At 64.5% G+C, this 54816-nt stretch carries 55 protein-coding genes and 1 pseudogene (1 of these 56 running past the window's edge); 26 read left to right on the top strand and 30 right to left on the bottom strand.

Features of this window, described 5'->3' with window-relative positions:
* Positions 1 to 24: 24 nt before the first annotated feature.
* Entirely contained in the window at positions 25 to 246 is a 222-nt protein-coding gene (locus N5P29_RS01945) for a hypothetical protein (protein WP_144661782.1), read from the top strand.
* An 88-nt stretch (positions 247 to 334) separates the two neighbouring features.
* Here N5P29_RS01945 and N5P29_RS01940 read toward each other — a convergent pair whose 3' ends face one another.
* From N5P29_RS01940 to N5P29_RS01930, 3 genes are all read right to left on the bottom strand, one after another.
* A complete protein-coding gene (locus tag N5P29_RS01940) occupies positions 335 to 583 on the bottom strand; it encodes a hypothetical protein (RefSeq protein WP_262277012.1) in 249 nt (82 codons plus the stop codon).
* Positions 584 to 780: 197 nt separating this feature from the next.
* A complete protein-coding gene (hutH, locus tag N5P29_RS01935; RefSeq protein ID WP_262277011.1) occupies positions 781 to 2373 on the bottom strand; it encodes a histidine ammonia-lyase in 1593 nt (530 codons plus the stop codon).
* On the bottom strand, positions 2374 to 4104 hold the full coding sequence (locus N5P29_RS01930; RefSeq protein ID WP_262277010.1) for a urocanate hydratase: 1731 nt from the start codon (positions 4102 to 4104) through the stop codon (positions 2374 to 2376). It lies immediately after the preceding gene.
* A gap of 163 nt (positions 4105 to 4267) precedes the next feature.
* Between N5P29_RS01930 and N5P29_RS01925 the strand changes: the two genes are divergently transcribed.
* Positions 4268 to 4726: an SRPBCC family protein gene (locus N5P29_RS01925; protein ID WP_262277009.1), complete on the top strand. Its 459-nt coding sequence runs from the start codon at positions 4268 to 4270 to the stop codon at positions 4724 to 4726.
* Positions 4727 to 4765: 39 nt separating this feature from the next.
* Here the strand turns inward: N5P29_RS01925 and N5P29_RS01920 are convergent, their stop codons facing one another.
* The 3 genes from N5P29_RS01920 to N5P29_RS01910 form a co-directional block, all read right to left on the bottom strand.
* Positions 4766 to 5575, bottom strand: a complete 810-nt coding sequence (locus N5P29_RS01920) for an IclR family transcriptional regulator (protein ID WP_144661777.1) — start codon at positions 5573 to 5575, stop codon at positions 4766 to 4768.
* Positions 5576 to 5715: 140 nt separating this feature from the next.
* The gene (locus N5P29_RS01915; protein ID WP_262277008.1) at positions 5716 to 6876 is read right to left on the bottom strand and encodes a hypothetical protein; all 1161 of its coding nucleotides are present in this window, start codon (positions 6874 to 6876) and stop codon (positions 5716 to 5718) included.
* A gap of 142 nt (positions 6877 to 7018) precedes the next feature.
* Positions 7019 to 9043, bottom strand: coding sequence for an ALF repeat-containing protein (locus tag N5P29_RS01910; protein WP_262277007.1), 2025 nt, complete (start codon positions 9041 to 9043; stop codon positions 7019 to 7021).
* 259 nt (positions 9044 to 9302) lie between these two features.
* Between N5P29_RS01910 and N5P29_RS01905 the strand changes: the two genes are divergently transcribed.
* The gene (locus N5P29_RS01905; protein ID WP_262277006.1) at positions 9303 to 10763 is read left to right on the top strand and encodes an amino acid permease; all 1461 of its coding nucleotides are present in this window, start codon (positions 9303 to 9305) and stop codon (positions 10761 to 10763) included.
* 145 nt (positions 10764 to 10908) lie between these two features.
* Here the strand turns inward: N5P29_RS01905 and N5P29_RS01900 are convergent, their stop codons facing one another.
* Complete coding sequence (locus N5P29_RS01900; RefSeq protein WP_262277005.1) at positions 10909 to 11658, bottom strand: 3-hydroxybutyrate dehydrogenase; 750 nt, start codon at positions 11656 to 11658, stop codon at positions 10909 to 10911.
* A 4-nt stretch (positions 11659 to 11662) separates the two neighbouring features.
* Positions 11663 to 13045: an MFS transporter gene (locus tag N5P29_RS01895; RefSeq protein WP_262277004.1), complete on the bottom strand. Its 1383-nt coding sequence runs from the start codon at positions 13043 to 13045 to the stop codon at positions 11663 to 11665.
* A 137-nt stretch (positions 13046 to 13182) separates the two neighbouring features.
* Between N5P29_RS01895 and N5P29_RS01890 the strand changes: the two genes are divergently transcribed.
* Positions 13183 to 14079, top strand: coding sequence for a LysR family transcriptional regulator (locus N5P29_RS01890; RefSeq protein ID WP_262277003.1), 897 nt, complete (start codon positions 13183 to 13185; stop codon positions 14077 to 14079).
* 82 nt (positions 14080 to 14161) lie between these two features.
* On the opposite strand, the gene N5P29_RS01885 is transcribed toward N5P29_RS01890, so the two are convergent.
* Positions 14162 to 15037, bottom strand: a complete 876-nt coding sequence (locus tag N5P29_RS01885; RefSeq protein WP_262277002.1) for a spermidine synthase — start codon at positions 15035 to 15037, stop codon at positions 14162 to 14164.
* 118 nt (positions 15038 to 15155) lie between these two features.
* Here N5P29_RS01885 and N5P29_RS01880 point away from each other — a divergent pair, with 118 nt between their 5' ends.
* Positions 15156 to 15347, top strand: coding sequence for a hypothetical protein (locus N5P29_RS01880; RefSeq protein ID WP_262277001.1), 192 nt, complete (start codon positions 15156 to 15158; stop codon positions 15345 to 15347).
* Position 15348: 1 nt separating this feature from the next.
* On the opposite strand, the gene N5P29_RS01875 is transcribed toward N5P29_RS01880, so the two are convergent.
* Genes N5P29_RS01875 through N5P29_RS01865 form a run of 3 tightly spaced genes read right to left on the bottom strand, consistent with a single transcriptional unit; the run spans position 15349 to position 16897 of the window.
* The gene (locus tag N5P29_RS01875; RefSeq protein ID WP_262277000.1) at positions 15349 to 15852 is read right to left on the bottom strand and encodes a GNAT family N-acetyltransferase; all 504 of its coding nucleotides are present in this window, start codon (positions 15850 to 15852) and stop codon (positions 15349 to 15351) included.
* Positions 15853 to 16524, bottom strand: coding sequence for an O-methyltransferase (locus tag N5P29_RS01870; protein ID WP_262276999.1), 672 nt, complete (start codon positions 16522 to 16524; stop codon positions 15853 to 15855). It lies immediately after the preceding gene.
* 40 nt (positions 16525 to 16564) lie between these two features.
* Positions 16565 to 16897 (bottom strand): thiamine-binding protein, encoded by a 333-nt coding sequence (locus tag N5P29_RS01865; RefSeq protein ID WP_262276998.1) that lies wholly within the window; start codon positions 16895 to 16897, stop codon positions 16565 to 16567.
* A gap of 91 nt (positions 16898 to 16988) precedes the next feature.
* On the opposite strand from N5P29_RS01865, the gene N5P29_RS01860 reads away from it, so the two are divergent.
* Entirely contained in the window at positions 16989 to 17618 is a 630-nt protein-coding gene (locus N5P29_RS01860) for a TetR/AcrR family transcriptional regulator (RefSeq protein ID WP_262276997.1), read from the top strand.
* A gap of 30 nt (positions 17619 to 17648) precedes the next feature.
* Here the strand turns inward: N5P29_RS01860 and N5P29_RS01855 are convergent, their stop codons facing one another.
* From N5P29_RS01855 to N5P29_RS01840, 4 genes are read right to left on the bottom strand one after another with little or no spacing between them, the layout of a single operon-like run.
* Positions 17649 to 17960, bottom strand: coding sequence for an AzlD domain-containing protein (locus N5P29_RS01855; RefSeq protein ID WP_144661765.1), 312 nt, complete (start codon positions 17958 to 17960; stop codon positions 17649 to 17651).
* Positions 17957 to 18715 (bottom strand): AzlC family ABC transporter permease, encoded by a 759-nt coding sequence (locus tag N5P29_RS01850; protein WP_262276996.1) that lies wholly within the window; start codon positions 18713 to 18715, stop codon positions 17957 to 17959. Before N5P29_RS01850 ends, N5P29_RS01855 begins: the two co-directional genes overlap by 4 nt.
* A complete protein-coding gene (locus tag N5P29_RS01845) occupies positions 18712 to 19146 on the bottom strand; it encodes a DoxX family protein (protein ID WP_262276995.1) in 435 nt (144 codons plus the stop codon). The genes N5P29_RS01850 and N5P29_RS01845 overlap by 4 nt, the downstream gene beginning before the upstream one ends.
* Positions 19147 to 19189: 43 nt before the next feature.
* Complete coding sequence (locus N5P29_RS01840) at positions 19190 to 20077, bottom strand: glycerophosphodiester phosphodiesterase family protein (protein WP_262276994.1); 888 nt, start codon at positions 20075 to 20077, stop codon at positions 19190 to 19192.
* Between the two features lie 50 nt (positions 20078 to 20127).
* Here N5P29_RS01840 and N5P29_RS01835 point away from each other — a divergent pair, with 50 nt between their 5' ends.
* Together N5P29_RS01835 and N5P29_RS01830 are read left to right on the top strand one after the other, a co-directional pair.
* Positions 20128 to 21483 (top strand): DUF445 domain-containing protein, encoded by a 1356-nt coding sequence (locus N5P29_RS01835; RefSeq protein WP_262276993.1) that lies wholly within the window; start codon positions 20128 to 20130, stop codon positions 21481 to 21483.
* Between the two features lie 46 nt (positions 21484 to 21529).
* On the top strand, positions 21530 to 21964 hold the full coding sequence (locus tag N5P29_RS01830; RefSeq protein ID WP_262276992.1) for a VOC family protein: 435 nt from the start codon (positions 21530 to 21532) through the stop codon (positions 21962 to 21964).
* Between the two features lie 10 nt (positions 21965 to 21974).
* Here the strand turns inward: N5P29_RS01830 and N5P29_RS01825 are convergent, their stop codons facing one another.
* Genes N5P29_RS01825 through N5P29_RS01815 form a run of 3 tightly spaced genes read right to left on the bottom strand, consistent with a single transcriptional unit; the run spans position 21975 to position 24339 of the window.
* Entirely contained in the window at positions 21975 to 22748 is a 774-nt protein-coding gene (locus N5P29_RS01825) for a 5-oxoprolinase subunit C family protein (RefSeq protein WP_262276991.1), read from the bottom strand.
* Positions 22749 to 22787: 39 nt separating this feature from the next.
* Positions 22788 to 23537, bottom strand: a complete 750-nt coding sequence (locus N5P29_RS01820) for a LamB/YcsF family protein (protein WP_262276990.1) — start codon at positions 23535 to 23537, stop codon at positions 22788 to 22790.
* Positions 23521 to 24339: a hypothetical protein gene (locus N5P29_RS01815; protein ID WP_262276989.1), complete on the bottom strand. Its 819-nt coding sequence runs from the start codon at positions 24337 to 24339 to the stop codon at positions 23521 to 23523. The genes N5P29_RS01820 and N5P29_RS01815 overlap by 17 nt, the downstream gene beginning before the upstream one ends.
* Before the next feature lie 194 nt (positions 24340 to 24533).
* On the opposite strand from N5P29_RS01815, the gene N5P29_RS01810 reads away from it, so the two are divergent.
* Positions 24534 to 24701 carry a hypothetical protein gene (locus N5P29_RS01810; RefSeq protein WP_262276988.1) on the top strand — a complete coding sequence of 56 codons (168 nt, stop codon included), beginning with the start codon at positions 24534 to 24536 and terminating at the stop codon, positions 24699 to 24701.
* Between the two features lie 67 nt (positions 24702 to 24768).
* Positions 24769 to 26064 (top strand): MFS transporter, encoded by a 1296-nt coding sequence (locus tag N5P29_RS01805; protein WP_262276987.1) that lies wholly within the window; start codon positions 24769 to 24771, stop codon positions 26062 to 26064.
* Between the two features lie 15 nt (positions 26065 to 26079).
* Here N5P29_RS01805 and N5P29_RS01800 read toward each other — a convergent pair whose 3' ends face one another.
* Positions 26080 to 27066 carry a LacI family DNA-binding transcriptional regulator gene (locus tag N5P29_RS01800; RefSeq protein WP_262276986.1) on the bottom strand — a complete coding sequence of 329 codons (987 nt, stop codon included), beginning with the start codon at positions 27064 to 27066 and terminating at the stop codon, positions 26080 to 26082.
* 413 nt (positions 27067 to 27479) lie between these two features.
* Between N5P29_RS01800 and N5P29_RS01795 the strand changes: the two genes are divergently transcribed.
* Together N5P29_RS01795 and N5P29_RS01790 are read left to right on the top strand one after the other, a co-directional pair.
* Positions 27480 to 28658: a Gfo/Idh/MocA family oxidoreductase gene (locus tag N5P29_RS01795; RefSeq protein ID WP_262276985.1), complete on the top strand. Its 1179-nt coding sequence runs from the start codon at positions 27480 to 27482 to the stop codon at positions 28656 to 28658.
* The gene (locus tag N5P29_RS01790) at positions 28655 to 29449 is read left to right on the top strand and encodes a TIM barrel protein (protein ID WP_262276984.1); all 795 of its coding nucleotides are present in this window, start codon (positions 28655 to 28657) and stop codon (positions 29447 to 29449) included. Before N5P29_RS01795 ends, N5P29_RS01790 begins: the two co-directional genes overlap by 4 nt.
* A gap of 58 nt (positions 29450 to 29507) precedes the next feature.
* Here N5P29_RS01790 and N5P29_RS01785 read toward each other — a convergent pair whose 3' ends face one another.
* A complete protein-coding gene (locus N5P29_RS01785; RefSeq protein WP_262276983.1) occupies positions 29508 to 30503 on the bottom strand; it encodes a Gfo/Idh/MocA family protein in 996 nt (331 codons plus the stop codon).
* A 1-nt stretch (position 30504) separates the two neighbouring features.
* Positions 30505 to 31704, bottom strand: coding sequence for a Gfo/Idh/MocA family protein (locus N5P29_RS01780; RefSeq protein ID WP_262276982.1), 1200 nt, complete (start codon positions 31702 to 31704; stop codon positions 30505 to 30507).
* 248 nt (positions 31705 to 31952) lie between these two features.
* On the opposite strand from N5P29_RS01780, the gene N5P29_RS01775 reads away from it, so the two are divergent.
* Positions 31953 to 32999: a LacI family DNA-binding transcriptional regulator gene (locus N5P29_RS01775; protein WP_262276981.1), complete on the top strand. Its 1047-nt coding sequence runs from the start codon at positions 31953 to 31955 to the stop codon at positions 32997 to 32999.
* 41 nt (positions 33000 to 33040) lie between these two features.
* On the opposite strand, the gene N5P29_RS01770 is transcribed toward N5P29_RS01775, so the two are convergent.
* Entirely contained in the window at positions 33041 to 33880 is an 840-nt protein-coding gene (locus tag N5P29_RS01770) for an EamA family transporter (protein WP_262276980.1), read from the bottom strand.
* An 86-nt stretch (positions 33881 to 33966) separates the two neighbouring features.
* Between N5P29_RS01770 and N5P29_RS01765 the strand changes: the two genes are divergently transcribed.
* Both N5P29_RS01765 and N5P29_RS01760 read left to right on the top strand, forming a co-directional pair.
* Entirely contained in the window at positions 33967 to 34818 is an 852-nt protein-coding gene (locus N5P29_RS01765; protein ID WP_262276979.1) for a LysR family transcriptional regulator, read from the top strand.
* Positions 34819 to 34869: 51 nt separating this feature from the next.
* Positions 34870 to 36678, top strand: a complete 1809-nt coding sequence (locus tag N5P29_RS01760) for a thiamine pyrophosphate-requiring protein (RefSeq protein WP_262276978.1) — start codon at positions 34870 to 34872, stop codon at positions 36676 to 36678.
* Positions 36679 to 36689: 11 nt separating this feature from the next.
* Here the strand turns inward: N5P29_RS01760 and ilvD are convergent, their stop codons facing one another.
* Positions 36690 to 38552 (bottom strand): dihydroxy-acid dehydratase, encoded by a 1863-nt coding sequence (gene ilvD / locus N5P29_RS01755; RefSeq protein ID WP_262276977.1) that lies wholly within the window; start codon positions 38550 to 38552, stop codon positions 36690 to 36692.
* An 86-nt stretch (positions 38553 to 38638) separates the two neighbouring features.
* Between ilvD and N5P29_RS01750 the strand changes: the two genes are divergently transcribed.
* Positions 38639 to 39472, top strand: coding sequence for a helix-turn-helix transcriptional regulator (locus N5P29_RS01750; protein WP_262276976.1), 834 nt, complete (start codon positions 38639 to 38641; stop codon positions 39470 to 39472).
* Positions 39473 to 39488: 16 nt separating this feature from the next.
* Here the strand turns inward: N5P29_RS01750 and N5P29_RS01745 are convergent, their stop codons facing one another.
* The 3 genes from N5P29_RS01745 to N5P29_RS01735 form a co-directional block, all read right to left on the bottom strand.
* The gene (locus N5P29_RS01745) at positions 39489 to 40439 is read right to left on the bottom strand and encodes a cation diffusion facilitator family transporter (protein WP_262276975.1); all 951 of its coding nucleotides are present in this window, start codon (positions 40437 to 40439) and stop codon (positions 39489 to 39491) included.
* Positions 40440 to 40533: 94 nt separating this feature from the next.
* The gene (locus N5P29_RS01740; RefSeq protein WP_262276974.1) at positions 40534 to 41640 is read right to left on the bottom strand and encodes an EAL domain-containing protein; all 1107 of its coding nucleotides are present in this window, start codon (positions 41638 to 41640) and stop codon (positions 40534 to 40536) included.
* Positions 41641 to 41760: 120 nt separating this feature from the next.
* The gene (locus N5P29_RS01735; RefSeq protein ID WP_262276973.1) at positions 41761 to 42360 is read right to left on the bottom strand and encodes a MarR family winged helix-turn-helix transcriptional regulator; all 600 of its coding nucleotides are present in this window, start codon (positions 42358 to 42360) and stop codon (positions 41761 to 41763) included.
* Positions 42361 to 42445: 85 nt separating this feature from the next.
* On the opposite strand from N5P29_RS01735, the gene idi reads away from it, so the two are divergent.
* The 6 genes from idi to N5P29_RS01705 are packed head-to-tail and all read left to right on the top strand — an operon-like array spanning position 42446 to position 48206.
* The gene (idi, locus tag N5P29_RS01730) at positions 42446 to 43000 is read left to right on the top strand and encodes an isopentenyl-diphosphate Delta-isomerase (protein ID WP_262276972.1); all 555 of its coding nucleotides are present in this window, start codon (positions 42446 to 42448) and stop codon (positions 42998 to 43000) included.
* The gene (locus tag N5P29_RS01725; protein WP_262276971.1) at positions 42997 to 44094 is read left to right on the top strand and encodes a polyprenyl synthetase family protein; all 1098 of its coding nucleotides are present in this window, start codon (positions 42997 to 42999) and stop codon (positions 44092 to 44094) included. The genes idi and N5P29_RS01725 overlap by 4 nt, the downstream gene beginning before the upstream one ends.
* A complete protein-coding gene (locus tag N5P29_RS01720; RefSeq protein WP_262276970.1) occupies positions 44091 to 44996 on the top strand; it encodes a phytoene/squalene synthase family protein in 906 nt (301 codons plus the stop codon). The genes N5P29_RS01725 and N5P29_RS01720 overlap by 4 nt, the downstream gene beginning before the upstream one ends.
* A complete protein-coding gene (gene crtI, locus N5P29_RS01715) occupies positions 44993 to 46642 on the top strand; it encodes a phytoene desaturase family protein (protein WP_262276969.1) in 1650 nt (549 codons plus the stop codon). The genes N5P29_RS01720 and crtI overlap by 4 nt, the downstream gene beginning before the upstream one ends.
* Positions 46642 to 46992, top strand: coding sequence for a lycopene cyclase domain-containing protein (locus N5P29_RS01710; protein ID WP_262276968.1), 351 nt, complete (start codon positions 46642 to 46644; stop codon positions 46990 to 46992). Before crtI ends, N5P29_RS01710 begins: the two co-directional genes overlap by 1 nt.
* Complete coding sequence (locus N5P29_RS01705; RefSeq protein ID WP_262276967.1) at positions 46989 to 48206, top strand: prenyltransferase; 1218 nt, start codon at positions 46989 to 46991, stop codon at positions 48204 to 48206. The genes N5P29_RS01710 and N5P29_RS01705 overlap by 4 nt, the downstream gene beginning before the upstream one ends.
* Here the strand turns inward: N5P29_RS01705 and N5P29_RS01700 are convergent.
* Positions 48201 to 48722, bottom strand: a complete 522-nt coding sequence (locus N5P29_RS01700; protein ID WP_262276966.1) for a MarR family winged helix-turn-helix transcriptional regulator — start codon at positions 48720 to 48722, stop codon at positions 48201 to 48203. The two genes, N5P29_RS01705 and N5P29_RS01700, sit on opposite strands and share 6 nt — an antisense overlap.
* 111 nt (positions 48723 to 48833) lie before the next feature.
* On the opposite strand from N5P29_RS01700, the gene N5P29_RS01695 reads away from it, so the two are divergent.
* A complete protein-coding gene (locus N5P29_RS01695) occupies positions 48834 to 49625 on the top strand; it encodes a TspO-related membrane protein (RefSeq protein ID WP_262276965.1) in 792 nt (263 codons plus the stop codon).
* Between the two features lie 72 nt (positions 49626 to 49697).
* On the top strand, positions 49698 to 51173 hold the full coding sequence (locus N5P29_RS01690; RefSeq protein WP_262276964.1) for an HNH endonuclease: 1476 nt from the start codon (positions 49698 to 49700) through the stop codon (positions 51171 to 51173).
* Positions 51174 to 51227: 54 nt separating this feature from the next.
* Here the strand turns inward: N5P29_RS01690 and N5P29_RS01685 are convergent.
* Positions 51228 to 51978, bottom strand: a pseudogene (locus N5P29_RS01685) (methyltransferase domain-containing protein).
* 145 nt (positions 51979 to 52123) lie between these two features.
* On the opposite strand from N5P29_RS01685, the gene N5P29_RS01680 reads away from it, so the two are divergent.
* Both N5P29_RS01680 and N5P29_RS01675 read left to right on the top strand, forming a co-directional pair.
* Positions 52124 to 52501, top strand: a complete 378-nt coding sequence (locus N5P29_RS01680; RefSeq protein WP_262276963.1) for a hypothetical protein — start codon at positions 52124 to 52126, stop codon at positions 52499 to 52501.
* Between the two features lie 18 nt (positions 52502 to 52519).
* Entirely contained in the window at positions 52520 to 52693 is a 174-nt protein-coding gene (locus tag N5P29_RS01675) for a YegP family protein (RefSeq protein ID WP_262276962.1), read from the top strand.
* 5 nt (positions 52694 to 52698) lie between these two features.
* Here the strand turns inward: N5P29_RS01675 and N5P29_RS01670 are convergent, their stop codons facing one another.
* On the bottom strand, positions 52699 to 54816 hold the 3' portion of the coding sequence (locus tag N5P29_RS01670) for a glycoside hydrolase family 65 protein (protein ID WP_262276961.1). 237 nt of this gene lie beyond the right edge of the window; the window shows 2118 of its 2355 coding nt (coding positions 238-2355); its start codon lies off the right edge, out of view; it ends in the stop codon at positions 52699 to 52701.

Here is a 54816-nt window from a genome sequence, read left to right as displayed (position 1 = left end):
CGGCAAGTAATAGGAGGCCCCCAAATGACCCCTGCAATGACTGCAGAACGCGAAATCCGTCTGTCCTTTTCCCGGGCTGACGAAATCCACGACGGACTCGAGCAAGCCGTGGATGCATTGATCAAGAACGCAGCGGCAGACGCCAACTGCGGCATTCTGGTGACCCGGCACGAGCCCGGCACCTACACCGTGGCGCTGGACGAATCCGTTCCCTTCGGTCAGACCCACGAAGCACTCGCTGCCTGATCACGGCAGCGAAAAAACCGGGGCCCGTCCCCTTCCGCCACTACTACCTGCGGAAGGGAACGGGCCCCGGTTTCTGTTTAGGCATTGCTTAGGCGCGGCGGAGGACCACGCCGTCTGACTTCATGAACAGTTCCTTGCCCTCTTCGGTCACCCCTGGACCGGAGTGTTCAAGCCACACCACGTTCCCGCTGCCGGAGACTTCCTCGACCCGGCCGGCTGCGATGACGTGGGCGTACTTGACCACTTCCACCGTGTCGCCGACTTTCAGCATCTTCCAATCCGAAACCGTTGCCGAGTGAGCGTTTCGCCTGGACAGGACTGCTCCGCGTGCCTTCATTGAACTTCTACCCCTTTGTGGATGTTCTCTGTTGTGTATTGAGTTGTGGACGGTTGACCGTCAAGCCCACGACATCTTCGGCGTGGACGTGACGTACACCATAAGTTCTACTACATTTGCCACGCCCCGGTGCCTGCGTTGCGTACAAAGACCGGGGCGTGACAAATCCGGGCCTCAAATGAGGCATTTATTCGACGTCAGGCCAAAATCCCGACGGCGGATTCGGCGGCCGCACGGACCGCACCGGAGCCGACCAAGCGGTCAGCCGCTTCGAGTTCAGGCGACAGGAACCGGTCCGTACCCGGCCCCTGGACCACTTCACGAAGCACCTCAAGTACCGCGGCGCCGGCAGGACCCGGGGTGAGTTCGCCGTCGGACAGCTGCGTGCGCATGTCGATCGCACGGGCGCTGGTGACAAGCTCGACGGCGAGCACGCGCCGCAGGTTCTCAACGGCCTTGCGCAGCTTCCGGGCCGCATGCCAGCCCATGGACACGTGGTCTTCCTGCATGGCGGAGCTCGGGATCGAGTCCACGGACGCCGGAACCGCAAGGCGCTTGTTGTCAGAGACCAGGCCGGCCTGGGTGTACTGGGCGATCATGAGGCCGGAGTCCACCCCCGGATCGGCAGCCAGGAACGCCGGAAGTCCGTGCGAGCGGGCAGGATCCAGCATGCGGTCCGTGCGGCGCTCGGCAATGGAGCTGAGGTCGGCGACCGCGATGGCCAGGAAGTCCAGCACGTAGGCGACGGGTGCGCCGTGGAAGTTGCCGTTGGAGGTCACGCGGCCGTCGGGCAGGACCACCGGGTTGTCGATGGCTGCGGCGAGTTCGCGGGAAGCGACGAGGGCCGCGTGGTCAACGGTGTCGCGGACCGCGCCGGCAACCTGGGGTGCACAGCGCAGGGAGTAGGCGTCCTGGACCTTGGTGTCGTTGATCCGGTGCGAAGCAACGATCGGCGAGTTGGACAGCACGCGCAGCATGTTGTCGGCGCTGGCAGCCTGGCCCGGGTGGGGACGCAGTGCTGCGTGCAGCTCAGGCAGGAACACCTGATCCGTGCCAAGGAGGGCCTCGACGCTGAGCGCTGCGGTGACATCCGCCGTCGCAAGAAGCATGCGCAGATCCGCGATGGCCATAAGGAGCATACCGAGCATGCCCTCGGTGCCGTTGACCAGCGCCAGGCCTTCCTTCTCGGCCAGGGTCACAGGCTCGATGCCGTGCTGCGCGAGCAGCTCAGCAACCGGCGCCTTGCCCGGGACGCCGTACAGTTCGCCGTCGGGACCCGTCGCTTCGCCTTCGCCCATGAGAACCAGGGCGCAGTGGGACAGCGGCGCGAGGTCACCGGAGCAACCAAGCGAGCCGAACTCGCGGACCACGGGAGTGATGCCGGCGTTGAGGACGTCCACCATGGTCTGCAGGACCACCGGGCGGACGCCCGTGCGGCCGGAGGCCAGGGTCTTTGCACGGAGGAACATGATGCCGCGGATGACTTCGCGTTCCACGGCCGGACCCATACCGGCAGCGTGGCTGCGGATCAGGGACTTCTGCAGCTGCGTGCGGAGTTCGTTCGGGATGTGGCGGTTGGCCAGCGCACCGAAGCCCGTGGAGATGCCGTAGGCCGGAACCTCGCTGGTAGCGAGGCCGTCGATGTGGGTGCGGACCTTGGCGACGGTGTCCAGGGCTTCCTGGGAGATGGTCACCTTGGCGTCGTGGCGGGCGACGGCGACGACGTCTTCCGGGGTCACGCCGCTGGAGCCGAGGGTGACGGTCAGCGGTTCGTGTGTTGTCAGAGTCATTTACTTGCCTTCATTCATGGGGATGCGGACGCCGCGTTCGTGGGCGACGTCGATGGCGCGTTCGTAGCCGGCGTCGGCGTGGCGGATGACGCCCATGCCGGGGTCGTTGGTCAGCAGCGCGGTCAGTTTCGCCGCGGCCAACTCGGTACCGTCAGCGACGGAAACCTGGCCGGTGTGGATCGACCGGCCGATCCCGACCCCGCCGCCGTGGTGGATCGAAACCCACGTGGCACCCGAAGACGCAGCCGTGAGCGCGTTCAGCAGCGGCCAGTCAGCGATCGCGTCCGAACCGTCCTTCATCGACTCAGTCTCCCGGTACGGGGACGCCACCGAACCCGAATCCAGGTGGTCACGGCCGATCACGATCGGAGCCTTGACCTTACCCTCAGCCACCAGCTTGTTGAACAACAGGCCGGCCTTGTGGCGTTCGCCGTACCCGAGCCAGCAAATCCGGGCCGGCAGGCCCTCGAACTCGACCCGCTCCGCGGCGGCATCCAACCACTTGTGCAGGTGCTTGTTCTCCGGGAACAACTCCTTGATCGCCTCATCCGTCACCCGGATATCCTCCGGGTCCCCCGAGAGCGCGACCCAGCGGAACGGGCCCAGACCCTCGCAGAACAGGGGACGGATATACGCCGGAACGAACCCGGGGAACTCAAACGCCCGGTCATAGCCGCCCTTGCGGGCCTCATCCCGGATCGAGTTGCCGTAATCGAAGACCTCGGCACCGGCGTCCTGGAACTCCACCATCGCCTGCACATGCCGGGCCATCGAGGCCTGGGCCTTCTTCGTGAACCCTTCCGGGTCAGCCGCGGCTTCGGTGTGCCACTCCTGAACCGTGATGCCCTCCGGCAAATAGGACAGGGGGTCATGCGCGCTGGTCTGGTCGGTGACGACGTCGATGGTCAGCTCTCCTGCCTTGTGGCGGGCCAGCAGTTCCGGGAACACCTCGGCTGCGTTACCGACGTAGCCCACGGACCAGCCACGGCGCTCAGCCTTGGCCGCATTGACCTTCGCGATCGCGGTGTCCAGGTCCGTTTCGACCTCGTCCAGGTACCGCTTGCCGGCGCGGCGGCGCAGGCGGGTCTCATCGACGTCGATGATCAGGCACGCGCCGTCGTTCAGGGTCACGGCCAGCGGCTGGGCCCCGCCCATGCCACCACAGCCACCCGTCAGGGTCAGGGTCCCGGCAAGCGGACCCTCGGTGGAGCCCTCCGCGGCGGGGGCCGGGTGACGGCCCTCAGCGGCGAGCTTGTTCCCCACCGCGGCGAACGTCTCATACGTGCCCTGCAGGATGCCCTGGGTACCGATATAAATCCACGACCCCGCAGTCATCTGCCCATACATGGTCAGGCCCTCAGCCTCCAGGCGACGGAACTCCGGCCACGTTGCCCAGTCCCCCACCAGGTTCGAGTTCGCCAGCAACACCCGGGGTGCCCACTCGTTCGTGCGGAACACACCCACCGGCTTACCCGACTGGACCAGCAGGGTCTCGTCCTTCTCCATGGTTTCCAGCGTCCGGGTAATCGCATCAAACGCAGCCCACGAACGCACCGCACGGCCGGTGCCGCCGTACACCACCAGGTCATCGGGACGCTCAGCAACCTCAGGATCCAAATTGTTCATCAACATGCGCAGCGGCGCCTCGGTCTGCCACGACTTGGCGGTGAGCTCCGTACCCCGGGCAGCCTTGACCGGGCGGGCTCCAGTAGTGAAATCGGCGGGTGCCATGATGGCTCCTTCATCTCTCGAAAAGTGTCTGGGTGAAAGATCTTCTGTATCCAGTAGAGCCTGTTCGACAGTTGGCTGGAATGCCTTTTGGACGGGTGCTGTCCGGTATTACAGACATGCGCAGGGTCTCGCTTTCGGCCGCTGATACGCGCATGCTGGACCCATGGCAACGTATCGAGTGTCCACGTTCGTCGCAGCGCCCCCGGAGCGGGTTTTCGAAGCCTGGACGGACCCGGACCGCTTTATTGAGTGGATCGGCGGCGTCACCCGGGTGACCGGCCGTGTCGGCTCCGCGGGCCAAGCCGGGAGCAGCTATACGGTGTGGTTTGGCCTCATGGCGAGCCCCACGGAGGTCATCGAAGCGGAACGGCCACGGCACATCCGTTCCACGTTCGGCAACGCAATCCTCAAGGGCGAATCGGACGTCACCTTCACGCCGGAGGGTGCTGGGACACGCATCCAGCAGGTGTTCGAGACCCGTGGCTTGGTCGCCTCGGTGGTCGGCCGGGTCTTTGCCATGGGGTCCTACCGGGGCAGCTTTCGGGGTGAGCTCGAAACGTTCCGCGCCATGGTTGAGCGCGACTCGCCCGGAGCGGGCGGCCCGCAGGCCGAGGGCCGTTAGCGGACAGCACGCAGGGCGCGCCCGAGCCGCAAAGGCGCGTCAGCCCGCCGTCGGACGTCCGTGGATCCGGACGGAAAGTTCGTCCGCAGCTTTCCTGATGCGCGCGGCCAGTACCGGCCATTGCTCAGCAGGCACTTTGTCCTCCAGAAACGTAACGGCGACTGCCGCCGTCGGCCATCCAACGTGGTCCGTCACGGGCACGGCGATGGAGCCGAATCCCGGCGTGATTTCGCCGTTTTCGGTGGCGTAACCGCGCTGCCGGACCTGATCGAGATGGGACGACAGGGCCGAGTACTTCATGATGGGAAATTCGACCTCGTTGCGCGAGGTGAAGGCGGCAGCGTTGGGGTACAGCGCACGGACCTGTGACTTGGGCAGGGCGGCGAGGATCGCGCGGCCGCTGGCGGTGAGGTGGCTGGGAAGGCGGACGCCGACGTCGGTCACCAGGCTTGGGCGGTTCTTGGCGCGTTCCTCCACGATGTAGAGGACGTCCCGGCCGTGGAGAACCGCCAGGTGTGCGCTCTCGCCGATCACGTCCACGAGCGAAGCCAGCATGGGCCGGCCCAAACGGGACAGCGGCTCCTGGCGCGAGTACGCGGAACTGAGCTCGAAGGCGCTGATGCCCAAGCCGTAACGCTGTTCCTCGTGCAGATGCAGGACGAAGCCGTTCGCCTCCATCACGCCGAGCAGATGGTAGACGCTTGATCTCGGCAGGCCCAACGCCGTGGCTATGTTCGACGCCGCCATGGGCCCTCTCCGCGAAGCCAACAGCTTCAGGATGCGCAGGGTGTTTTCGGCAGCCGGGACTTTGGACGTGGCTTTGCCGGGCGCGGTTGGCGTGGTGGTCATTTGTCCTCGCTGCTGTGGTCCTTAAGGGCTACCGCAGGAGCTGTCCGGTATCCCGTACTCAAGCGTGCACCTTTTAGGGAGGGAACACCAGCGGGTTGGCGGGGATCGGTGTCTGGGATCCCGTACGAACGGCGCTGCGCTCAGTGGTGGCTGTGGACTTCAAGACTTTCGCGATGCCCTGCCGAGTTGGGGATTGCGGCCGCCTCTGAGCGTTTGCGCCTCGCGGCGGCCAGGATCAACGCCGCAGCACCGACCAGGATGGCCGAGGCAACTGCTTCGACAATGAGCGGTAGGCCTGACAGGAGGCCGGTATCGGCATTGTCTGGGACGGCCTGGGCCGCAGGGCTTGCTTCTGCAACCTTCGTCGGAGCCGCTGCTGTGGTGACTTCCGACAATGAGGGAATTGCCAGGTCCTGGGAAGGGAAAACTGTCACGGATCCACCAGCGGTGTTGGTCACCAGAACGGACCCGTTGGGAGCGATGGCCAGATGTCCCGGAGCCGGGAGCGTGGGCTGGCCGCGACGGACGTTTGTTTCACCTGGTGCGATGACGGAGAGTCCGTTGGCCTGGTAGAGGACGTAAGCAGTCCCGTCCGGACCGACCACGACTTCCTTCGGTCCGCCAGGAACCGGCACACGGTAGGAGACCGTGGAGTCGCCGGGCTTGATCACGGCGACATCATCTGAGGTGATATTGGTGACGTAGACCGCGCCGTCGGGGCCTACGGCTATTCCGTGCGGATCACCGGACTTGCCGGGCGTTTTCCTGACATCAATAGTGTGTGAAACCGTGCCGGCCCCCGGGGCGATGACCGAGATACTGCCGTCGTTCTGGTTGGTCACGTAGGCCGTGCCGTCCTCGGCCACGGCTACTTCTTTCGGATTGCCGCCCACGGCCACCTCGCGGGCCGGGGCGTCGGCCCCCGGCGGAATAACCGAAACTGTGCCCAGGGTTGGGTTGGGAACAAAGACTGTCCCGTCATGCGCTGCGGCGATGAGGTGGGCACCCGGAGCGAGCGGAATCGTTCGTGCTACCTCTGAGGAGCCCTTGGGAAACACAACCAGCTTCTCCTGCTGCTGGTCGAAGTCCCAGCCCTCGACGAACAGAGTCCCATCTGCCGAGAGGGCCATTCCCGCAGGGGAGACCCCCGTCATGAGCGTGCTGGACGGTTTGCTCGCTCCTGAAGGAACGATGCTTACCCCACCGCCAGGCAGATAGTTCCCAACGTAAGCAGTGCCCTCGGCGTCAATGACCACCTTGAGAGGCGTTCCTCCAACGTCAACCACGTCCCCGGACGCCATGGCTGGGCAAGCACCAACCATCAATATTCCTCCGGCGATAGCCCCAACTAAGCCCGCGCTGAACCGCATGCATCGACCCCCAAAACCGTGCAAGATGAAGAAAACCTCTGTTGAGCATACTGCCGCCCAGGCCGCTCTGCCCTTAAGCGGAAGCCGCGCCCTTACGCCTCAGCAGGAAGGTGATGGCTCCGGCCGCTGCCAGGACCAGCACCACAATCAGCCCGATGGTCCACCAATTCATGCCCGGAGAGGACGCAGCCAAGGGAGCAGCCGCTTCCTGTGACTGTGAATCCACCGACGTGGAACCCTCCGCGGCAGATGCTGCGGGGGGCACGGAAATGCTCGGGGCTGCCGACGGCGTTGAGGCGGCCGCGGGTGCGGCTCCCGTTTCACCCAGTACGACGGCGGCGGAAGAGTCGCGCGGCCACGGAACGACGATCGGGGCTGCTCCGGTTGCAAATCCCTGCGATGCGTCGACGTTTCCGGCTGCAAACGGGGAGTTCCCCGCTCCGGTAGCCTGTCGCGCTGCTTCGGCTTGGCGGGCGGCCTCGGCCTGACGGGCAGCTTCCGCGGCTTGAGCGGACTTCGCAGCGTCGAGGATTGCCTGATCCGTGAGCCGCGACAGCTCTGTGAGAGCAGTATTGACGGCGGCAGCATGCTTGGCATTTGCCGCGTCTATTTCGGCAGCAGTGAATTGCTCGGCTGACGCAAAAGCCTGGAGTTCCGCTCGCCCACCGGCCATCGCCACGCCAGCTGCAGTCTGCAATTCCGGAGAATCGAGCCTTATGAGACGGTCGGCCAATTCCGAGTTATCCAGGTACTGCGCGTCGGAGTGTCCGTACTCGAGGAAGTACCGGACATCTGCATGGTTGGTGGACTTAGCAGCGTCCTTAGCAGCCTGGACCACGTGCACGCCGCCCGCGCCCATGTACTGGAAAGCACGCTGCCTGTCGTTAACAAAGGCTGCACTGTCCTGTTCGCTCGCGAGATCGTGACCATGGGCAATGAAGTCCTTGACGGCAGAGTCCCCACCCAGCAGAGCAGCCTCAGCAGCCTTCCGCACTTCAGGCGTACCCACCAATGCGAGATCCAGCGTGGCCTGGCGGGCTTCCATGATCAAATGATCAAGATAGGATCCAGGAGCAGTTAGCGTCGACAGCAAAGCCGGAAGCTCGGCGGCGGCATCTTTGAATGCAGCCTTGGCGGGCTCCTGGGATGTGAGCCGCGCTTTGTCTATGGCCTGCTTGGGCCAAGCCTGCGAGAAGCGAAAGTCCCGCTCTTCAAGCAAGCGCCTCAGGTCGGTCTTCTTGGGGCCATCAACGGCGTTTCGCGCGTTCTCCAGAGCAGTCTTCGCGCGATCGGCCACGGCTGCCGTGCCAGCAGGGTTGGCTGCGATATCTGCCCTAACAGCGTCGAGTGAGCTGGTGACCGTAGTCAATTTTTGGTCCTGCGCCGCAGCAACGAATTGGCCGTAGCGCAGGTATGTAGCAAGGACTTCAGGGTCGTAGGTGTCCAGTGCAGCCTGCGCTCCGCGAGTGACGCCGGCAATGGGCGAATTCGTCAGGTAGGTTACTGCCTCACGGTCCTGGCCCTGAGCAGTTTTTCTCCAGCCCTCAAGTACGAACTTTTCCACGGCTTCACTGCCCTGATCCAGGCTGTTGGATGCACCCGTCCGGATGGGACCTGAGTAGTTAAGGAATCTGGTAGCAGTGATGCGCAGATCGAGATCCCAGGCGCCGGCCCAGCCCTTTGACAGGAAGCTCGTGATCACGCTGGGGTCGTTAGTGGCCAGTACCCGGACCGCGCTCTCCCGTACGTGCTCACTCCCCCGTGTCGTCAGCTCGGTGACCAGCTGCTTCCGGTCCGCGGCGAGCGCGACATCCTGTCCGCCGTCGAGAAATGCCTGGACGGCGTCAGCGCCACCCACGAGGGCTGCAGCAGCGGCGGTGCGGGTTGCGGGACCACCGGTCTTCCACAGTTCAACGACACCGGCAGCGTCACTCACCCGCTCCACAAACGGCACGGGCGCCTGGGACGCGTTCGGGACCTCGAATGTCGGTATTTCATAGGCCTGGGCAGGAGCGGCAAAGAGCAAGGAAGCCCCGGCCACGACGGCAACAACGGCAGCGGCCCAACGGCGTCGGGTAGCGCGGATTACGGAAATCATGAGTCCCCCAGATAACAGATGCGAGTCAGCACAGAGTTCAATTGGGGGCGACGCGGGTGCGAGGGATGCCTGACCGTGTTGAAGTCCTGTCCGCGGTCATCCTATCCGACCGGGAACTATGACTTTTACCACCGTGTAACTGGCAGCGCTCCGGAGTGTCTGCGATCAAAGACACCAAACACCCGTGAGTCCGATCACAGAGCCGCCAAAAGTGATCTGCTGGATAGCGATCCCCTCCCAAAGACGAGAAGGTTTTACCATGCAACAAACCAAGCTGGCTGAGGAGAGCTCTGTCCTCCAAGCCGCAGGTACGGCACTTAGCCGGGGCCTCAACGTCCGACACATCCGCTTCATGGCACTCGGATCAGCGATCGGCACGGGCCTCTTCTACGGCTCCGCGTCGGCCATCCAAAAAGCCGGCCCGGCCGTTCTCCTCGCCTACATCATCGGCGGCGCCGCCGTCTTCATGGTGATGCGCGCACTCGGCGAAATGGCAGTGCGGCACCCCGTTTCCGGCTCCTTCGGGCAGTACGCCAGCCGTTATCTCGGCCCTTTCGCCGGTTTTGTGACCGGGTGGACGTATGTCTTCGAGATGGCAATCGTGGCAATCGCCGACGTCACTGCTTTCAGCATCTACATGGGCTTCTGGTTCCCGCAGGTGGATAGATGGATCTGGGTGCTCGCGATCATCCTGTTCCTGGGGGCCATGAACCTGCTCAGCGTGAAGGTGTTCGGCGAGCTTGAGTTCTGGTTCTCGCTGATCAAAGTGGTGGCGATTATCGCCATGATCGTCGGCGGCGCAGCAATCGTCGTGTTCGGTTTCCAAACGGCCGACGGCGGTGGCGTGGCGCCGGGGCTGGGGAACCTTGTGAACCACGGCGGTTTGTTCCCAAACGGTTTCGAGGGGCTCCTAGCCGCTTTCGCCGTCGTGATGTTTGCCTTTGGCGGGATCGAAACGATTGGCATCACCGCGGGCGAAGCTGCCGATCCCAAGAAGGTCATTCCGCAGGCTGTTAATACTGTGCCGGTTCGTGTGCTGCTGTTCTACGTGCTGACGCTGGGCGTGCTGATGAGCATCTTCCCGTGGAATGAAATCGGCAGCAACGGCAGTCCGTTCGTGCAGATTTTCGATGGCCTGGGTATCCCCGCCGCACCGCACATTCTCAACGCAGTGGTGATCACGGCAGCGTTGTCCGCCATCAACAGCGACATCTTCGGGGCCGGCCGCATCCTGTTTGGCCTGGCGCAGCAGGGGCACGCGCCAAAGAGCTTTGGCAAGATCTCCCGCCATGGCGTCCCGTGGATGACCGTGGTGATGATGGGCGGCATTTTGCTGGTGGGCGTCGTGCTGAACGCCGTGATCCCCGAAGACGTCTTCGTGGTCATCGCCTCGATCGCCACCTTCGCCACCGTGTGGGTATGGGTGATGATCCTCGCTTCGCACGTTGCCATGAAGCGCGAAATCAAGCGCAAGGGCCTGCCGGCGTCGGAATTCGGTTCACCGCTGTGGCCGACGGCGTCCATCCTCACCATGGCGTTCATGGCGATGGTGATTGTGATCCTCGGCGTTTTCGAGGACACCCGCATCGCCCTGTACGTGGGCGGGGCGTGGCTGGTGCTGCTGTTTGTGGCCTACAAGCTGTGGGTCCGCGGTGAGGGCCTTCGCCGCGCCGAGTTGGTGGACGAAACGGCGTCGATTCCCGTGGTGAAGGTGCCGTAGAAGGCGCTCAGGGCAGCGGCTGCCGCACCCGTTTCCGCCTGACGCACCCCTTCGGCACGGCTGCCGCACCCGTTTCCGCCTGACGCACCCGTAGCACTGGGTGCGCGGGGCGTGAACGGGTGCGCCAAAGGTATTCGGTGCGGGACTACCTCGCCGACCACCCACCGTCCATGGTGTAGCTCGCGCCGGTGACCATGCCGGCCTCGTCGGAGGCCAGCCAGGCAGCCAGGGACGCAACCTCGGAAGGCTCCACCAGCCGCTTCACCGCCGACTCCGTCAGCATCACCTTGGCGAGCACCTCGGCCTCGGGGATGCCGTGGAGCCGGGCCTGATCGGCGATCTGCTTCTCCACCAGCGGCGTGCGGACATAGCCGGGGTTGATGCAGTTGGACGTGACCCCGTGCTCGCCACCCTCCAGGGCTGTCACCTTGCTGAGCCCCTCAAGCCCATGCTTCGCCGAAACGTACGCGCTCTTGTAGGCCGAGGCCCGAATCCCGTGCACTGACGAGACATTGATGATGCGGCCGAACCCGTTGGCGTACATGTGCGGGAGGGCAGCCCTGATGAGGAGGAACGGGGCCTCCAACATCAGGGCCAGGATCCGACGGAACTCGCTGGGATCGAACTCCTCGATCGGTGCGACTTTCTGAATGCCCGCGTTGTTGACCAGGATGTCGCAGTCGAGGCTCAGCGCCGCCAAAGCATCAACATCCAACAGATCCACGGTCCAGGCCGTGCCGCCCAGCTCATCAGCGAGGGCCGCCGCTCCGGAGGCATCGACGTCGGCCACTGCTACTTTCGCCCCGCGGGCGGCGAGCGCGCGGGCACAGGCGGCCCCGATTCCACTCGCGCCTCCGGTCACCAGCGCTTTGCGTCCGTTCAAGGAGTTGTCCATTTCATTAGCCTTTCGCGGTGGTTGTCAGTCCGTGACGCTCTGCGTCGGCTTCGTCCACGGACTCAAGCGCAATGCCCTTGGTTTCCTTCAAGGAAATGACGGCGACGGCGGTAATCGCGCAGGCGACCACGAGGTAGATCGCGGTGGGAACCCAGGATCCGGTGTCCTTGAGCCACTGGGTGGCCAGCAGCGGTGCGAGTGACCCGGCGAAGATGGACGTCACCTGGGAGCCCAACGAAACGCCGGAGTAGCGCATGCGGGTGGGGAAGAGCTCGGACATGATGGCCGGCTGTCCGGCGTACATGAAGGCGTGCAGGCAGAGGCCGATGGTCACTGCGAGCACGATGATCACCGCGTTCTTGGTGTCGAACATGGGGAAGGCGAAGAACGGCCAGACCGCACCGGTAATGGCACCGATCAGGTAGACGGGCTTGCGCCCCCAGGAGTCAACCAGGCGGCCGACCTGCGGAATCACCAGGAAGTGGATCACGTGGGCGATCAGGAGTGCCAGCAGGAGCGAGGAGGTGTCGTACTTGTGGACGCTCTTGAGGTACACAATCGCGAAGCTGACCACCAGGTAGTACATGATGTTCTCGGCGAAACGGAGTCCCATGGCCTGGAGGATGCCCTTGGGGTACTTGCGGATGACTTCGCCGACGCCGTAGCTGATGGCCTTGGATTCCTCGACCTGCGCCTTGGCTTCGAGGAAGATCGGGGCTTCGGTGACATGGGTGCGGATGTAGTAGCCAACGAACACGATCACTGCGGAGAGCCAGAACGCTACGCGCCAGCCCCAGCCAAGGAACGCTTCGCTGCTGAGCGTGGTGGACATGACGAACAGCACCAGCGTGGCCAGCAAGTTGCCAACAGGCACGGCTGCCTGCGGCCAGGAGGACCAGAAACCGCGCGACTTGTTGGGGCTGTGCTCAGCCACCAGCAGGACCGCGCCGCCCCACTCGCCGCCGAGCGCGAAGCCCTGGATGAAGCGAAGAGCCACCAGCATGGCCGGCGCCCAGTATCCAATGTCCACGAAGCCGGGGAGGCAGCCCATCAGGAACGTGGAGACACCCACGATCACGATCGTCAGCTGCAGCGTGGGCTTGCGGCCGAGCTTGTCGCCGATCTGGCCGAACACAATTCCGCCCAGCGGCCGGGCCACGAAACCTACGGCATACGTGATGAAGGCCTGGATGATGCCGTCCAGTTCATTACCGGTACTCGGGAAGAAGTACTTGCCGAAAACCAGCGTGGCGGCGGTGGCGTACAGGAAGAACTCGTACCACTCCACCACGGTGCCCACCATCGAGGCCGCGACGATCTTCTTCAGGCCGGAGCCCTTGCCGGCGTCTTTCCCGGCCCTTGATGCGGAGCGCTGCTCTACGCTCATATCCATCTCCTCAGTGTCCTCTTTGACCCTTTTGAACGTGATGTGAACCACAACACGAAATGCTCCACTGAGTATTGCCGCAGATTCGTTATGCCTCAATGACCAATAAGGCACCCGAGGTGTGCAGAATTGCAGATATGAATCCCAACCCCGACGACCTCCTCATCTTCCTCGCCGTCTCACGTTCAGGTAAATTCACGACGGCGGCCCAAGCCTTGGGACTGAACCACACCACCGTTTCGCGCAGGATAGCGGCGCTGGAGAAGGCGCTGGGCGGGCGGGTCCTCGCGCGTGCGGCCGGTGGTTGGGAGGTGACGGACCTCGGCGCCGAAGCCGTGCTGGTCGCCGAACGCATCGAAGCTGCGGTGAGCGCCCTGGGACCCAGCGACCGCGCACCCGACCCGATTACCGGCGTCGTACGCATGACCGCGACCGATGGCTTCAGCGCCTATATCGCGGCACCGGCTGTTGCCCGGCTTCGGCGGGAGCATCCCGGACTGAGCGTGGAAATCGTGACCGTGACGAGGCGGGCGCTGCAGCAGAGGTCCGGACTGGACATCGAGGTGGTGGTGGGGACGCCGCAGGTTCACCGGGCCGAGGCGCTCCGGCTGGGCGAGTATCGGCTGGGAATGTACGCCTCCCGCGCCTATCTGGCGGACCACGGGACTCCCTCCAGCATCGAGGAGCTCACACGGCACCAACTGGTCTACTTTGTGGATTCGATGCTGCAGGTGGACGATCTCGATGCGCCCCGCAGGCTGGTTCCCACCATGCGCGACGGCCTGAGCTCAACCAACGTGTTCGTGCATGTGGAGGCGACAAGGGCCGGGGCGGGCGCTGGCTTCCTGCCGTGCTTCATGGCGGACCGGCACCGGGACCTCGTGAGGCTCCTCCCCGAGGATTTCGCGGAACTACTGCCCTATTGGATGGTCCTCCGCCCCGACTCCATGCGCCGCCCCGCGGTAGCCGCCGTCGTGCAGGCTTTGCGCGAGGAGACGGAGAGCTGCCGGAAGGAACTTCTCGGCGCCCCCTAACTCGGGAGTTTTTGTACAGCTAATGGCCTTAAAAGCCGTTTATAAGGGCGTTATGTGTACAAAAACTCCAAAGGGGGGTGGGTCAGTCGGTGGGCGGATCGTGGCGGACGGGGGTGCCGGCTGCGAAGGCCCGGACCTTGCTGTCGTCCCAGATATGGGCGGGCACGCCCCCGCCCAGAAGCCTCCGCGCCAGGGTTGGATCATCGCCGAACGGGACGTGGCTTCCGGCCATGATCATGTTGCCGTAACGACGCCCCTTGAGCATGGCGGGGTCGGCGATGATCATGGTGTGTTCGAAGGTGTCGGCGATGGTGGCGGCATCGGCCCGCGCATTTTTCAGGTCGGGCGCGTCTCCGGAATTGACCACGTACAGCCCGTCGGCGGCCAACACAGCATCGGCGTGGGCCGTAAATTCACGCGTAGTCAGGGCACGCGGCGTGAAGGCACCGGCGAAGACATCACGGATGATGAGGTCGCGGGTATCGGGCGTGAGGGATTCGGTGACCGCCCGGGCTTCGCCCACGCGGATCCGCAGCAAGGGCGCCTTGGGCAGGTCGAACCAGCCGCGGACGTAGTCGGCCAGCTTGCCGTCGAGTTCGACGACGACCTGCCGGGCTTCCGGATACGCCGAGTGGAAGTACCTTGCCATCGAACACGCTCCCCCACCCAGATGGAGTGCGCGCAGCTTCGGTTTGTGCTCCCGCGGCCATCGCGATTCCACCAGGGCCGCGATCCATCGCATGTACTCAAAGTCCAGGAAAAGGGGATCCGCGAGGTCAATATGCGAACTCATGACGCCGTTGATCTTCAGGAGCCATCCATTGGAGTTGTCCTGGTCCTGAAGCAGCTCGCAGTCGCCGGTGTCGATGTAGTAGACGCCTTCAGCCCGACCTCCGGGGCGGGTGCCGGAAGGCACCTCGACGACTCCCGCCGTCGACCTCTTTCCGCGTTTTGCCACTATTTCCGCCCCGCCTGATTCATAATCCCAGCCTAGTGGAATGCCGTATTACCCGATTGGGTCACAGAACTAGTAAGGATACTTACCGTTTGGGTGGGTTGAGCCATATGATCGCATCATGGATATCGGAGCATCGGTGTGGGCGGAGGTGCTGACTGCCGCATTCGCGTGGCTCACGGTGGTCTGCCTGCTGCTGACGCGGGTGCCCAAACCGCCCAGCCTCCTCGACGCGCCGCCGGTTCTTGACGCGCCTCCGCCTCCGGAGGCGCCCCTTGATGCGGAGGCGCAACCGGAGGACAGCGAACGTTGAGTCAGGACACGACGCCGGGGCGCACCATCCGGTGTTCGGGCAGCGAGTACCAGGACGGGTCGCACAGTTGGCGTGTGCCGTCAGGGACGAAACCGTTGCGGCGGTAGAAGGCCTGCGCCCGCGGATTGTCGTCGAGTACCCACAGATATGCCGGGCCGTCCCCGATCAAGGCATCGACCAAAGCCTGCCCGACTCCGCGGCCGTGGATACGTTCCAGGGTGTAGAGCATGAACAGCTCAACGGCGCAGGGGCGGTCCTCATCCCTGCCTTCACCGGCAGCGCCAAGTCCCACCAGATCACCATCCGGCCCGAAGGCCAGCATCCGCGTGTGACCTGCCGCAATGGACTCCCGGTATTTGTCGGCGCGTTGGGCCAGCCCCGCTTCCTGCCTGTCGAAGAACTCCCCTGGCAGCAGGTGCCCGTAACTTTCCCGCCAGGACTGCAGATGCATGGCGGCCATGGCCCCGGCGTCATCCACCGTTGCAGGTCTTAGCGTGAAATCCATCTACCGCACCCGCGCGATCGCGAAGCCGTCCCAGCCCTTGCTGCCAACCGTCTGGATGGCCGTGGCATCCAGCCGCGAATCCTGGCCCATCATTTCCAAAGCCTTGACGATCCCCGGCGCGTTGGTTTCATCCCGCCCGGGCTCCAGGATGGCCCCGTCCCAGATCACGTTGTCCATCACAATCACCGTCCCTGGGTGGCCGAGCCTGATGGCCCAGTCGAGGTAATTGGCGTCGTTTTCCTTGTCTGCGTCGATGAAGACGAAGTCGAACGACTCCTGGCCGGCCAGCGTGGGCAGCGTGTCCAAGGCAGCACCCACCCGGATGTCCACTTTGTGCCCCACACCGGCAGCATCGAGGTTTGCGCGTGCCACATCGGCGTGCTTCTGGAGGTATTCGCACGTGACGATCCTGCCGTCGTCGGGCAGTCCTTGAGCCATCCAGATGCTGCTGAAGCCAGCCAGGGTCCCGATTTCCAGGACACGCCTGGCGCCGGCCAGCTGCACGAGCATCCGAAGCAGCTTGCCCGCGTTGGGTGCTACTTCGATGGCCGGCATGCCCGCCTCCACGGCGGACTCCACCGCGCGTCGGTGGGCAAGTTCGGGACGCACGACGACGTCGGTCAGGTAACGCTCGACGTCAACCCAACCTGGTTCTGCCACGTGTTCAATCATGGCCCCCAGTCTGGCACTCGCGACCGGCTGGGGAAAGCACCTACTCCGAGGCGGAGATCGCATCTTCCAAGCGTTCGACCTTGCCGGTCAGCTCGCCGCTGTAGCCGGGCCGGATGTCTGCCTTGATCACCAGTGAGACGCGGCTGCCGTAGCGCCCGACCGCCTCGGTGGCGCGCTTGACGACGTCGAAAACTTCGTCCCATTCGCCCTCAATGGTGGTGAACATCGAGTCGGTCTGGTTGGGCAGCCCCGACTCACGGACGATCTTGACGGCGGCGGCAACAGCATCGTGCACGGAAGCGTCAGGGGCTGGTCCCCCGTTGGTGGCGGATGCGGGCTGGCCTGAAGGGGCGACTGAGAATGCAAGCAACATGAATCCAGTGTTTCATGTGCTGGTTTGTCATATAAGAACGTACTCCCGCGTAACAACAGGCCGGAACGCCTGCGTTGCTACTCTGACAAACATGGAACAGCCCTCTGAACGCAAGCCCCTCAGGGCAGACGCCGCACGCAATGTGGACAAGATCATTACCGCCGCCCGGCAGTGCTTCCGCGAATTCGGACCGGACGTACCCTTGCAGACCATCGCCGCCACCGCTGGAGTTGGCCCCGCAACGTTGTTCCGCAACTTCTCCGACAAGGAACAGCTGGTCCTCGCCGCACTGTCGCGGCAACTGCGCCAGCACGTGGACCCTGTGGCAGCTGCGGCAACCGACGGCATGGATGCCGCCGAAGGACTCATTAATGTCATCGACGCCGTGATGCGGGTTGCCAGCGAAGACGCCAACCTGCTGGATGCCGTTGCCGGCCGCCGCGGGCTTCTCATGGGAATCACCGGTGGTCTCATCGGAGCCATGGCCACCCTTCTGGAACGTGGGCAGGGCCAGGGAACCCTGCGCCGCGATATCACCATCGAGGACATGGTCCGGCTGGTTGCAATGCTGATTGGCTCCGTTGACACCATGGAACCGGGCTCCGAGGCCTGGAAGCGCCCGGTGGCCCTGATCGAGGACGCCATCCGGACCGAACGGCCCTCGCGTCCCCTTCCTGAGCAGTCGGGCATCCCTGGAGTGACCCTTAGCGAAAGCGCCTGAACCCGCCGCAGTTGGCGTTCAGTTCTGTCGTCAGCCCCAACCGAGCAGCCGCAGCAATGCTGCGGCTGCCGCGCCCGCAATGACGACCACCAGGAACGGCGCGCGAAGCAACAGTGCGACGGCGGCAGCCACCAAAGCGCCGATCCGGGCATCGAGAACCAGCCCCTGCCCGGACGCCACAGCGTTCACCACTGTCAGGGACGCGAGCAGCCCGATGGTCATGGTCCCGGCCACGTGCATGATGCGGGGATTGTCCAACAGCTTCGCCGGGACAAAGTAGCCCACGAGTTTGGTGAGGTAGGCCAGCGCGCAGGCGATGAGGATCCACAGCCAGAGATTCATTTCCTGCCCTCATTCCCCTGCCGGTGCTTCTCCGCATAGGGATCCACGTCCGGCTCCAAGCCTTCGTCCATTCGTGCGTGGCTGAACCAGCCGATGACTCCGGCAACCACTGCGGCCACCAGGATGGGGACGCCTGACGGCACGAAAGGTACGGCCAGGATCGTGGCCAACGCACAGGCTGCAGCTATCGCCCATGGTTCGCGGCCTTTCAGGCGTGGCCACAGCAGAGCCAGGAACGCGGCCACAGCAGCTCCGTCCAGCCCCCACTGTTTGGGGTCTCCCATCGCGTCCCCCGCCAAGGCTCCGACAGCCGTAAAGATATTCCACAAAATGAATATTCCAATGCCGGCAGTCCAGAAGCCTCGGCTCTGCTCACCGGGATCGGATTGGCCGGAGGCGGTGGCTGTTGACTCGTCAATGGTGACGTGGGCGGAAACATAACGCTTCCAGCCCATTGGGCGAAGCATGGCATTGATCTGCATCCCGTAGATGCCGTTGCGCATACCCAGCAGGGCACTGGCCGTCATGGCCGCGACACCTGAACCGCCGCCTGCCACGACGCCGATGAACGCGAATTGCGATCCCCCACTGAACAGCAGGAGACTCAGCGCCATTGTCTGCCAGAAATCGAATCCGGAGGCCACGGACAATGCCCCGAAAGAGACGCCATACAAGCCTGTTGCAATGCTCAGGGACAGCGCAATCTTGAAGGCCGGCGATTCCCGCAGCTTCATGGGAGCGGAACCGCCGCTCATTTCCGGAGGCTCCAGGACCACAGGATGAGGGGTAGCTGCAAAGGCAAGCGCACGGTGTGGATGCGTCGCTCTTTTTCGGTGCCATCCGGTCCGTAGGCACGCCTGAGGGCATCAATATGTCCCGCAAGGAATGCAGTGAACATCGCGGTGGTTGCGTCGGCGGCCGCCTTACGCGTGGCCGGGATCAGGAGTCCGACGGCGGCGGCCGCCTCCAGCAGGCCCGAGGACGCAATCCATTCCTCGCGGGACATAACTGCCAAGGGACTGCTGGGACGGGCGCCCGGCTCGTCATTGCGGCATAGATAGTCCGGCACCACCGGGTTGTAGAAGGACGGCGTGCGGAAGTGCTTCGCAGCGCTGGCCAGGAGCAAAGCGCTCAGGGCAACTGCGGAGGTGGTGCGGCGTGCTTGGACTGACCAGCGAAAAGACATGAGACCACTCAATCACAAGCGGGGTGGCCCCCAAAGCTGCGTGCTAGTTGGAGACCATCAGTTGTGCGAGCACCTGCGCCGGCCTGTTGGTGGTGATCTCGTGGATGCCCAACCCCTGGCACAGCGCAACGTCCTTCTCGGAATCCACAGTCCACACCCGGAATATACGCCCGGCTTCCAACCAGCGCTGCACGTTCCGGGCATGTTCGCGTACGTAGTCAATGCCGGGACCAGCAATGCCTACCTGCCCTTCGTCGAGCACACGTTCCGCGTCTTCCTGGGCGGCCTTCATGACATTCGCAACGGCACCGCCGGTGAGGAATCCGAGGCCAAGCTCCTGGCGGATTTCCTGGACAGTGAAGTCATCCACCAACTGGCAGATGTGCTGCCCGGGGACTGACTCAAGCAACTTCTGGACGGAGTCCGAGTCAAAGCTCATGAAGGAGATCTGTATATTCTGCAGCCGGGATTCTTCGGGCGACCATCCTTCTTCCTCCAGGAGCGCCAGGACCCGTTCCTCGAGTTTGAGTCCATAAGGGCTTGGGTGTTTTAGTTCGATCGCCAGCCCAATATCGCGGCCGGCTCCACGCAGGATGTCCAACAATTCAGGCAGCGTCAGGAATTGGTCCGCCACTCCCCCGTAGGCATCGGGAATGCGGGCGCCTTTCCACGACGAGAAATCCAAGGACCTGAGCTGCTCAAGGGTGTGCTCGGATACAGGTCCCGTGCCAGTGGAAGTACGGTCCAGGTTGGGGTCATGCAGCAGGACCACGTGCTGGTCGCGGGTCAGGTGGACGTCGCACTCAACACCGTCCGCACCGTCAGCGATCGCCTTCAGATACGCCGCCCGTGTGTGCTCGGCGAACGCGGCACTGGCACCACGATGGGCGTAAACCTTGGGGCGGAGCGGGGTGAAGTCGTCGGTGGTCATGCAGACACGGTAGCCCACACCGCTGTACAAACGGGGACTACGCTGGGCTAATGCAGGTGAACTCTGAGCGAATCCCAACTGAAGATGTCACCACGCCGGAGCCGGACCCCACGCGGCGGGGTGACGCGGACGCGCGGGGCCGTTCCGCCGTCGTCGATCTTTCCGCCGGTGAGAGGGAAAAAGCGGCTGCGCTCCTGCGCATGAAGCGTCTGGCGCTGGCCCTGCTGATTGCCATGGCGGTGATTTTCACGGTGGCCTTTGCACTGCAGAAGCAGTACCCGTGGTTGGAGTATGTTCGCGCCGCGGCCGAGGGCGGCATGGTGGGTGCTTTGGCTGACTGGTTCGCCGTGACGGCCCTGTTCAAGTACCCGATGGGACTGCGGATTCCGCACACCGCCATCATTCCGCGGCGCAAAGACCAGATCGGTGAGTCGCTCAGCGAGTTCGTGGAGAGCAACTTCCTCTCGCAGGAGGTTGTGCAGGAGAAGTTGGCCAGCATCGACATCGCCCGCAAGGCCGGGCACTGGCTATCGGGACCCGGCGGTGCCGAACGTGTGGCCAAGGAGGGTGGCGCTGCGATCCGTGGCGTGTTCACGGTCCTCAACGACGACGACGTGCAGGCAGTCATCGAAGGCATGGTCCGCAAGCACCTCCTCACACCTCCGTGGGGGCCGCCCGTAGGCCGGATGGCCGAACGGATCTTCGCCGACGGTCATCATCACAGGCTGGTGGACCTGCTGGTGGACCGCGCCGCCGACTGGGTGGATGCCAACCACGCAACGGTGAACCGGCTGGTGTCGGACCGGTCTCCGCTGTGGGTGCCGACGTTCGTCGATGGACTGGTGGGTGACCGCGTGCACGTGGAGCTCTCCAAGTTCGTCCGCGCGGTCCAGGCCGACCCCAACCACCAGGTCCGGCAATCGATTGACGCCTACCTCACCGATCTTGCACAAGACCTCCAGCATGATCCGGCGATGATCGAGCGGGCTGAGGGGATCAAGGCGCAGATCCTCGGCGATCCGGAGGTCCGCGAACTGGCCTCCCGCACCTGGGAAACGGTCAAGACCGCGCTGCTCAACGCCGTCGACGATCCCGACAGCGAACTGAGCCAGCGCTTCAAGAGCGCCGTGCGCGACTTTGGTACGCGCCTGGTCAACGACGAGGAACTGGCCGGCAAGGTCAACACCTGGATCGGTGATGCCGCCGGGTATTTGGTGAACACCTACCGCTCGGATATTGCCGGTGTCATCTCTGACACGGTGGCGCGTTGGGATGCCGAGGAGACGTCGCAGAAGATCGAGCTGCAGGTGGGCAAGGACCTCCAGTACATCCGCATTAACGGAACCGTGGTGGGCGCGTTGGCCGGTTTGGCGATCTTCACCGTGGCCCATCTGGTTTTCGGCTAAGTCCGGCAACCTGGAGCTGCCGGATGGGTCTTGGTACCGTCAACGCATGCCTATCAAGCTTGAGAACGTCGGAATAGCTGTCCGGGACCTCGAAGAAACCATCGCCTTCTTCACCGACCTGGGCCTGACGGTACTGGGCCGGGACACTGTCAGCGGTGACTGGGCCGACACCGCCGTGGGACTCGACGGAAACCACGCGAAGATCGCCGTGCTCGAAACCCCCGACGGCCAGGGCCAACTGGAGCTCTTCGAGTATCTCCACCCCGATGCGATCGAAACGAGCCCAACCCTTCCCAACGAGATCGGCATGCACCGCGTGGCTTTCTCCGTTGACGACATCGACGCAGCCCTGGAGATCGCCGCCCAACACGGATGTACCCCGTTGCGCGGCGTGGCCAACTATCAGGACATCTACAAGCTGACGTACCTTCGCGGTCCCAGCGGCATCCTGGTCATGCTGGCGCAGAAGCTGCAGGAGTAACGGCACCGCTTTAGCCCAGCAAATGCACCATCTGCCCCGGCCTGGCCTGCCCGATCAAGTCGAGGTCGTCGTCGCGGACCAGCGCAATCACGGGCGACTTCGCGGTAGCCGGTCGGTCTGCGAGGGCGATGACGGGAAGGCCCGACGCCGGCAAAACCACAGAGCCTGCCGCCAACGGTTGGGCCTGGGGTGCTGGAGCCGAGGCCACCTCAAGCGGCCGGCCCGCCAGCCGCGCACCGACGCGGTCGGACTCGGGTGAGAGAGTCCAAGGTTCCGTGGTAAAGCGAAGCCACAATCCGGCGTCGTAATTTGGCACCCGCGGTCCGCGGGTAATCCGGGCGACCACCGGCCGTTCGGGGTCGAGTGCGCGCCGGGCCGGCTGGTGGATGCTCGGGAATCCCTGGCCTTGGGCCTTGCCAAAGGCGACGGTCCCGCCGGCTTGAATCGCTCCGCGCCCTGTGAATCCGCCGTGCACTGCAACGTAATAGCGGATCCCGAATCTGGCGGGACCAAACACCAGCACGGCTCCGGGAGCCACACGGATCGGTTTGTTCAGCGCAAGTTCCTCGCCGTTGAGGGTCACAACGCCCTCGGCACCGGTGACGGCGATGGCGGAACCCGTGACGAAGCGCAGCTTCAGGCCACCCACCAGGACCTCAAGTCCCGGCGCCGTGGCGGAGTTGCCCAGCAGGGCGTTGGCCAGGTTCATGGACGCACGGTCCAGGACGTGCTCAGGGTCAAGGACCAGGCTTGAGGGCCCGGGATCCACCACTACTGCACCCATGCGACTTCCCTCCTCACGAATTCTGCCGTCCCCTCGAGATCAGGCAAACGCCTCAATATTCACGCCCGCCTGCTCAAGGCCTTCGCGAACGGCTGCTGCCATGTTGACCGCGCCGGGGGTGTCGCCGTGGATACACAGGGAATCGGCCTGGACGGGTACAACCGAACCGTCGATGGCCACAACTTCCTTGCGCGTGGCCAGCCGCACGGCCTGCGCCACCACAGCGGCGGTATCGTGCAGCACGGCGCCTTCCTGTGTACGGGGAACCAGTGTCCCGTCCGGAAGGTAGGCCCGGTCCACGAATGCTTCCCGGAAGACCGGGTGCCCTGCTTCGTCGGCCAGCGTGATCCAGGCCGAGCCCGGAAGGCCAAGCACGGGAAGACCGGGATCGTAGGCGTGGACGGCAGCGACCACTGCTTCGGCTTGCTCCGCGTCGCGCACGATCCTGTTGTAAAGGGCGCCGTGCGGCTTCACGTAGTCCACCGAGGCCCCCACCGCGTGGGCCATCCCGTCCAGGGCTCCGAGCTGGTAGAGGACGTCGCCAAACAGCTCATCGAAGGTCATGTCCAAAGAACGCCGGCCAAAACCGGCCAAGTCCCGGTACCCGACGTGGGCGCCCACCCGGACATCGAGCTCGAAGGCGGCACGGCAGCTGTCCAGCATGGTGAGGGGGTCGCCGGCGTGGAATCCGCAGGCCACGTTAGCGCTGCTCACGTTGCGGAACATGGAAGCGTCGTCGCCCAGTGTCCAGGAGCCGAAAGACTCCCCCAGATCAGCGTTCAAATCCACTGTTGTCCCCTTCCAAGGTCGGGTTCTCAAGAACATTTTTGCCTGCGTTGGGCAGCAGCTCGCCTGGAATGGTGTCCGGCAGGGGGCCGAACGCTTCCTTGGCTGTGGCCACAACAGCACGGCCCATCATCATATTGCCGGCACCGCCCACCACTGCACCTACGCCGAACGGCAGTGCGCGGCCCAGGAAGGCCGTGCCCTGCTTCTTTATGAGGTTCTTCAGGAAGGCCCGCTGGATGGCGTCCCGGACGACGCCGAAGCCACTGCCCGGAATCTTCCTGGTCAGCGTCTTGCCCCAGGCGTTGGTTACGCCCTTGCCCCGGCCGAGCGACTGGCCGCTCAGGGCGCCCAGCAGGGAGGTTCCTTCCTCGCCAAGCATGATGGCCATGACCATGGTGCGTGCGCGCTCGGGGTCGGTCAGCCGAATGCCGTGGAGCTCTGCCAGCGAGGACGCGTACAGCGCGGTGGTCTCCAGGAACCCAACAGTGGCCAGGGCGGAGAGACCCAGCGATGCTGCGGTACCCAGGCCAGGCACGACGGCCATGGCACCTACCCCGGCTCCCCCGCCTGCCACTGCGGTCAGGTAGTGGCGCTCCAGTTTGGCGGCCAGCTGCGCCGGCGAATCGTTGGGGTAGCGGCGCTGCAGCCTGCGAAGATTCGCCAGGACCAGCGGGCGCTGGACTTCCACTGCCTTCAGGAGCACGTTGTGCACTCCCGGCTTGGTGTTGCCTTCGGCATCGAAGACTGCGTTGTGTGCCGTCTCTTGGGCGATTTTCACCGCCGGGTTGGGGCGCTTGGGCATGTTCACCTCTCCTTGGCAGCTCTGATTATTCAGGGAACTGATGGTTTTAGCCTATGCCACACTCCTGCTTTGCGAGGCCCGTTCTGCGGCCCCTGTGGACAGTATTCCGCGCAGAGCGGACCCCACATTCGACCTTCCCGGCGTAGACTGGGGCACTTACGGAAGCAGTCCAGCAAGGACAGGGAGTATCCGTCATGAACGCCCCGGACAAGAACGAACCCGTTATCCGGCACCACGCCGACGCCCCGGCAGAGGGCGAAACTGAAGGCTGGGAGCCGCACGACACCGGCCTGCACAGCCAGGACCCTGCCGAAGGTCCGGACATTGACGACGGCGACGCGCCGCCGTCGGGCGCTTCTTGACCTGACGTCCCGCGCAAGGCGCGGGACCGCCTTCCGCAGCGTCCCAGCCCAGGTCTAGGCTGGTGAAATGGCCGCCCTGAGAGCGCTGCGCCCCTTCAGGCACCGGGAATTCCGGGTGTTGATCTCTGCGCTGTCCATTTCCATTTTCGGATCCGGCATGTGGGCCGTGGCAATGGTGTATGAGGTCATCCACCTGGGCGGCGGCCCGCTGGAGTTGTCGTTGGTGGCCACGGCCGCGAGTGTGGGGCTGGTCGGATTCGTGCTGGCAGGTGGCATCGCCGCAGACCGGTTCCCGCAACGGCTCCTGATCATCGCCGTTGAAGGCGCCAACCTGGCCGTGATAGCCACGGTCACGCTGCTGGCCATGCTCAATGTCCTTCAACTCTGGCACTTGGCCATCGGCGCTTTCGTCCTTGGCGTTGGCCAGGCCTTCTTCTTCCCCGCCTACTCGGCACTCCTTCCCCGCATACTGCCGGCGGAGGACCTCCTGGCAGCCAACGGCATGGAAGGCACCGTCCGCCCCATTCTCCAACAGGCCGCCGGGCCCGCGATCGCCGGCATCCTGGTGGCGGCCTTCTCTCCTGCGCATTCAATCGCAGGGGTGGCCGCGTGCCATTTCCTGGCGTTCGCGATCCTGAATTTCCTGGGCCGGCAGAATACCGGCGTCCCCGAAACATCCCCGGATCACAACGCATCAAGGTCCTTCCTCCGCGACCTCCGCGAAGGGTTCAGCTACACCGTCCGCACCCCCTGGCTGCTCTGGACGCTGGTATGGGCCTGCCTGTCCGTGCTGTTCCTTATCGGGCCCATCGAGGTCCTGCTGCCGTTCGTGGTCCGCGACCAGATCGGTGGCGACTCCAGGATGTTCGGTTTCCTGCTCGCGGTCATGGGCGTCGGCAGTGCTGTGGCCGCACTGGCAACCGCATCCTTCCCCCTCCCCCGCCGCTACCTGACGGTCATGGTGGTGACGTGGGGGCTGGGCAGCCTGCCCGTTGCCGCCATTGGGTTCATGGACAGTGTGTGGCTGCTTGGAGCGGCCATGCTTATCTTCGGGGTAACGGAAGGCATGGGAACCGTCATCTGGGGCACGCTCCTGCAACGCCGCGTCCCAAGGCATCTGTTGGGACGGATTTCGAGCCTGGATTTCTTTGTTTCCCTGGCCTTGATGCCCGTCTCGATGGCGCTCGCCGGGCCCGTAGCCGAGGTGGTTCCGATCTGGCTGATTTTCCTGGTGGCCGGCTTGGTGTGCCCGTTCATGGCATTCGTGGCTGTCTTCGCGGCACGCATGATGACGGACGAGATCGAAAATCCACTGACGCCCGCAACGTCCGAAGCGACGGACACCCAGCCCGACGCCGTGTAGCAGGGTACTGCCGCCCTAAACGGGCGCGGGTCCTGTGGTTCGGCGGGTCACCAGGTGCGGTGTCCGCACCAAGTGGGTGGCCGGCGTCGTGCCTTCCAGGCGGTCGACGGCGCGGTCCACCGCAGCGTGGGCCAGCAGCGGCGCGTCCTGGCTGATGGAGGACAACTGGACATAGCTGAGGCGGGCGAACTGGCTGTCGTCATAGCCCAGGACCGACACGTCCTCCGGAACCCGAAGTCCGGCCGCCCGGAAACTCTCCCAGACGCCCAGCGCGCAGCGATCGTTGAAAGCCACGACGGCGGTGGGCAAGTCCTGCTGCAGCTCACGCCCGGCGCGCAGACCGTCTTCTTCGGTGGGGCCGCCCGGGACGATGCGGGCGGGCAGTCCCCGGCGCGTCATCTCATCCTCGAAGGCCTCTCTGCGCTGCGGCCCCGAGACGGTCTCGCCGCCGTCCACGTGGGCGATGCGCCGATGACCCAGCGAAGTGAGATGCTCGATCGCCAGGCGGATGCCGGCGTGGTCGTCGCTGCTCACGGAGTCCAAGGAATCGCCGACGTCGTCCCGGAGGAGGCTGACTACGGGCAACCGGGCAGCGTAAGCGGCAAGTTCCTGCTCTGCGAGGGTCGGGGAAATCATGATGAGGGCTTCGCAGCCGAGATCCAGCAGCGATTCCACTGCCCGTTCTTCGGAGCGTCCGTTGGCCACCGCGCTGAGGGCGATGTCGTAGCCCCGGAGGGTGGCACCGGCATAGGCGGCATCCACGATTTCGGCGTGGAAGGCCTGCGCTGTGGAGAAGCTGACCCCCAGGAGCCTCGTGCGGCTGCTTCGGAGAAGGCGGGCACGGCTGTCGGGTCTGTAGCCGAGTGCGCGGGCTGCTTCACGCACTTTGAGCCGGGTGGCATCCGACGCGCCGGGAGCATCCCGCATCACGATGGAAACCAGCGCTCGGGAAACCCCAGCCGCCTCCGCTACGTCCATCAGGGTAGGCCGTTTGCCCGTCATGGCTCTCCTCTGTTCGGGAGCCAGTCTATAGAACGATCTATTCCGGTGAAGTGCGGCGGGCCCTTTATCGAGTCGTGCGGTCGGTCGCGACTCAGACGACCGACCGCACTAGCCCGTTCACGCAGCGATGGCGCCCCGGGCGGGCCCCAGAACCCGCCACACCCATCGCTGCCAACTGTGCCGATGACACGCGACGCAGCCGAAAAGGGCAACGGCGCTGTACGCGGGTCAATGACATGGGCAATGGATATGTACTCCGATACCCGAAAACATGACGCGGAGATCCGAAGAAAATTTTCTGGCCGAGGAGTTTCCGGCAGAGAATCAGGACTAGAACGATCTAGACACTTGGGGCATGATCATGCAACCATGAGATGAGCTAGAACGATCTAGAAATTCGAAGAGGAGCCCCAATGACGTACCTCCAGCATCCGGTGGCCGAAGACCGCCCCGTCCGCATCGGCCTGCTAGGGGCAGGCTGGATCGGCAAATTCCACGCCGAATCCATCGCACGCCGCGTCCCCCATGCCCGCTTGGAAGCCATCGCCGACCCCGTCCTTCCTGCCATTCAGGAGCTCGCCACCACACTTGGCACAACCAAGATCAGTACAGACGTGGCCGATGTTCTGGCGGATCCTGACGTTGACGCCGTGCTCATCGCCTCGCCCATGCGCTTCCATGCGGAACTCATTACTGCCGCTGCCCACGCGGGCAAGGACGTCTTCTGCGAAAAGCCGGGCGGACGGACCATCGCCGAACTGAACGCGGCCATCGACGCGGCGGCGAGCGCCGGCGTCGTACTCCGCTTTGGCTTCAACCGCCGCTACTCCGCCGACTTTGCGGCGGCACGCAAGCTGATCGACGACGGCGCCGTGGGCACACCGCAGCTGCTCCGCTCCCTGACCCGCGATCCCGGCACCAAGGCCGGACTCAGCAACCCGGAGCGCATCGCACCGGGCACCATCTTCCTGGAAACCCTCATCCACGACTTCGACACCCTCAACTGGCTCAACCCCGGCGCCGTCCCGGTCACGGTCCATGCCGTCGCCGATGCCCTGGTGGCACCCGAGGCGAAGGCCGGCGGCCTGCTGGATACCGCCGTCGTGACCGTCACTTACAGCAATGGCGCCATCGCGGTGGCCGAAGCGAACTTCAACGCACTGTACGGCTACGACGTCCGCGGCGAGGTCTTTGGTTCGGCCGGCATGGTCACCGCCGGCACTCCCCAAGCCACGAATGCCACCAGCTACACCGCCGCCGGCATCACCTCAGGGACGTCCCGCCTGAACATCCACCTCTTCCATGACGCCTACACGGCAGAGCTCGCCGCCTTTGCGGACGACGTTGCGGTCCGCCGTGGATACGCGCCGGAAGGCACGACGGCGGCCTCCTCGCCTGCCGCTGTGGCAGCTCCCACCGTGGCAGCGCCGGGTGGAGTGGACGCGCGGAATGCACTGGCCGTTGCTTTGGCTGCGTTCAGATCCGCCGAAACCGGGCTGCCAGTGGCGGTTTCGGAGATCGCAGAGCTGCAGGCGGCAGAACCGGCCCTGGAGCTTCAGACGGCCCGCGCACTTCAGGCGGCCCGGGCATGAGCTTCCGCCTGGCCGTCTGCGCAGAGATGGTCTACGGGGAATTGCCGCTGATCGATCGCGTGCGGCGCATTCACGACCACGGGTTCGAGGTAGAGCTGTGGGACACCCGGGGTCGGGACATTGGCGCGCTGGCTGCAACCGGCGCCAGGTTTTCATCAATGAGCGGCTACTTCGGCGGCAGCGTGATCGACCCCTTGACCGCGCATGAAGTCCTGGCTTCCGCGGAAAAGCTGATCCCCACCGCCTTGGAGCTGGGGGTGGAGCGGATGGTGGTCCACCCGTCCGAGCTTGGCGAAGGCGGGCGCGCGGTCCGGCCAACCCAACGCTCCACGGGAGAAATGTGGCTGACCGGACTCCGCACACTGGAGAGGCTCGGCGCTTTAGGCGAAAAGCACGGCATCACGTTCGCGCTCGAGAACCTCAACACGATCCTCGACCATCCCGGCATTCCGCTTGCCCGGGCGAAGGACACACTTGCCCTGGTCCGGGCAGTGGATCATCCGAACGTGAAGATGATGCTGGACCTGTACCACGCACAGATGGGCGAAGGGAACCTGATCGAGCTGGTCCGGGCGGCCCAACCGTTCACGGGCGAGATCCAGGTTGCCGACGTACCCGGACGCTTCGAGCCTGGGACCGGGGAGATCAATTACCCGATCATCGCCAAGGCACTCCGTGAGGCTGGATATACGGGCGTGATCGGCATGGAAGCCGCAGCCGTGGGCGGGGAGAGCGTCGAAGCGGGAGATGCAGCCTTGGCCGCCTTCCGCGCCGCCTTCTCCCCCAACTAGGGGACAGCAAACGTCGCTACGAGCACCCAGTGCGACATGTGCTGTCCCCTACTTGGGTTCAGTACTTGATGGGTTCCAGTCGTCCGGAACGGAGGGAAAGCACGGCAGCTTCGGCAATGGCCTGGGCTTTCAGCCCGTCCTCAAGGGAAGGCGTCGGGGCGGCGCCTCCGTCCAGGGAAGACACGAACGCTGCGAGTGCCGCGGCATACGTCGGCTGCACACGCTCGAACCAGCCCGGGTGTAGCCCGTCGTCCACCACGGATGTGCCCGAATACCGGGACACCGCCCCGTTCCGGTGCCGGCGGGCTTCCACCATCCCTTTTGAGCCCATGATCTCGATCCTTTCGTCGTAGCCGTAGCCGGTGTGGCGCACGGAGTCGATTTGGACCAACGCCCCGCCGGGGAGCCGCAATGTGACCGCGGAGGTGTCGACGTCGTCGTACGCTGCAATGCCGGGCTCCGCCAGGGCCGAACCCGTGGCGAAAACCTCCACCGGGTCCAGGCCTGAAAGCCAGCGCGCGAGGTCGAAGAAGTGGACGGTCTGGTCGCGCATCTGGCCGCCGGATACGGCGATGTAGGACAACGGCGGCATGGACGGGCCGCGCGAAGTGAGCTGGATGAGCTCCACTGTGCCGATCTCCCCCGAGTCCACCACGCGCTTGAGCTCGGCGTAGTCGCGGTCGAAGCGGCGGTTGAAGTCAACCATGACGGGCACGCCGCTCTCGTGCGCAAAGGCGGCGGTCTCACGTGCCCGGTCCAGGTCCAAGTCGATCGGCTTCTCGCACAGGGCTGCAATTCCGACGGCGGCGGCCCGGCGGAGGTGCTCGGCATGCGTATCGGTGGAGGAGGCGATGAAGACGGCGTCGATCGCCCGGGGGTCGAAGACCTCCTCCAGCGAGGCGGCAGCCGAGGCGCCGTGCGCAGCGGCGAGGGACTCGGCCCGCTGTTGGTCGACGTCGTACACCAACCGGAAGTCGATCCCGGGGTGCGCGGCGAGGTTTGCGGCATGGACGGAACCGATGAAACCGGCTCCGAGGAGGGCGAAACGGGGCATGTCAGAGTGCTGCTTTCTCCAGGTCAAATTTCTTCAGGGCAGAGGCGGGGACTTTCCACGCGGAGTCATCGTGATGCGATGCCGCGACGGCTTCGACGAACTGGACGCCGATCAAGCCGTCAACTCCTGTGGGGAAGGACAGCTCGCGCTGAGGCACGGCGGTCCCGTCGCGGCGGGCGCGCAGCACCTCAGCCAGGTCCGAGTAGAAGTTGGCGAAGGCCTCAAGGAAGCCCTCCGGGTGGCCGAGGCCGACGCGCGTAAGCCGGGACGCGTCCTCGTGCAGGGTGCTGAGCCCGTGCGTGAGGGTGGTGGTGGCGCCGGCGAGGTCCTGGACCTTGAGGTGGTGCGGGTCCTCATGCTGCCATTCGAGGCTGCCGTTCTCGCCGTAGATCCGGATGCGGAGCCCGTGGTTATGACCGGTAGCCGCCATGCTGGCCCACAGCCGCGCTGGAACTGAGCCGGTCAGTTCGAGTTCCACGGTGGCGTTATCGAAAACGCGACGCCCAGGGACAAAGGTCTGCAGACGACCGGACAGGCGTTCGGCTTCGAGCCCGGTGATGTAGCGCAGCAGGTGGAAGGCGTGGGTGCCGAGGTCGCCCACGACGCTTGGGAACCCGGCAATGTCTGGGTTGGTGCGCCAGCTGGCCTGCTTGTGGCCTTCGTTCTCGAGGGGTGTGGCTGCCCAGCCGGAAGCATGTTCGACGTCGACAAAACGGATGGCGCCCAGCTCGCCGTCGCGGACCATCCGCGCAGCTTGCCGCACCATGGCGTAGGCCGAATAGCAGTGCGGGACAGCGAGGACGGCGTTGTTCTCCTCCGCAACCCGGACCAGCTCGGTCGCAGTTGCGGAGTCCCGGGTCAGGGGCTTCTCGCACACCACGGAGATTCCCCTTTGCAGGAATGTCCTGGCGATCTCGTAGTGGCTGTCGTTGGGGGTGGCCACAACCACGACGTCCACGCCGTCCTCACGGGTGGCTTCGGCCTCGGCCATCGTGTGGAGGTCGCCGTAGTTGCGGTCCGGCTCAACGCCGAGTTCGACGGCGGTGGCGCGGGAATTGCTCTCATCGCGCCCGAAGATTCCGGCCCGGAGATCGTAGTGGCCATCCAGCCGCATGGCGTACCGGTGGGTCTTGCCGATGTCGGCGCCCGGACCGCCACCAACCATTCCTGCGACTAATTGCCGCGAATTAGGTTCACTCATTGAAGGATCCTCATTGACTCTTTGGAATTTACTTGGACCGGTCCATAATGGATGCAGAAGACCCGTGACGTCAATCCTTTCGCTGGAAGCCTAGGCCCGGAGGCATTGCTAGAATGTTGGAGGTTTCACCAGTTTCACCTACTTTCACCCGGGACACAGGTAATAGCCCACCAATTGGATAAGAAGGTGGTAGCCCTCTGCCGCTTCGTGGAGATTGATCCGGTCAGCGCGCCTCAGGAAGGTGGCTCATGGACGCCAAAGAGGAAAGCAGCACAGTGACCGACGTGCCGAAAGCGCAGCCCACCAAGCCCACCATCCGCGACGTCGCGAGCGCTGCGGGGGTCTCCAAATCCCTGGTCTCACTGGTCCTTCAGGGCTCGCCGAACGTGAGTGAGAGCCGCCGTCGGGCCGTCCTGGAAGCCATGGAGCAATTGGGCTACCGACCCAACAGGCTGGCCCAGCGCCTGTCCGGCCCGAGAAGCGGAACCATCGGGGTGATGCTCAACGACATCCGCAACCCCTGGTTCGTGGAGTTGCTGGAGGGGCTCACGGCATCACTGCATGCAGCGGGGGTTTCACCGGTCCTGGCAGACTCCTACACCGACAACCGGGTAGGCCGCAGTTCCGTGGAGACCCTGCTGGAGCAGCGGATTGACGGACTCGTGGTGGTCGGAACTACCACGGAGTCTGCCGCGATTGAGAAGGCCGCCCAGAGCATCCCGGTGGTCCTGGCCGGAACCCGGGAACCGGTGCTGCGCGGCGTCGATATTGTCGTCAATGATGACGACGCCGGTGCGCGCCAGGCCACCGAACACCTCCTTGCACTCGGGCACCGGAGGATCGCACACCTGCAAGGCCCTGCCGAGGTAGGCAGAATCCGGCGGGAATCGTTCGAACGGACCATGCGCGACGCCGGACTCGAGCCGATTGTGGTGTCCGGCGGCGTGAGCGAGGAAAGCGCCTACGCCGCCGCCAGCCGGCTCTTGTCCGGAAAAGACAGGCCAACCGCGATCTTTGCCTACAACGACATCGCCTGCATCGGCGCACTGTCCGCGGCCGACGACACTGGCCTGTCCGTGCCCGAAGACCTCTCACTCGTGGGCTACGACAACACCTACCTGGCCAAGATCCGGCACCTCTCCCTGACCTCCGTGGACAACGGCAACCTGGCTGTGGGCGTCGAGGCCGGAAAGTTCATCCTGGAGCGCCTTGCCGCACCGGACTTGCCCGGAAGGGTTCACCAAGTGCCCACGCAACTGCAGGTTCGGGGATCCTCGGGTGACGCGCCCTCGTAGCCACACTCCCTTCCTGGCCACGCCTCTTCATGGCCGAGCCCCTACCGCCGACCCAACAGCAACACCCCGGCGTTGGCGGCCACGATCAAAGCAATTCCCGCCCACTGCACCAGCTCCAACTCCTGCCCCAGCACCAGGGCGCCAATGACCGCCGCGAACACGGGATTGATGCTCATCAGGATGCCGAACAGGCTGGCCGGAACCCGCCGCAGGGCGATCAGGTCCGCAACGTAGGGCAGAACCGATGCCAGGACTCCCGCGACGACGGCGCACAGGACCGCCAAGCCATCCACTGGCCGGCTCAGGAAAACGACGACGGCGACAGGCAGGAAGAGCGTCGCCGACACTCCCGAAGCGGCAGCCGTGCCCTGAATGCCCTGGATCCGACGGCCCACCACCCGGTTGAGGAGGATGTAAGCGGCCCAACTGCATGCTGCCATCATGCCGAAGCCAATGCCCACGAAGTCGGTGGAGGCTTCGGGGCGCGTAATGAGCACTACGCCGGCAGCGGCGGCGATGGCACAGACGGCACCCGCTTTTTGCCTCGAGCTGATCAAAGCCACGGCCAACGGGCCCAGGAATTCCAGGGTCACGGCGAGGCCCAGTCCGATCCGCTGGATCGAGGCGTACAGTCCAAGGTTCATGGTTCCGAAGGAGAGTGCCAACAGGAGAACCGGCCACCACTGCTGCCAGCTTAGCTCCCGCAGCTTGGGACGCACGGTGGGAAGCAGGACGGCCGCGGCCACGAGCTGGCGTACCGCCACAACGCCCACGGGACCCATCACGGGGAAGGCCAGGGACGCCGTCGCCGCTCCGAGCTGGTTGGAGAGCGCACTGGCTACCAGGGTGGCGGTTCCGCCCGCCGCTGCACTTCTGTTCATGGTGAGAGTGTGCGCTGGAAGGACTCATCCGCTAAATGCATGAATGACACTATTTATGCGGCGGATGCATGAATAGGATGGGCCTCATGGACGTGGAGTTTCGGCAGCTGCGGTGCTTGGCTGCAGTAGTTGACGAGGGGACGTTTACGGATGCCGCAATTGCCCTGGGAATGTCGCAGGCAGCTGTTTCCCGCAATATCGCAGCCCTCGAGCAGGCCCTGGGGGCAACGCTGCTGGAGCGGACTACGCGCATGGTCAGGCTGAGCCCTGCCGGAGAGCGTGCCACAGCGAAGGCCCGGCGGATCCTGGCGCTGTTGTCAGAGCTTGAACGCGAAGCCCGCGGCGACGCCGGACTGGTGCGGATCGGCTATGCCTGGTCAGCGCTGGGCGAGCACACCACCGCGTTCCAGCGCCATTGGAGGGAGCGCTTCCCCACAACCGAGTTGCAGCTTGTCCGGTCCAATACACCCAGCGGTGGGCTGCTGGACGGGACCACAGACCTTGCCATCCTTCGTCGCCTTCCGGCAGCGACCGGCGTCGAACATGTCCGGATCGGTACGGAAAAGCGCTACTGCGCCTTGTCCGCCGACGATCCTCTGGCTTCCCGGCGAAGTGTCAGCCTGGCACAAATCGCCGCGGGTCCCGTGGCCATGGACTTGCGGACCGGAAGCACCACCCTGGAGCTGTGGCCTGCGGAGATGCGACCGCAGCAAGTCATTCCCATTGGTGACATCGACGATTGGTTGACCATCATCGGCAGCGGTTCCGCCCGCGGGATCACGGCAGAGTCCACGGCCCACCAATACCGCCGACGCGGAGTCGTTTATCGCCCGGTCAGGGACGCGCCAACACTCCCCGTATACGCGGCCTGGCTGACGAAGGATCCCCCGCGGGAGTGCGCCTCGATCGTGCAGCTCCTGGAGTTCGTCTACGCCTGACCGTCCTCTCCCGCCCGCCGCAGAATCAATCAGTATGCTTACTATAGGCGCATGACTCAGCGAACGGTTTCGGATCTGATCGTGGAACGGCTCAAGGCTTGGGGCGTTAAGAGGGTGTTCGGCTACAGCGGCGATGGGATCAACGGCTTCATGGGAGCCCTGCCCCGCGCCGAAGGCGAGGTGGAGTTCGTCCAAGCCCGGCACGAGGAAGCTGCAGCATTCATGGCCGTGGGCCACGGGAAGTACACCGGCGGCGTTGGCGTGGTCACTTCCACCCAGGGCCCTGGCGCGGTCCACCTGCTCAACGGACTCTACGACGCGAAAATGGACGGCGTTCCAGTAGTCGCGATCATCGGACAACAGAGCCGGACTGTGCTGGGTTCGGCCTATATGCAGGAAATCGACCTGCTCACGCTGTTCAAGGATGTTGCCGCCCAGTTCGCGCAACTGGCCAGTTCCCCTGAGCAGGTTCCCATGCTGATCGACCGGGCCTTCCGCACTGCCCTCGAAACCCGCACGCCTTGCGTGGTCATCGTCCCGCACGACCTGCAGACCGCCGAGGCACCGGAGCTCGAGCCCGAACACGGCATAGTGGTTACGGCGCCAGTCTGGCACCCCTCCCGCGTGATGCCCCGCGACGAAGAACTCGACGCCGCCACGGAGATCCTGTCCCAAGGTGAGCGGATTGCCTTCTTCGTTGGCCAGGGCGCCCGGAAAGCCCGCGACGAAGTGGTTCAGCTGGCAGAAAAGCTCAAAGCGGGCGTTACCACCAGCCTGCTCGGCAAACCCTACGTCGACGAAACCCTCCCCTTCGCCACAGGAACCATGGGCCACCTCGGCACAACCGCCAGCGCCTACCTCCTGGAGAACTGCGACACCCTGCTGATCATCGGCTCCAATGACCCCTGGACCGAGTTCTACCCAAAGCCGGGACGGGCCAGGGCGGTCCAGATCGACATCGATGGCCGCAAAATCGCCAACCGCTACCCGGTGGAGCTGGGCTTGGTGGGCGACGCTGCGGAAACCCTCCGGCAGCTCTCGGTCCGTCTCGACGCCAAGCAACAGGAGAAGGAAAGCCAGCGCGCCCAGTGGCGTTCCGACGTCGAAACCCAGGTGAGCGCGTGGCGGCACCTTTCAGAGGAACGCGCCAACCTTCCTGCCGAGCCGGTAAACCCGGAGTTGGTGGTCCGCGAGCTCAGCGGAAGGCTCCCCGATAATGCCCAGCTGAGTATCGACGTCGGCAGTTGCGTTTACTGGTACGCGCGCCAATTGATCCTCCCGCCGGGAGTCCCCGCCCACCTCAGCGGCACACTGGCAAGCATGGGCTGCGCGATTCCGTACGGGCTGGCGGCCAAGCTCGCGCACCCCGACCGACCAATCGTGGCATTGGCAGGGGACGGCGGAATGCAGATGCTGGGCGTGGCCGAGCTGATCACCGTGGCGCACCGCTGGCGGAGCTGGGCGGATCCACGGTTTGTGGTGTGCGTCTTCAACAACCGTGCCTTGGCCGAGGTCTCCTGGGAGCAGCGCGAAACCGAGGCCGAACCGCGCTTCCCAGCAAGCCAGGAGCTCCCGGACTTCCCCTTCGCCGCCTATGGCGAGTTGCTGGGCTTGGCCGGGGTGCGCGTGGAGGACCCCAGCAAACTTGGCGAGGCCTGGGACTTCGCGCTTACTGCTGACCGGCCCGTGATCCTGGAGGTCAGGACGGACCCCAACATCCCTCTGCTTCCCCCCTTCCCGGCAGGAGAAGAGAAGCTTGAGGGCATGAGGTCCGCCCTGTCCCAGGAGGGTCCCGACGGCGAGCATGCACGCAAGCTGTTGGACAGCTACGCCGCAGGTGAGTCGAAACTCCGGGGTTAGGGGTTTTCCGGCTAGAGGTTCTCCACCAGGGAGACGTCGCGGACGGCGCCCTTGTCAGCGGACAACGCCATGGCAGCGTAGGCACGCAGCGCCGGGGACACCTGGCGGTCGCGGTTCTTCGGCTTGTAACCGCCGTTCACCAGGAGCTTCTCGCGGCGCTCGGCCAGGATTTCCTCGGAGACCTTCAACTCCAGCGAACGCTGGGTGATGTCGATGCTGATGATGTCGCCGTTCTCCACCAGGGCGATCTCGCCACCGGAGGCAGCCTCCGGCGAGATGTGGCCGATCGACAGGCCGGAAGTACCGCCGGAGAAGCGGCCGTCCGTAATCAGGGCGCACTTCTTGCCCAGGCCGCGGCCCTTGAGGAACGACGTCGGGTAGAGCATTTCCTGCATGCCCGGACCACCACGGGGGCCTTCGTAGCGGATGACCACTACGTCGCCTTCCTTGACGGTCTTGTTCAGGATCATCTCCACGGCCTCGTCCTGCGACTCGCACACGATGGCGGGGCCTTCGAATTTCCAGATGGACTCGTCCACGCCTGCGGTCTTCACCACGGCGCCGTCCACGGCGATGTTGCCGCGCAGCACGGCAAGGCCGCCGTCCTTGGAGAAGGCGTGCTCCAAGGAGCGGATGCAGCCACCCTCGGCGTCGGTGTCCAGGGAGGTCCACACGTTAGACTGCGAGAAAGCCGTGGAGGAACGGACACCACCGGGAGCGGCGTGCCACAAGGCCTGCGCTTCCTCGGTGGCCTTGCCGCCACGGATATCCCAGTCGTCCAACCAACCGTCGAGGTCGGTCGAGTGGACGGAGTGGACGTTCTTGTGCAGGAGGCCGCCGCGGTTCAGCTCGCCGAGCAGGGCGGGGATGCCGCCGGCGCGGTGCACGTCCTCCATGTAATACGTCTTGTTTCCGGCGACGTTCGGAGCGACCTTGGCCAGGCAGGGGACCTGGCGGGACTTGGCGTCCATCTCGGCGAGGCCGTAATCCACGCCTGCCTCCTGCGCAGCAGCCAACAGGTGCAGGATGGTGTTGGTGGAGCCACCCATGGAGATGTCCAGCGCCATGGCGTTGTCGAAGGCCTCGGCAGTGGCGATGTTGCGCGGCAGTACGGAGTCGTCGTCGCCGTCGTAATAGCGCTTGACGAGGTCGACGATCGTGGCGCCGGCCTTCTCATAGAGCGCCTTGCGCGCGGTGTGGGTGGCGAGCACGGAGCCGTTGCCCGGCAGGGCCAGGCCGATGGCCTCGGCAAGGCAGTTCATGGAGTTGGCCGTAAACATGCCGGAGCAGGATCCACAGGTGGGGCAGGCGTTCTCTTCGATGAGGTTGATGTCTTCATCGGAGATGGACTCGTCCACTGCGTCGGCAATCGCGTTCACCAGGTCCAAGGAGCGCACGGAACCGTCAGTCAGGGTCACGCGGCCGGCCTCCATGGGGCCACCGGAAACGAAGACCACCGGGATGTTCAGGCGCAGCGCGGCCATGAGCATGCCGGGGGTGATCTTGTCGCAATTGGAGATGCAGACCAGTGCGTCGGCGCAGTGTGCGTTGACCATGTACTCAACAGAGTCTGCGATCAGGTCGCGGGAGGGCAGCGAATAGAGCATGCCTGAGTGGCCCATGGCGATGCCGTCGTCGACGGCAATGGTGTTGAACTCACGCGGCACGGCACCGGCAGCAAGGATCGCGTCGGAGACGATCCTGCCCACGGGTGCGAGGTGCGTGTGGCCGGGGACGAACTCGGTGAAGGAGTTGGCGACGGCGATGATCGGCTTGCCGATGTCGGAGTTGGCGACGCCGGAAGCGCGCAGCAGTGCGCGGGCGCCGGCCATGTTGCGGCCGTGGGTAACTGTTTTAGAGCGAAGTGCAGGCATGTGTACCATCCTGCTGGTCTTCAGGGACTGCCGGAAGACGGTGTCACTACTAGTACTGAAAGTACCAGAGTAATAGTGTTATCCGAGTGAAGGATGAGAGGCGCAAAGAGCTCGGGCTGTACCTGAGGACCCGCCGGAACCAGGCGCTGCGATCGGACTACGGACTCCCGCCGGTAGGGCGCTCCCGCGAGCGCGGGCTCCGACGGGAGGAGGTGGCTTTTCTCTCCGGCGTCAGCGTCACCTGGTACACCTGGCTGGAACAAGGCCGCGACATCAGTCCGTCCAGGCAGGTGCTGGAGTCCGTGGCACGCGCCCTGCACCTTTCCGACACAGGGCTGGGCTACGTCCTCTCGTTGGGCGGGTACTCCTCCGCCCTGCCCAAGGGGCCTGTGGCCGCTGATGCGCCCGCCCACGTGCAGCGGCTGCTGGATGCGCTCGACCCCAACCCTTCGTACGCGCTTTCCCCCGATTGGGGCGTGGCAGGGTGGAACCGCGCCTATGAGGCGCTGTATCCAAACATCGGAACGTTCGACGCCGCCGACAGGAACCTTTTGTGGCTCGTCTTCACCGACCCGTATGTCCGGGACCTGCTTCCGGACTGGGATGTCACCAGCAAAAGGTTCCTCGCCGAATTCCGGGCCGAAACAGGTCAACGCCTGGGCGATCCTGATGTTGCCTACCAAGTGGAACGGCTCAAGGAAGCCAGTCCGGAGTTCCAGGAGAGTTGGGACCGCTACGACATCCTTGGCTTCGAGTCCCGCGAGCGGCTGTTCCACCACCCGGCAGTGGGAGTGCTGCAGCTTGAGCACCACCAGGTTTCGCCGTCGGACCGGCCGGACCTGCATATCGTGGTCTATACGCCGGCACCCGGGAGTGACGCCGGCGGACAGATGCAGCGGCTGATGGAGACGGCACCTTAAGGGTTGCTGAACCGCGCTATAACGTCAGCGACGCCTCGTCAGGGGTGGCCAGGGTCAACACCGCTTCCTCCACTGTTTCATGGTTCTCCAGTTCCCTCTCGATCCTTCGCAGCACCACCGCAACCTCATGTTCGGGATGGTCGCCTTGCAGATCCACCGCTGCCACGAGGTACAGCTTGCGGGGGCCGACGAATTCAAGATGAAGGTAGGTAAGCCGTGCGATGTCCTTGTGCTCCAGCAGCTGCCGCCCCATTGAACGTTCGATGTCCGGAGTGACGCCTTGCCCCACCAGGAACCGTCGGTTGCGGTCGATCAGCACCACAGCAACACCCGCCAACAAGACGCCAACCACGATCGAGCCCACAGCGTCAGGCACCGGGGACCCCGTGACCTGATGGAGGAACACCCCGGCAAAGGCAATCAGCAGGCCAACCAGCGCCGCGGCATCCTCGGCGAAAACCGCACGCAGAGTGGGATCCGAGCTGACAAGAACCTGCTCCAGGGTCCGCCGTTCCAGCTCCCTGGCTGCCTTCCGGGTCTGGCGGAAGGCCTGGACGAAGGAAAAGCCCTCCAGGACGAAGGCTACGGCCAGCACCAGGTAGGCAATCAGGAAGTCCGAGGCGGGTTCCGGCTCAATGAGCTGCTGGATCCCGTGCATGATCGAGACCACGGCCCCGGCCGTGAACAGCCCGAAAGCGGCGAACATGGACCAGACATAGGCTTCCCGGCCGTAACCCATGGGGTGGCCCTTATCCCGCGGCCGCTGGGAACGGCGTTCGGCCATGAAGAGGAACACCTGGTTTCCGGTGTCCGCCCAGGAGTGCGCGGCCTCGGCAGTCATGGATGCAGATCCCGTCAGTGCCGCTGCCACCGACTTGGCAGCGGCAACCAACGTATTCGCCGCGAAGGCAATGATGACGGTCAGCAAGGTGGAGCTGGAGTCCGATCGTTCCCGGGAGGCGGCCATAGGGATACCGTACCCAACACAAGCTCAAAAAAGTCCGTGAGGTTGGTCAGGGCCCGCGCCCGGGTGCGGGCCGGCGTCGTCGTTCAGGCGATAGTCAGCCCGCGCGCTGCGGTTCCGACTGAGCGCGGACGCTCCAGGCAGACCAATCGAGTGGATGGACAGAAGGGCGTCCCAGCAGGTAACCCTGCGCCGCGGTGACGTTCAGGGCCGTGACTTCCTGGAGTTCCTCGGCCGTTTCGATGCCCTGCGCGTGGACCTCAGCACCGATTTCGCGGGCCAGCTCCACAATGGCGCGGGCCCGGAGCTTCTGGCCTTCGTTGGCGGCGATTCCTTCGATCAGGTGGCGGTCCAGTTTGATGATGTCGGGACGCAGCTGCTCAATGCTGTCCAAGGAAACCAAGGCAGCTCCCGAGGCACTGATCGATACCCGCAGCCCCAAGGCACGAAGCCGTTCGAGACCTTCACCGTCCGATTGGGCCACGATCGATTCGAGGCCACCGGTCAGTTCAACAATGATTCTCTCCGGCGCCAAGGCCGCAGCGGCCAGCAGGTTCCGCACCCGGGGATCGTGGGACGTAGCAGGCGTAAGGTTCAGCGCGACGAACATGTTTTCGGGGACATCGTGGGCAGCCATCAGCGCGCAATGCAGCGCAGCGATTTCAAGCTCAGTCCCCAGTCCGGCCGCAGCGGCTTCGCTGAACCAGACATCGGCACCCGCCCCGTCCTCGCCAATGAACCTCGTCAGGGCTTCGACGCCGATCGGCTCGCCCTTGGGGACCGAATGGACTGGCTGGAAAGCGGTCAGGAGGAGCTTGTCGGCCAGGACGGATTGAATGCCGGCACGGACATCGTGACTCACGGGCACGAGGACGCTCCGAGAGGCATCCGAGGATTCCAGGTGCAGGCTGGAGTGTTCAAGCTGGACAGGAACGTTGGCCGCCGGCTGTGTTGTCTTGCGGGTGAGGAGCAAGTGCTGCAGCAGGGCGCCCTCGGGATCGTCCGGACTCTCGTCAAGCAGCTCGCGGAGCCTGGCCCTGGCTCCCTCGCTGCGTGGTTCGGCGTCCTCAAGAATGGACTCGATGATGTCGAGGACCTGCGCCCTCATTGTCACTTCGTCAGCGAACGGCGTCTCCCCAGTGCCATCCTGGTTGCTGCTTTGCGCGTGGTTATCCGGTGAAAGAGAGCCCGCTTCTTGAGCCATCAAATATTCCTTTGTGTGTCCCCCGCTGGCCAGGCCAGACAACTGCTGGCCCGCCTCATGAGGGCCCTGCCTCGCATCTTACAGAGAAAAGTGTCATCCGGCTCACACTTATGGTCCGAATCACGGGATCCTTCCGCTGGAAGCCGCGGGCCAGGCCCCGCCGTTGACGTCGATTTCCCGGGCCATGTCATCCAGGAACCGCATCACGACGCCCCGCTCCTCAGGGCTCAGCCGGGCCGCCGCCAGGAAACGCCCGGCCTGTTGCTTGCCCACAGTGCGCATGGCGGCGTCGTGGGTCTCCGGCGTGATGGCGATAGCGAGGGCCCTTCGGTCGGAAGGGTGCGCACGCCTTGTCACATGGCCGGCGCGTTCCAGCCGGTCGAGCAGCTTGGTGGTGGACGCCGTCGAAATATTCAGCTGGGACGCTATCGCCCCGGGCGTGGCGATGATGCCCTGGTTGGCGCAGACAATCAGGTAGTGCAGTGCGCGCATGTCCGATTGGTTGAGCTTCATATAGCGGAGGGAGGCGTCGGCGAGGCGCTGTTCGGCGTCGCGGAGCCTTCCGAGCGCGGCCATGAGCCCGCTGATTTGCTGGATATCGGCGTCCGAAAGGCAGGAACGGTCGACCAATTCCTGATGGGGATCGTTTGCATCCAGGTGATAAATACCGTCCTGTGCCGGCAAGCCGGGTTCCTCCGGTATTTCTTCAGGTCTGGACATGCTGAGTATGTTACACCTAACTTCTTACATGGTAGCCTTTCTTCTAGCTTGTCTAGCAATATCAACTGTGGGAGGAAGGCGCACAATGAACGTGACAGAGATGGTGGTCCTCCTTGACGACGCCGGCAGGCCCATCGGCGAGGCACCCAAGGCCCGGGTGCACACGCGGCAGACGCCGCTCCACCTCGCCTTCTCCTGCTACCTCCTCAACGACGACGGCGAAATCCTCCTGACCCGCCGTTCGCCGGAAAAGAAGACCTGGCCCGGAATCTGGACCAACAGCTTCTGCGGCCACCCCGGCCCAGGCGAAGATCCCCTGGACGCGGTGACGCGCCGTGCACGCTTCGAACTGGGAGTGGACGCCAACAGGATCAAACCCGCCCTCCCCCACTTCCGCTACAGGGCCGTCGACCCCACGGGCATCGTGGAGAACGAAATCTGCCCGGTCTACATCGCCAGGATCGGCGGCGAGGTTAACCCCAACCCCGCCGAGGTGGCCGACTGGGCCTGGATGTCCCCGGCAATGCTGGCCAAGTCCCTGGAGCGCAGCCCCGCCGTCTTCAGTCCCTGGCTGGGCCTTCAATTCCCGCAACTCCTCGAGGCAAGGGTGCTCGAATCCGAAACTGGAGCCAAAGCATGACCGTGACCTCCGGCGCCTTACGCAGCCGCACCGACCTCTGCACCGCGATCGAGAATGAACTGAGCGGCCTCATTGGAAAACGGGCCAGCGCAGCAACCGCCTATGGTCCCCACTTCACCAGGCTGTGGGAGCTCGCCGGCCACAACGTCCTGGGCGGAAAGTTCGTCCGCCCCCTGCTGCTGATGGAAAGCTACGAAGCACTCCACCAACCCGGAACGAACCACCGCGAAACCGCGATCAGCATTGCGGCCGCGATCGAACTCCTCCACTACTCCTTCCTGCTGCACGACGACGTGATCGACGGCGACCTCGTCCGGCGCGGACACCCCAACCTCATCGGCTCCCTCCTCGCAGAAGCCCAGGCTCTTCCCCGAAACAGCGTCGAGGGAACCCGTGAAGGCAGCGACCTCCACTGGGCCCAAACCGGCGGCATCCTCATGGGGGACATGCTCCTCGCGGCCACCCACCAAGCCTTCGCCAGGGCAGACCTCCCCCACACGCTCAGGTTGCGCCTACTGGACCTCCTGGAACACACCATCAACGAAACCGTGGCCGGTGAGCAGCTGGACGTCGGCCTGGGTGACGGCATCATCGACCCCCAGCTCGAAACCATCCTCGTCATGTGCGGCTACAAGACGGCCACCTACACCTTCGAGCTTCCCTTGCGGGCCGCCGCAGCGCTGGCAGGTGCCGACTTCGCCGTCGAAAATGCGCTCGCCACCGCCGGCCGCCATCTGGGCCTGGCGTTCCAGCTCCAGGACGACCTCCTGTCCACGTTCGGGGATCCCCGCCGGCACGGCAAGGATCCCTTTTCTGATCTGCGCGAGGGCAAGGAAACCGCGATCATCGCCCATGCCCGCACCACTGCTTCGTGGGTGGAGATTGAGCCATTCTTCGGCAGGCCCGAACTCAATGGCGCCGAGTGCGAGCGTGTCCGCCGCCAACTGGCCGACTGCGGGGCCGAGACCTTCGTCAACGGACTCATCCGGGAACAGATGCAGGCCTTTACCGACCTCCTGGACAGCACCATTCCGCCGGGCGTGTGCCGGGTCTTGCTGGATCTTGCCGGGCAACTGGAAGGACGGCAGTCATGAGCGTCACCATGGACACCTCTTTCAGCCATTTCACCCGGACCGCCGAGCGGGCGGCCAACCAGGTCATCGCCGCCTACTCCACGTCGTTCGGCCTGGCCTGCAAACTGCTGGGCCCGCGGCACCGCCAGCATGTGCGCAACATTTACGCCCTGGTGCGGGTCGCGGACGAACTCGTGGACGGTGTCACCGCCGAGGCGGGGCTCAGCTACCAGGAGCAGTGCGATGCCCTCTCGCACTTCATTGATGAAACCCACCGCGCCGTGAAACTTGGCTACAGTAGCGACCTCATCATCCACTCGTTCGCGCAGACCGCCCGGGCAGCCCGGATCGACGATTCCCTGATCGATCCGTTCTTCGAATCGATGCGCACCGACCTCGGCGGGCGCATTTCGGCCCCCGCCGCTCCCCTGCGCTTCGACGCCGACGCCCACCAGGGTTACGTCCACGGTTCCGCCGAGGTGGTGGGCCTGATGTGCCTACGCGTCTTCATGCGGGATGAGAACATCGACGACGGCGACGCCGCGGCGCTGCAGCACGGCGCCAGCCGCTTGGGGGCCGCTTTCCAGAACATCAACTTCCTGCGCGACCTCGCCGATGACACCACACGCCTGGGCCGCAGCTACCTGGGCACCTCGGAGCATCTCGAAGACCGGGACCGCATGGAATGGGTGCGCACCATCAGGGCCCAGCTGGCCGATGCCAATGCCGTCATCCCCCTCCTGCCACGTGATGCCCGGGCAGCCGTCCGGAGCGCCCTTTCGCTGTTCACAGCCCTGACCGACAAGATTGAACAGACGACCGTGGACGAGCTCTACCGTTCACGGGTCCGTGTCCCCGACGCGGTAAAAGCCGGACTCGCCGCGCGCGCCGTCGCCTCAACCTGGATGGAGATGCACCGATGAAACGGACCGTCGTGATCGGCGGTGGCATCGCTGGGCTTGCCACCGCCGCATTGCTCGCCCACGAAGGCCACGAGGTCCAGCTCCTCGAACAGCGCAGCGAAGTGGGCGGCCGGGCCGGCAGCCTGGAACGGAACGGCTTCCGCTTCGATACCGGCCCCTCCTGGTACCTCATGCCCGGCGTTTTCGACCATTTCTTCGAGCTCCTGGGGACCAGCACCGCCGAACAGCTGGACCTGCACAGCCTCAATCCCGCCTACCGCGTCTTCAGCGAACCGGATGACGGCGGCCGGCTGGAGCCGTTGACCGTCCCCTTGGGCAGCGAACAGGTTCTGGAGACGTTCGAAAAAGTGGAGCCCGGAAGCGCCAAGGAGTTGGCCACCTACCTGGCATCGGCACGGCACACCACAGAGATGGCCGAACGCTATTTCCTCTACAACCCCTTCACCAAGCTCCAGGCCCTGCTCCAGCCCGAGGTGCTGCGGAGCCTGCCCAAACTGGCGCAACTTCTCCTGACTCCCTTGGACAAGTACGTGGCCCATCGCTTCGAGCATCCGGTCCTGCGGCAAGTACTGGGCTACCCGGCCGTGTTCCTGGGCACCAGCCCCTCCGACGCGCCGGCGATGTACCACCTGATGAGCGCCCTGGACCTGGGCGACGGGGTGCAATACCCGATGGGTGGCTTCCGGGAGCTCGTGGTCCGGCTCGAAGCCCTGGCCCTCCAAGCAGGCGTAAGGATCCACACGGGTGCGGAGGCACTCAAGATCACCACACGCGAAGCCACACGGACCAAAAAAGTGGGCCGTTTTGACGGCGTAAGGCTTCCCGCGGCTTTCTCCGGCAAGGACCACCGTGAAGTCACCGGGGTGAGATGGCGCGATACCTCGGGGACCGAGCACTACAGCGTGGCCGACCTGGTGGTCTCCGGCGCCGACCTGCACCATACCGAAACCCAACTGCTCGGCGTACGGGACCGCAGCTACCCCAATTCCTGGTGGCGGCGGCGCACCAGCGGGCCCGGCGCCGTCCTGGTGATGCTGGGAGTCAAAGGCAAACTCCCGGAGCTGCCCCACCATTCGTTGTTCTTCACCCGGGACTGGGAAGCGAACTTCGCTTCCATCTTCGGGGCGGAAACCGGAATCCCCGATCCCGCGTCGATTTACGTGTGCAAACCCAGCGCCACGGATTCGGCGGTGGCTCCCGCTGATCATGAAAACCTTTTTGTCCTGGTCCCTGTCCCGGCTGATCCGTCCCTGGGTTCCGGGGGACCGGACGGAACCGGCGACATCCTCATAGAACGAACAGCCGACGCCGCCATCGACCAGATCGCCGAGTGGGCCAACATTTCCGACCTTCGCGAGCGGATCGTGGTCCGTCACACGATCGGTCCAGCCGACTTTGCCCGGGACTACAACTCCTGGCGCGGCGGCATGCTGGGACCGGCACACACCCTGGGACAAAGCGCCATGTTCCGGGCCCAGAACGCCTCCAAAAGGGTTCAAGGCCTCTACTATGCGGGAGCCACAACCGCTCCGGGCGTTGGCGTACCCATGTGCCTCATCAGTGCCGAGCTGGTCCTGAAAAGAATCCGCGGAGACCACAGCACCGGCCCAGTCAGCGTGAGGCCCGTAGCCAGCAGGATTGGCTGATGGGTGTCCTTTACCTGGTTTCGTTGTTGCTTGGCATCACCTGCATGCTGCTGCTCGACCACAGATTCCGGCTGTTTTTCTGGCACGACGCAAAAGCAGCGGCGACCGTAACCGCCGTCGGGCTGTTGTTCTTCCTCTCCTGGGACGCGGCCGGCATCGGGCTGGGGATCTTCCTCCGCGGAGAAGGGAATATCGCCACTGGTATCCTGCTTGCTCCGGAGCTACCCATCGAGGAACCCGTTTTTCTGCTTTTCCTGACCCTGTGCACCATGGTGCTGTACACCGGTACCCGGCGGCTCCTGTCCCCTGCGCCGGGGAAGCGTCTCGAGAGGGAGCGTGAAAACGCATGACCTACCTTTGGCTCGCACTCCTCTTCGTGGCCGCGGCAGTAGTGGCCGGGGTGGCTTTTGCCGCTCAGGCGTCGCCCCGCGGTGAATCCCGGCGACATTGGCAAGCCGTGGGCCTGGCTTTCGCGGCACTCGCTGTCCTGACTGCAGTGTTCGACTCCGTCATGATCGGCATGGAGCTCTTCCACTACGACACCTCCCACCTCCTGGGTGTCACGGTCGGCCTGGCACCTATTGAAGACTTCGCCTATCCGCTGGCCGGCGTGGTGGCACTCCCTGGCCTATGGATGTGGCTGACCCGACGACACGAGCGCGACGGCGACGCAACGCGGGGAGAGACGTCCCGGCTCAAGGGCCTCATCCCCCAGGCACTGCTGGCATCACGCCCCGTCAGCTGGATCAATACGGCCTATCCGTTCGCCGCGGCAATGCTGCTGACCACCCGCCAGATCGACTGGGTGCTGGTGGTGGGAACGTTCTACTTCCTGATCCCGTACAACTTGGCCATGTACGGCATCAACGACGTCTTCGACTACGAATCGGACCTGAAGAACCCACGCAAAGGCGGCATCGAAGGCGCCCTGCTCCAACCAAGGCTCCACCGGCCCATGCTTTGGCTCGCCGCCATCACCAACATTCCGTTCCTGCTGGTACTCGCGCTCGCAGGAGGTCCGGCATCGTGGCTGCCCTTGCTGGTGAGCACGTTCGCGGTGGTGGCTTACTCCGCCGCAGGACTCCGCTTCAAGGAACGCCCGGTCTTGGACTCGATAACGTCCAGTACGCACTTCGTGAGTCCCGCCGTCGTCGGCCTTGCGATCGCCGGCGCCGACGTGACGCCCGGACTGATCATCCTGCTGGCCGCGTTCTTCCTGTGGGGAATGGCCGCGCATGCCTTTGGCGCCGTCCAGGACATCGAACCGGACCGGCAGGCCGGCATCGGCTCCATAGCGACAGTCATCGGTGCCCGCCGGACGGTGCGCCTCGCCGTCGTGCTGTGGCTGGTAGCCGGCCTGGCCATGCTGGCAACGCCGTGGCCCGGTCCGCTCGCGGCGATCATCGCCGTCCCTTACATCGTCAACTGCGCGCCGTACTGGAACGTGACGGACACGACGGCGGCACGCACCAACACGGCATGGCGGCGGTTCATCTGGCTCAACTACGGCTCAGGATTTTTGGTGACACTCATCTTCATCCTGCACTGGAGCCTCACGTCATGAGCCGGCCGGCTCCCCGGGGTCCTCATCGATGGTGTCCATCGCCTCGCGCATGTGCAGGAGGAAGTCCACCACTACGCGGGACTCGTCGGGGCTCAGGGCAGATGCAGCTTCGAGCATCCGTTGGTGCATCCCGCCCAAGGTGTGGCGCACTTCCTGGTCCGAACCCGGCGTCGCCTTCAGGATCAGTGCGCGGCGGTCCGTGGGGTGGGGCTCACGACGAATATGGCCTGACTCCACCAGCCGGTCGATCAACGTTGTCATGGATGCCGACGTTATCCCGAGCTTGTCGCCCAGATCCTTCGGCTTCATCAACTTGCCGGCAGCTTCGGCCTCAAACAGATATCGCAGTGCCAGCAAGTCTTTCTCGCCCATCCCCATGGCGGAACGTGTCCGGCGGCGCATCGCTTGCTCGGAGGCCCGATAGTCCCTCAGTGCGTTCAGGACATCGATGGCGATGGCCTTCTGTCCAGGGTCTTTTCCGTACCAATAGCCCCTTGCGTGGCCTTCCGTATCCATCCGATGTTCCTTCGATAAGCGTAAAGCTCGCTTCACTAGCAATTTGATAGTAAGTCACGGACCCCGTGAATGCATGAAACCGCACAACCCGTAAGGAAAGAGGCTCATCACATGGCAACCGGGAGCACAGATTTCAGGCGGCAAATCACTGTAACGGCAAGCCTGGTTGTCTGCATCGTTGGCTCGATGATCGGCGTCGGTGTCTTCGGCGGGACACCCATCGCCCAGGCGGCCGGCGGTGCGTTAGCCGCCGACTCAACCCTCCTGGCACCAGCCACGCCTGCGTTCTCCATCTGGTCCGTGGTCTACGCCGGGCTTGTGGGCTACACCGTGTGGCAATGGCTGCCATCGCAGCGCTCAAACCCCCGGCAACGAGCCTTAGGTTGGACCGTTGCTGCGTCCATGGTCCTCAATGCCACCTGGATTCTGTCCGTCCAGGCGGGCTGGCTTTACATCAGCGTTCTGGTGATTCTGGCGCTGCTGGTCACCTTGGTCCTGGCTTTTCTGCGCTACAGCCGCACCCGCGCCGCCTCCTGGGTTGAGGCTGTGGTGGTGGACGGAACCCTGGGGCTCTACCTCGGCTGGACCAGCGTCGCCGTGTGCGCCAACATTGCGGCGGCGTTGAAGGCCAGCGGTTTCTCCGGCCTGGGCCTGCGGCCCGAGGTGTGGTCGGTTGCCGTACTTGTAGTGGTTGCGGTGGTTGGTGTTGCCTTGGCCGTCAAGGGCCATGGCCGGCTCGCATTGGCCGCTGCCATCGCATGGGGTCTGGTGTGGATCACCGTTGGCCGCAGCTCCGACGCCCCCGAGTCATTCCCCACGGCGATCGCGGCTGCCGTCGCTGCCGCCTTGGTCCTGGGTGCTGCGATCACGGTGCGGGCGCGGGTGGTGGCGGCTGCGGCCTAGGGATTGGCTGGCTTTTCCACATAGGGCGGTTGGTGCCTTTTGGGTGCTGTTGTTGGTTGGAAGAGTTGGGGCATGGAGCAGATACACCTCGGGGAGACGAAAAGAACTGGCGCGCCCCTGTCTGATGTAGCTGATTGCATCGTTGCCATCGGTTCGTTTCCCTTGAGCGCCGATACCGGGGAGCTGATAGCCCAGCTTCGAGAGTTGGAGGCTTTAAAGTCTGCGATCTGTGGGTTGCAGGCAAGGGTGGCTGTTGCTTTTGATACGGCCCAGCGCGCCAGCGAGGCCGCGCGGGGTGTTCCCGCGGCGGAGCAGGGCCGGGGCGTCGGGGCGGAGGTGGCGTTGGCGCGCCGGGAGTCCCCGAACCGCGGTGCCCGGCTGTTCGGGTTGGCCAAGGCGTTGGTGGCGGAGATGCCGCACACCATGGCTGCCCTCGAGTCGGGTCAGTTGAGTGAGTGGCGGGCCACGTTGCTGGCGCGCGAGACAGCGTGTCTTTCGGTCGAGGACCGTGCCGGCGTCGATGCCGAACTTGCAGCTGACACCGGGACGTTCGAAGGAGCCGGGGATAAGGTCATTGTCGCCGCCGCGAGGGCCGCCGCGTACCGGCGGGACCCGCGGACTGTCGCTCAACGCGCGGGCCGTGCCGTGTCGGACCGGACGGTAAGCCTGCGGCCCGCCCCGGACACCATGACCGTCCTGACCGCGCTGCTTCCGGTGGCGCAAGGCGTGGCGGTGTTTGCGGCCTTGTCCAAGGCTGCGGACACGGCCCGGTCGCGGCCCGGTGCCGTGGAACGTTCCCGTGGCCAGGCCATGGCCGACACTCTCGTTGAGCGTCTGACCGGCAAAGCCGGCGGAATCAACGGGGTTGAGCTTCAGCTCGTCATGACCGACCGTACGTTGTTCCAAGGCGACAGTGAACCGGCCCGACTCCAGGGCTATGGCATCGTCCCGGCCCAGTGGGCAAGGGAACTGACAAACCCCGCCCAGGCGACGGCGGGAGGGGAAAAGCCCGCAGTGGACTCTGAGTACAGCCTGTGGCTTCGCCGGCTCTACACCGCACCGGCCACCGGGGACCTGATCAGCACCGACTCCAAAGCCAGGCTCTTCCCACCGAGGCTCAGACGCTTCATCGAAACCCGCGACCACACCTGCCGGACCCCTTACTGCGACGCGCCCATCCGCCACACCGACCACATCATCCCCTGGCACCAGGGCGGGCCCACCACCCTGGATAACGGCGCCGGGCTCTGCGAAGCCTGCAACCACAGCAAAGAACAGCCCGGCTGGACAAGCACCGCCGGCCAGCGGGCCGAACCAGCCCCCGATACCCGCCACACGCTCACACTCCAAACACCCAGCGGACACAGCTACCTTTCCACCGCCCCACCCCTTCCAGGACTCGAACTCGATGCGGGTCACCGAATCGAACCAGCGCCGTCCGAAGGACCGGTCGAAGCCAGTACCGAGGCTGCCGCCCCAGGCACAGTTATGCCCGCATCGCCTCCGGACCCGCATCCCGTAGATTCCCGGGACCTTACACGCGTCTAAGAGGCCAGGAGCCGGGTGGAGACACCCGGGCGCGAGTGCAGGTTTGTCCAGGCTTCAGCCATCGAGCCGGTACACGGAACCGTGGCTGCGCGACTCCGCCGTGAATTCGCTGCGATCCCAGTCCGCCCAACGGGCTTCCAACTGGAATCCGGCCAACCGGGCCATGAGGTCCAGCTCGCTGGGCCAGATATAGCGGTGCGGTGTCCGGCCTATCCGCGCTTCCCGGTTGGAGAGCTCCTCCTCAAACTGCACGTGGTGGGAGATAACGTGCTGACGAAGAACGTCATAGGTATCCACCCAACAGGTACCCGGGCTGACTCACTTCCACAGTCACCCCGTGTCCCGGCAGCAGCGAGCGCAATTGTGGCACCCAAAGCTCAATGACGAAACAGCCGCCGGGTGCCAGATGCCGGGCAGCGTTCTGGAAGCAACGGACCTGCTCGTCCTGGGGCAACAGGTTCGCAATGGTGTTGAGCACCAGATACGCCAGCGTAAATTCGCCCGGGATGTGTGTTTCTGACATGTCACCTTGGACCACGGGAATGGTTTCGGGGTCCACTTTCGTCCGCAGGCGGCGGATCATGGCGTGGGGTAGTTCGATGCCGCTCACCGGGACGCCCGCTGCGGCGACAGGCACGGCCACCCTGCCGGTACCGATGGCGAATTCGATGGCGGCACCGTCACCGGCAAGTTCTGACAGGACCTGCACTGTAGGACCCAGAACTGCCGGGGAGAACATGCCCTCCCCCGGGGTGTCGTACCGCTCGGCGGTTTCTTCGTCCCACAACTCCTGTTGGTCGGTCATGGTGCCACTGTGACAGGACCCGCGCTGCAGGATAATCCACAATGCCGGTAGCCTGGCGTAACGATTGACATGACATAACTCACATTCTGTAAGCTACATTCAAGTCACGCAGCCGGCTTCCTTCGCTTCACACAGGGAGGTCCAGATGGCCCCCAATTCCCTCAAAGCCACCACCTTGCAAACCCACGGGGCAGCAGCTTCCGCAGCTTCTGTAGCTCGACGAAGAGCAGCAGTTCCCCACGGAACCCACACCGCAGCCAACAAACCCGACGCACTCCCGGGCGCCATAGCAGTGAGGCAGCTGTTTCACCGCTGGCCCCTGGTGCCGTCCCGGGAACTCGAGCGGATCCGCCACGTGCTCCTGCATTGCGACCAGCTGGGCTCCCCTGACACCCACCACCTTTCCGAGCCGGCCCAAGCTCTCCTGGAACTGATAACCAGCGAGTTGGACCGGCGTCGAACCCCGGAAAACCGCGGGCAGCGTGCGGCAGCAGAAGCGTCTTCCCGCAAGGGGGCTGCTTAGGTGGCCGGGTAATTTGAATTGTTCGAGGAAGCAGACGGAGACTGCCGTGTTCGACTCGTCGATGATGACGGGACGGAACTTGCCCTCTCCGTCTGCTTCCGGGACAGGAAGTCGGCAGCCAAGGCCATCTACTCGCTGCGGGAGATTGCGGCGAGCGGACTGATTGAGGACCACACGTCACGGGCCTTCTGAGGCGGCTAGCGGATGATCGGAAGTCCCGCCGTCGGGAAGACGCTGGGGAAGATCGACGGCGGCGGAACAGGAACATCGTCCAGCGCGACCGTTACGGTCTCGGCACCGACGGTGACGTCGTGGTCCCGCACCTTCACCTGCAGCGGCTGGTCACTGTAACCGGGACCGTCCACGAGGGTAAGCGCGATGGACCCCTGTGCCAGATCAACGGCGAGCAGTCGTCCCTGCACCTTAAGCCTGAAGGACAGCCCCTCCCATTCAGCAGGCAGCCGGGGGTCGAAACGCAGGACAGCGCCTTGGTCGCGCATCCCGGCGAAGCCGCACACCAAGGAACTCCAAATGCCGCCAGTGGAAGCAATGTGGACGCCGTCAATGGTGTTGCCGTGGGAGTTGTCCAGGTCGATGAACAATGCTTCGGTGAAGTGCTTCAGTGCGATATCGCCGTAGCCCACCTCGGCCGCCATGATTCCCTGGACGCACGCGGACAGGGTGGAGTCACCTGTGGTGATGGGATCGTAGAAGTCGAAGGCGCGCTGCTTTTCCTCCGCGGTGAAGTCCTGCCACTGAAGGAACATGGCCAGCACGGTGTCGGCCTGCTTGAGGACCTGGTGCCGGTAGATCACCAGCGGGTGGAAGTTCAACAGCAGCGGGTACTTGGACTTGGGAGTGTTCCAGTCCCACGGTTCCAGCGTCATGAAGTCGTTGTCCTGGCTGAACACCTGGAGGTGGGGATCGTAGGGAAGCGACATCCGTTCGGCGGCCTGCCTCCAGACCATGCGCTCTGTTTCCGCGATGCCCTCATGTTCCAGTGCGGCCGCTGCCCGGAGGTTAAAGCGCGCCATGACGTTGGTGTAGAGGTTGTCGTTGACCACTGCCGTGTACTCGTCCGGCCCGGTGACGCCGTGGATGTGGAACATGCCGTCTTTGCCGAAGAAGCCCAGGGAAGCCCACATGCGTGCTGTCTCGATCAACAGGTCGGCACCGAGCTCCGCACTGAACGTCTCATCGCCGCTTGCCCACTGGTAGCGGTTGGCAGCAAAGGCGATGGCCGCGGCAATGTGGAACTGTGCTGTGCCGGCCGCGTAGTAGGCGCTGGCTTCCAGACCGTTGATGGTGCGCCACGGGAACAACGCGCCGTCCACACTGAGTTCCTTGGCACGCACCCTGGCATCCGGAAGCATCGCATGCCGTGATTCGAGGACCTTCCTGGCACCACACGGGTTGGTGTACGTCAGGTAAGGCAGGAGGTAGACCTCCTGATCCCAGAAATAGTGGCCTTCATAGCCCGAACCGCTCACGCCCTTTGCGGGAATGCCGGCCACTCCGGCACGGGCGGTGGCCTGCGCGAGTTGGAAGAGGCTCCATCGAACTGCCTGCTGCATCTCCGGCTGACCACCGATCGAGACATCGGCCGTGGTCCAGTACTCGTCGTAATGCGCCTTGCTCTGCGCAAGGATCTCCGGGAACGGCACCAAGGTGGCTTCTGCGTCCGCGGCCAGGCTTTCGCCCCGGTCTTCCGTGTCAGAAGAGCCGGCAACTACGTAACTGACCGACTTCTCAAGACGGAAAGTGTCGCCGTCGTGGATGGCCAAGACATAACGGACGGATGATTCGTCCTCGGCCACCAACGTCTCGAACGGCTGGCCCTCGGCGGAAATCCAGTGGTCGACAGCCATGGCTACGCGCTGGCGGGACTCTGAGGTTTCCCAAGCAAGGCGCAGCGAACCATCGGCGCCGTGCAGGTGAAGTGGGAGAAGCACCCGGCCTGCGTGCCGGCCCGAACGCCGGGGGTCGTGGACCGAGTGGTCCTCCACAGGCTGGTCCTGGCGGTTGACGACGCCGGAGGTGATGTCGGCGGACACGTCACGGTCCGCCGACAAGGACAGTTCCAGGCCAATACATCCGCGGGAATCGAACCCAACAGCGCGGCGCTCAACGGTGGTGACCGTAGCCCCCGAGCGGCAGGACCACACGATGCGTTCCTCGTAAACGCCCGTGGAAAAGTCCACGCTGCGGTGGTAGTCCAGCACCGTGGACTCAGCCAGGCTCAGGGCTTCGCCGTCGATGGAAACCGTGAAGTTGTTGGCATCCGGAACGTAGACGATCCGCTGGCCCGTCCGGGC

This window comes from Paenarthrobacter sp. JL.01a (assembly GCF_025452095.1).
Classification (GTDB): Bacteria; Actinomycetota; Actinomycetes; order Actinomycetales; family Micrococcaceae; genus Arthrobacter.
Note: the sequence above shows the minus strand (reverse complement) of the source record. Positions and strands in the feature narration are given on the sequence as shown.

Excerpts from the sequence above, each read along its gene's own strand:
- N5P29_RS01720 (WP_262276970.1), top strand. The coding sequence starts at position 44,091 with ATGAGCGTCACCATGGACACCTCTTTCAGCCATTTCACCCGGACCGCC.
- N5P29_RS01830 (WP_262276992.1), top strand. The coding sequence starts at position 21,530 with ATGCCTATCAAGCTTGAGAACGTCGGAATAGCTGTCCGGGACCTCGAA.
- N5P29_RS01800 (WP_262276986.1), bottom strand. The coding sequence starts at position 27,066 with ATGACGGGCAAACGGCCTACCCTGATGGACGTAGCGGAGGCGGCTGGG.
- N5P29_RS01945 (WP_144661782.1), top strand. The coding sequence starts at position 25 with ATGACCCCTGCAATGACTGCAGAACGCGAAATCCGTCTGTCCTTTTCC.
- N5P29_RS01895 (WP_262277004.1), bottom strand. The coding sequence starts at position 13,045 with ATGAGCGTAGAGCAGCGCTCCGCATCAAGGGCCGGGAAAGACGCCGGC.
- N5P29_RS01795 (WP_262276985.1), top strand. The coding sequence starts at position 27,480 with ATGACGTACCTCCAGCATCCGGTGGCCGAAGACCGCCCCGTCCGCATC.
- N5P29_RS01805 (WP_262276987.1), top strand. The coding sequence starts at position 24,769 with ATGGCCGCCCTGAGAGCGCTGCGCCCCTTCAGGCACCGGGAATTCCGG.
- ilvD (WP_262276977.1), bottom strand. The coding sequence starts at position 38,552 with ATGCCTGCACTTCGCTCTAAAACAGTTACCCACGGCCGCAACATGGCC.
- N5P29_RS01915 (WP_262277008.1), bottom strand. The coding sequence starts at position 6,876 with ATGGCGTCCGGGGACGTGGTTGACGTTGGAGGAACGCCTCTCAAGGTG.
- N5P29_RS01920 (WP_144661777.1), bottom strand. The coding sequence starts at position 5,575 with ATGACCACCACGCCAACCGCGCCCGGCAAAGCCACGTCCAAAGTCCCG.
- N5P29_RS01910 (WP_262277007.1), bottom strand. The coding sequence starts at position 9,043 with ATGATTTCCGTAATCCGCGCTACCCGACGCCGTTGGGCCGCTGCCGTT.
- N5P29_RS01815 (WP_262276989.1), bottom strand. The coding sequence starts at position 24,339 with ATGCCCAAGCGCCCCAACCCGGCGGTGAAAATCGCCCAAGAGACGGCA.
- N5P29_RS01735 (WP_262276973.1), bottom strand. The coding sequence starts at position 42,360 with ATGTCCAGACCTGAAGAAATACCGGAGGAACCCGGCTTGCCGGCACAG.
- N5P29_RS01705 (WP_262276967.1), top strand. The coding sequence starts at position 46,989 with ATGACCTACCTTTGGCTCGCACTCCTCTTCGTGGCCGCGGCAGTAGTG.
- N5P29_RS01925 (WP_262277009.1), top strand. The coding sequence starts at position 4,268 with ATGGCAACGTATCGAGTGTCCACGTTCGTCGCAGCGCCCCCGGAGCGG.
- N5P29_RS01695 (WP_262276965.1), top strand. The coding sequence starts at position 48,834 with ATGGCAACCGGGAGCACAGATTTCAGGCGGCAAATCACTGTAACGGCA.
- N5P29_RS01825 (WP_262276991.1), bottom strand. The coding sequence starts at position 22,748 with ATGGGTGCAGTAGTGGTGGATCCCGGGCCCTCAAGCCTGGTCCTTGAC.
- crtI (WP_262276969.1), top strand. The coding sequence starts at position 44,993 with ATGAAACGGACCGTCGTGATCGGCGGTGGCATCGCTGGGCTTGCCACC.
- N5P29_RS01880 (WP_262277001.1), top strand. The coding sequence starts at position 15,156 with ATGGATATCGGAGCATCGGTGTGGGCGGAGGTGCTGACTGCCGCATTC.
- N5P29_RS01740 (WP_262276974.1), bottom strand. The coding sequence starts at position 41,640 with ATGGCTCAAGAAGCGGGCTCTCTTTCACCGGATAACCACGCGCAAAGC.
- N5P29_RS01765 (WP_262276979.1), top strand. The coding sequence starts at position 33,967 with ATGGACGTGGAGTTTCGGCAGCTGCGGTGCTTGGCTGCAGTAGTTGAC.
- N5P29_RS01875 (WP_262277000.1), bottom strand. The coding sequence starts at position 15,852 with ATGGATTTCACGCTAAGACCTGCAACGGTGGATGACGCCGGGGCCATG.
- N5P29_RS01900 (WP_262277005.1), bottom strand. The coding sequence starts at position 11,658 with ATGGACAACTCCTTGAACGGACGCAAAGCGCTGGTGACCGGAGGCGCG.
- idi (WP_262276972.1), top strand. The coding sequence starts at position 42,446 with ATGAACGTGACAGAGATGGTGGTCCTCCTTGACGACGCCGGCAGGCCC.
- N5P29_RS01760 (WP_262276978.1), top strand. The coding sequence starts at position 34,870 with ATGACTCAGCGAACGGTTTCGGATCTGATCGTGGAACGGCTCAAGGCT.
- N5P29_RS01855 (WP_144661765.1), bottom strand. The coding sequence starts at position 17,960 with ATGAATCTCTGGCTGTGGATCCTCATCGCCTGCGCGCTGGCCTACCTC.
- N5P29_RS01680 (WP_262276963.1), top strand. The coding sequence starts at position 52,124 with ATGGCCCCCAATTCCCTCAAAGCCACCACCTTGCAAACCCACGGGGCA.
- N5P29_RS01810 (WP_262276988.1), top strand. The coding sequence starts at position 24,534 with ATGAACGCCCCGGACAAGAACGAACCCGTTATCCGGCACCACGCCGAC.
- hutH (WP_262277011.1), bottom strand. The coding sequence starts at position 2,373 with ATGACTCTGACAACACACGAACCGCTGACCGTCACCCTCGGCTCCAGC.
- N5P29_RS01865 (WP_262276998.1), bottom strand. The coding sequence starts at position 16,897 with ATGTTGCTTGCATTCTCAGTCGCCCCTTCAGGCCAGCCCGCATCCGCC.
- N5P29_RS01775 (WP_262276981.1), top strand. The coding sequence starts at position 31,953 with ATGGACGCCAAAGAGGAAAGCAGCACAGTGACCGACGTGCCGAAAGCG.
- N5P29_RS01890 (WP_262277003.1), top strand. The coding sequence starts at position 13,183 with ATGAATCCCAACCCCGACGACCTCCTCATCTTCCTCGCCGTCTCACGT.
- N5P29_RS01835 (WP_262276993.1), top strand. The coding sequence starts at position 20,128 with ATGCAGGTGAACTCTGAGCGAATCCCAACTGAAGATGTCACCACGCCG.
- N5P29_RS01905 (WP_262277006.1), top strand. The coding sequence starts at position 9,303 with ATGCAACAAACCAAGCTGGCTGAGGAGAGCTCTGTCCTCCAAGCCGCA.
- N5P29_RS01860 (WP_262276997.1), top strand. The coding sequence starts at position 16,989 with ATGGAACAGCCCTCTGAACGCAAGCCCCTCAGGGCAGACGCCGCACGC.
- N5P29_RS01710 (WP_262276968.1), top strand. The coding sequence starts at position 46,642 with ATGGGTGTCCTTTACCTGGTTTCGTTGTTGCTTGGCATCACCTGCATG.
- N5P29_RS01745 (WP_262276975.1), bottom strand. The coding sequence starts at position 40,439 with ATGGCCGCCTCCCGGGAACGATCGGACTCCAGCTCCACCTTGCTGACC.
- N5P29_RS01700 (WP_262276966.1), bottom strand. The coding sequence starts at position 48,722 with ATGGATACGGAAGGCCACGCAAGGGGCTATTGGTACGGAAAAGACCCT.
- N5P29_RS01725 (WP_262276971.1), top strand. The coding sequence starts at position 42,997 with ATGACCGTGACCTCCGGCGCCTTACGCAGCCGCACCGACCTCTGCACC.
- N5P29_RS01840 (WP_262276994.1), bottom strand. The coding sequence starts at position 20,077 with ATGACCACCGACGACTTCACCCCGCTCCGCCCCAAGGTTTACGCCCAT.
- N5P29_RS01780 (WP_262276982.1), bottom strand. The coding sequence starts at position 31,704 with ATGAGTGAACCTAATTCGCGGCAATTAGTCGCAGGAATGGTTGGTGGC.
- N5P29_RS01850 (WP_262276996.1), bottom strand. The coding sequence starts at position 18,715 with ATGAGCGGCGGTTCCGCTCCCATGAAGCTGCGGGAATCGCCGGCCTTC.
- N5P29_RS01940 (WP_262277012.1), bottom strand. The coding sequence starts at position 583 with ATGAAGGCACGCGGAGCAGTCCTGTCCAGGCGAAACGCTCACTCGGCA.
- N5P29_RS01785 (WP_262276983.1), bottom strand. The coding sequence starts at position 30,503 with ATGCCCCGTTTCGCCCTCCTCGGAGCCGGTTTCATCGGTTCCGTCCAT.
- N5P29_RS01790 (WP_262276984.1), top strand. The coding sequence starts at position 28,655 with ATGAGCTTCCGCCTGGCCGTCTGCGCAGAGATGGTCTACGGGGAATTG.
- N5P29_RS01690 (WP_262276964.1), top strand. The coding sequence starts at position 49,698 with ATGGAGCAGATACACCTCGGGGAGACGAAAAGAACTGGCGCGCCCCTG.
- N5P29_RS01870 (WP_262276999.1), bottom strand. The coding sequence starts at position 16,524 with ATGATTGAACACGTGGCAGAACCAGGTTGGGTTGACGTCGAGCGTTAC.
- N5P29_RS01845 (WP_262276995.1), bottom strand. The coding sequence starts at position 19,146 with ATGTCTTTTCGCTGGTCAGTCCAAGCACGCCGCACCACCTCCGCAGTT.
- N5P29_RS01770 (WP_262276980.1), bottom strand. The coding sequence starts at position 33,880 with ATGAACAGAAGTGCAGCGGCGGGCGGAACCGCCACCCTGGTAGCCAGT.
- N5P29_RS01930 (WP_262277010.1), bottom strand. The coding sequence starts at position 4,104 with ATGGCACCCGCCGATTTCACTACTGGAGCCCGCCCGGTCAAGGCTGCC.